42 protein-coding genes and 2 pseudogenes (1 of these 44 cut by a window edge) are annotated in these 48,294 nt (G+C 67.2%); 22 read left to right on the top strand and 22 right to left on the bottom strand.

Translation table 11 applies throughout. From position 1 onward, the window contains the following. Positions 1-191: 191 nt before the first annotated feature. The 7 genes from SB786_RS21815 (at position 192) to SB786_RS21785 (ending at position 6,814) form a co-directional block, all read left to right on the top strand. The gene (locus SB786_RS21815) at positions 192-1,019 is read left to right on the top strand and encodes a phospholipase D-like domain-containing protein (RefSeq protein WP_410729302.1); all 828 of its coding nucleotides are present in this window, start codon (positions 192-194) and stop codon (positions 1,017-1,019) included. 3 nt (positions 1,020-1,022) lie between these two features. Beyond that, positions 1,023-2,330 (top strand): sel1 repeat family protein, encoded by a 1,308-nt coding sequence (locus tag SB786_RS21810; protein ID WP_410729301.1) that lies wholly within the window; start codon positions 1,023-1,025, stop codon positions 2,328-2,330. A 22-nt stretch (positions 2,331-2,352) separates the two neighbouring features. After that, positions 2,353-2,640 (top strand): PAAR domain-containing protein, encoded by a 288-nt coding sequence (locus SB786_RS21805; protein ID WP_410729300.1) that lies wholly within the window; start codon positions 2,353-2,355, stop codon positions 2,638-2,640. Positions 2,641-3,049: 409 nt separating this feature from the next. Next, a complete protein-coding gene (locus SB786_RS21800) occupies positions 3,050-3,736 on the top strand; it encodes a type 1 glutamine amidotransferase domain-containing protein (protein ID WP_410729299.1) in 687 nt (228 codons plus the stop codon). A 142-nt stretch (positions 3,737-3,878) separates the two neighbouring features. Next, positions 3,879-4,988 carry an NADH:flavin oxidoreductase/NADH oxidase gene (locus SB786_RS21795; RefSeq protein WP_410729298.1) on the top strand — a complete coding sequence of 370 codons (1,110 nt, stop codon included), beginning with the start codon at positions 3,879-3,881 and terminating at the stop codon, positions 4,986-4,988. A 157-nt stretch (positions 4,989-5,145) separates the two neighbouring features. After that, positions 5,146-6,216 carry an AI-2E family transporter gene (locus tag SB786_RS21790; protein ID WP_410729297.1) on the top strand — a complete coding sequence of 357 codons (1,071 nt, stop codon included), beginning with the start codon at positions 5,146-5,148 and terminating at the stop codon, positions 6,214-6,216. 223 nt (positions 6,217-6,439) lie between these two features. Further along, the gene (locus tag SB786_RS21785) at positions 6,440-6,814 is read left to right on the top strand and encodes a hypothetical protein (protein WP_410729296.1); all 375 of its coding nucleotides are present in this window, start codon (positions 6,440-6,442) and stop codon (positions 6,812-6,814) included. 54 nt (positions 6,815-6,868) lie between these two features. Here SB786_RS21785 and SB786_RS21780 read toward each other — a convergent pair whose 3' ends face one another. Next, positions 6,869-7,663 carry an SDR family NAD(P)-dependent oxidoreductase gene (locus SB786_RS21780; RefSeq protein WP_410729295.1) on the bottom strand — a complete coding sequence of 265 codons (795 nt, stop codon included), beginning with the start codon at positions 7,661-7,663 and terminating at the stop codon, positions 6,869-6,871. 161 nt (positions 7,664-7,824) lie between these two features. Between SB786_RS21780 and SB786_RS21775 the strand changes: the two genes are divergently transcribed. Then, entirely contained in the window at positions 7,825-8,673 is an 849-nt protein-coding gene (locus tag SB786_RS21775; RefSeq protein ID WP_410729294.1) for an AraC family transcriptional regulator, read from the top strand. Between the two features lie 95 nt (positions 8,674-8,768). On the opposite strand, the gene SB786_RS21770 is transcribed toward SB786_RS21775, so the two are convergent. Further along, positions 8,769-9,374: a LysE family translocator gene (locus tag SB786_RS21770; RefSeq protein WP_410729293.1), complete on the bottom strand. Its 606-nt coding sequence runs from the start codon at positions 9,372-9,374 to the stop codon at positions 8,769-8,771. A 433-nt stretch (positions 9,375-9,807) separates the two neighbouring features. On the opposite strand from SB786_RS21770, the gene SB786_RS21765 reads away from it, so the two are divergent. Together SB786_RS21765 and SB786_RS21760 are read left to right on the top strand one after the other, a co-directional pair. Then, positions 9,808-10,764: a hypothetical protein gene (locus SB786_RS21765; RefSeq protein WP_410729292.1), complete on the top strand. Its 957-nt coding sequence runs from the start codon at positions 9,808-9,810 to the stop codon at positions 10,762-10,764. A gap of 8 nt (positions 10,765-10,772) precedes the next feature. Beyond that, a complete protein-coding gene (locus tag SB786_RS21760) occupies positions 10,773-11,216 on the top strand; it encodes a hypothetical protein (RefSeq protein ID WP_410729291.1) in 444 nt (147 codons plus the stop codon). Positions 11,217-11,750: 534 nt separating this feature from the next. On the opposite strand, the gene SB786_RS21755 is transcribed toward SB786_RS21760, so the two are convergent. From SB786_RS21755 to SB786_RS21730, 6 genes are all read right to left on the bottom strand, one after another. Then, positions 11,751-13,199 (bottom strand): heavy metal sensor histidine kinase, encoded by a 1,449-nt coding sequence (locus tag SB786_RS21755; RefSeq protein ID WP_410729290.1) that lies wholly within the window; start codon positions 13,197-13,199, stop codon positions 11,751-11,753. Then, positions 13,196-13,891, bottom strand: a complete 696-nt coding sequence (locus tag SB786_RS21750) for a heavy metal response regulator transcription factor (protein WP_006755759.1) — start codon at positions 13,889-13,891, stop codon at positions 13,196-13,198. The genes SB786_RS21755 and SB786_RS21750 overlap by 4 nt, the downstream gene beginning before the upstream one ends. 22 nt (positions 13,892-13,913) lie before the next feature. Next, complete coding sequence (locus tag SB786_RS21745; RefSeq protein ID WP_410729307.1) at positions 13,914-15,416, bottom strand: efflux transporter outer membrane subunit; 1,503 nt, start codon at positions 15,414-15,416, stop codon at positions 13,914-13,916. A 5-nt stretch (positions 15,417-15,421) separates the two neighbouring features. Next, on the bottom strand, positions 15,422-16,654 hold the full coding sequence (locus tag SB786_RS21740; protein WP_410729289.1) for an efflux RND transporter periplasmic adaptor subunit: 1,233 nt from the start codon (positions 16,652-16,654) through the stop codon (positions 15,422-15,424). A gap of 39 nt (positions 16,655-16,693) precedes the next feature. After that, positions 16,694-19,927, bottom strand: a complete 3,234-nt coding sequence (locus SB786_RS21735) for an efflux RND transporter permease subunit (protein WP_410729288.1) — start codon at positions 19,925-19,927, stop codon at positions 16,694-16,696. 227 nt (positions 19,928-20,154) lie between these two features. After that, positions 20,155-20,934: a Crp/Fnr family transcriptional regulator gene (locus tag SB786_RS21730; RefSeq protein WP_410729287.1), complete on the bottom strand. Its 780-nt coding sequence runs from the start codon at positions 20,932-20,934 to the stop codon at positions 20,155-20,157. A 216-nt stretch (positions 20,935-21,150) separates the two neighbouring features. On the opposite strand from SB786_RS21730, the gene SB786_RS21725 reads away from it, so the two are divergent. Then, complete coding sequence (locus SB786_RS21725; protein WP_410729286.1) at positions 21,151-22,803, top strand: acyl-CoA synthetase; 1,653 nt, start codon at positions 21,151-21,153, stop codon at positions 22,801-22,803. 28 nt (positions 22,804-22,831) lie between these two features. Here SB786_RS21725 and SB786_RS21720 read toward each other — a convergent pair whose 3' ends face one another. The 4 genes and pseudogenes from SB786_RS21720 to SB786_RS21705 all read right to left on the bottom strand — a co-directional run bounded on the left by SB786_RS21720 (position 22,832) and on the right by SB786_RS21705 (position 26,352). Next, the gene (locus SB786_RS21720; RefSeq protein WP_410729285.1) at positions 22,832-24,814 is read right to left on the bottom strand and encodes a Cache 3/Cache 2 fusion domain-containing protein; all 1,983 of its coding nucleotides are present in this window, start codon (positions 24,812-24,814) and stop codon (positions 22,832-22,834) included. A 143-nt stretch (positions 24,815-24,957) separates the two neighbouring features. After that, complete coding sequence (locus tag SB786_RS21715) at positions 24,958-25,389, bottom strand: YqaA family protein (RefSeq protein WP_410729284.1); 432 nt, start codon at positions 25,387-25,389, stop codon at positions 24,958-24,960. A 48-nt stretch (positions 25,390-25,437) separates the two neighbouring features. After that, positions 25,438-25,653 (bottom strand): annotated as a pseudogene (locus tag SB786_RS21710) (voltage-gated potassium channel TrkA); the annotation flags it as partial. A 54-nt stretch (positions 25,654-25,707) separates the two neighbouring features. Next, on the bottom strand, positions 25,708-26,352 hold the full coding sequence (locus SB786_RS21705) for a LysE family translocator (RefSeq protein ID WP_410729283.1): 645 nt from the start codon (positions 26,350-26,352) through the stop codon (positions 25,708-25,710). Positions 26,353-26,639: 287 nt separating this feature from the next. Here SB786_RS21705 and SB786_RS21700 point away from each other — a divergent pair, with 287 nt between their 5' ends. Continuing rightward, positions 26,640-27,122 (top strand): Lrp/AsnC family transcriptional regulator, encoded by a 483-nt coding sequence (locus SB786_RS21700; RefSeq protein WP_410729282.1) that lies wholly within the window; start codon positions 26,640-26,642, stop codon positions 27,120-27,122. A gap of 731 nt (positions 27,123-27,853) precedes the next feature. Here SB786_RS21700 and SB786_RS21695 read toward each other — a convergent pair. Continuing rightward, positions 27,854-29,506: an IclR family transcriptional regulator gene (locus SB786_RS21695; RefSeq protein WP_410729281.1), complete on the bottom strand. Its 1,653-nt coding sequence runs from the start codon at positions 29,504-29,506 to the stop codon at positions 27,854-27,856. 177 nt (positions 29,507-29,683) lie between these two features. On the opposite strand from SB786_RS21695, the gene SB786_RS21690 reads away from it, so the two are divergent. Beyond that, positions 29,684-30,643: an MBL fold metallo-hydrolase gene (locus SB786_RS21690; RefSeq protein ID WP_410729280.1), complete on the top strand. Its 960-nt coding sequence runs from the start codon at positions 29,684-29,686 to the stop codon at positions 30,641-30,643. A 184-nt stretch (positions 30,644-30,827) separates the two neighbouring features. Continuing rightward, positions 30,828-32,216, top strand: a complete 1,389-nt coding sequence (locus SB786_RS21685) for an MFS transporter (protein WP_410729279.1) — start codon at positions 30,828-30,830, stop codon at positions 32,214-32,216. 205 nt (positions 32,217-32,421) lie between these two features. On the opposite strand, the gene SB786_RS21680 is transcribed toward SB786_RS21685, so the two are convergent. Beyond that, positions 32,422-33,222, bottom strand: coding sequence for an SDR family NAD(P)-dependent oxidoreductase (locus SB786_RS21680; RefSeq protein ID WP_410729278.1), 801 nt, complete (start codon positions 33,220-33,222; stop codon positions 32,422-32,424). 141 nt (positions 33,223-33,363) lie between these two features. Between SB786_RS21680 and SB786_RS21675 the strand changes: the two genes are divergently transcribed. Further along, a complete protein-coding gene (locus tag SB786_RS21675; RefSeq protein ID WP_410729277.1) occupies positions 33,364-34,323 on the top strand; it encodes a GlxA family transcriptional regulator in 960 nt (319 codons plus the stop codon). A gap of 10 nt (positions 34,324-34,333) precedes the next feature. Here the strand turns inward: SB786_RS21675 and SB786_RS21670 are convergent, their stop codons facing one another. Beyond that, positions 34,334-34,825, bottom strand: coding sequence for a 2,4'-dihydroxyacetophenone dioxygenase family protein (locus SB786_RS21670; RefSeq protein ID WP_011658738.1), 492 nt, complete (start codon positions 34,823-34,825; stop codon positions 34,334-34,336). Between the two features lie 72 nt (positions 34,826-34,897). On the opposite strand from SB786_RS21670, the gene SB786_RS21665 reads away from it, so the two are divergent. Then, positions 34,898-35,026, top strand: a complete 129-nt coding sequence (locus tag SB786_RS21665) for a hypothetical protein (protein ID WP_410729276.1) — start codon at positions 34,898-34,900, stop codon at positions 35,024-35,026. Between the two features lie 6 nt (positions 35,027-35,032). On the opposite strand, the gene SB786_RS21660 is transcribed toward SB786_RS21665, so the two are convergent. After that, complete coding sequence (locus SB786_RS21660) at positions 35,033-36,007, bottom strand: LysR family transcriptional regulator (protein ID WP_410729275.1); 975 nt, start codon at positions 36,005-36,007, stop codon at positions 35,033-35,035. Between the two features lie 105 nt (positions 36,008-36,112). Between SB786_RS21660 and SB786_RS21655 the strand changes: the two genes are divergently transcribed. Continuing rightward, the gene (locus tag SB786_RS21655; RefSeq protein ID WP_410729274.1) at positions 36,113-37,471 is read left to right on the top strand and encodes an aspartate aminotransferase family protein; all 1,359 of its coding nucleotides are present in this window, start codon (positions 36,113-36,115) and stop codon (positions 37,469-37,471) included. A 49-nt stretch (positions 37,472-37,520) separates the two neighbouring features. After that, positions 37,521-39,038 (top strand): CoA-acylating methylmalonate-semialdehyde dehydrogenase, encoded by a 1,518-nt coding sequence (locus SB786_RS21650; protein WP_410729272.1) that lies wholly within the window; start codon positions 37,521-37,523, stop codon positions 39,036-39,038. Between the two features lie 136 nt (positions 39,039-39,174). Here SB786_RS21650 and SB786_RS21645 read toward each other — a convergent pair whose 3' ends face one another. Both SB786_RS21645 and SB786_RS21640 read right to left on the bottom strand, forming a co-directional pair. Further along, complete coding sequence (locus tag SB786_RS21645) at positions 39,175-39,549, bottom strand: hypothetical protein (protein ID WP_410729270.1); 375 nt, start codon at positions 39,547-39,549, stop codon at positions 39,175-39,177. Positions 39,550-39,780: 231 nt separating this feature from the next. After that, positions 39,781-39,933, bottom strand: a pseudogene (locus SB786_RS21640) (LysR substrate-binding domain-containing protein); the annotation flags it as partial. Between the two features lie 316 nt (positions 39,934-40,249). Between SB786_RS21640 and SB786_RS21635 the strand changes: the two are divergent. Beyond that, positions 40,250-40,627 carry a nuclear transport factor 2 family protein gene (locus SB786_RS21635; protein WP_410729269.1) on the top strand — a complete coding sequence of 126 codons (378 nt, stop codon included), beginning with the start codon at positions 40,250-40,252 and terminating at the stop codon, positions 40,625-40,627. 18 nt (positions 40,628-40,645) lie between these two features. On the opposite strand, the gene SB786_RS21630 is transcribed toward SB786_RS21635, so the two are convergent. Then, positions 40,646-41,446, bottom strand: a complete 801-nt coding sequence (locus SB786_RS21630; protein ID WP_410729268.1) for a helix-turn-helix transcriptional regulator — start codon at positions 41,444-41,446, stop codon at positions 40,646-40,648. Positions 41,447-41,628: 182 nt separating this feature from the next. On the opposite strand from SB786_RS21630, the gene SB786_RS21625 reads away from it, so the two are divergent. Further along, on the top strand, positions 41,629-43,035 hold the full coding sequence (locus SB786_RS21625) for an APC family permease (RefSeq protein ID WP_410729267.1): 1,407 nt from the start codon (positions 41,629-41,631) through the stop codon (positions 43,033-43,035). A 64-nt stretch (positions 43,036-43,099) separates the two neighbouring features. Beyond that, entirely contained in the window at positions 43,100-44,209 is a 1,110-nt protein-coding gene (locus SB786_RS21620; RefSeq protein ID WP_410729266.1) for a P1 family peptidase, read from the top strand. 147 nt (positions 44,210-44,356) lie between these two features. Here the strand turns inward: SB786_RS21620 and SB786_RS21615 are convergent, their stop codons facing one another. After that, the gene (locus SB786_RS21615) at positions 44,357-44,572 is read right to left on the bottom strand and encodes a hypothetical protein (protein ID WP_410729265.1); all 216 of its coding nucleotides are present in this window, start codon (positions 44,570-44,572) and stop codon (positions 44,357-44,359) included. Between the two features lie 157 nt (positions 44,573-44,729). After that, positions 44,730-46,913, bottom strand: coding sequence for an FUSC family protein (locus SB786_RS21610; protein WP_410729264.1), 2,184 nt, complete (start codon positions 46,911-46,913; stop codon positions 44,730-44,732). A 247-nt stretch (positions 46,914-47,160) separates the two neighbouring features. On the opposite strand from SB786_RS21610, the gene SB786_RS21605 reads away from it, so the two are divergent. Beyond that, a complete protein-coding gene (locus SB786_RS21605; protein ID WP_410729263.1) occupies positions 47,161-48,108 on the top strand; it encodes a LysR family transcriptional regulator in 948 nt (315 codons plus the stop codon). Positions 48,109-48,253: 145 nt separating this feature from the next. Here the strand turns inward: SB786_RS21605 and SB786_RS21600 are convergent, their stop codons facing one another. After that, positions 48,254-48,294, bottom strand: partial view of a DUF4148 domain-containing protein gene (locus SB786_RS21600; RefSeq protein ID WP_410729262.1) — the 3' end only. The gene runs 262 nt beyond the window's last position; only the last 41 of its 303 coding nucleotides appear in the window; the start codon falls outside the window, past its right edge — the gene reads right to left on this strand; it ends in the stop codon at positions 48,254-48,256.

The following is a 48,294-nucleotide window of genomic DNA, read 5'->3' as shown; positions in this document are numbered from 1 at the left end:
GGATCAACGCTCAGCAGACCAAGGACGCCGCGGCATAACTCGGGACCGTTGGAAGGCGAAAAACCGAGGGAACCTCACAGATACTGCGCACGCAGTCGCAGAAGGGCAAGCGCGACATCGAGAAGCTGTATCTTCAGGCCGTCAATAACGCGACGCAGCACGTCTTTATCGAAAATCAGTATTTCCGGTGGGTGCCGCTCGCGGAGAAGATCAAGGCGGTCGCGGTGCAGCAACAGAAGTGGGGGCGAGATTCCGGCAAGCACGGCATGGTGTATTTGTTCGTCATCACGAACTCCACCGACGCGGCGGTGAGTACGGGAACGCTGAACACGTACCGCATGCTTGATGCGTTGGGACAGGCGAAATCGATGCCGGGCGTGGGGGCGATCTTGCAGGAGAGCGACCGCCAATCCGACCTGAGAAAACAATTTGCCGACGTGGTGAGCAAACAGCAGGACGCCGGGCAGGAATATCTGGGCGCGCTTCAGATGCAAGGCATGGCGAACACGCCAGCGACCACGCAGGCGGTTGCGCAGGCGAAGCAAAAGGTCGATCAACTCAAGGCGCAGCGTGCCGGGATCGAATCCCAGATGAAGGGGCCGGCGCATCCGGTAATGAACCGCGACTATCCGGGGCTCAAGGTACATGTCTGTACGCTGGTTGCACCGGATTCGCCACCGGGAAAATGGGAACCCGTTTATGTACATGCCAAGCTGATGACGATTGACGACACGTTCACAACCATCGGTTCGGCGAACATCAACACGCGTAGCATGGAAGCGGACAGCGAACTCAATATTTGCCATGAACACGGCGATGTGACGAAGCGGTTGCGGCAGCAATTGTGGAATTTGCACACTGGTGGGAGGGGAGCGCAGGATGATCCCCAAGAAGCGTTTAAGAATTGGGAGCTTCTCATCAATAACAACGCCGATTTTCAGAAGGCCGGCGACCAGTCCCCCGCTGCATCTCTAGTCGGCTTTATGCGAACCTCGAACAAAATTACTCGTTCCGACTGATTCATGAACCGATATGCCATCATCATTGCGCTCGCCCTGGTGGCCTGCGCTTGTACGAAAAAGGAAGCGCCAGTGACATCGTTGCCCGACATGAGCGCCGTGCGTACGAATCTCGCTTTTACCTGCACGCATCAGGCCGATCATTTGCCGTCGCTTGATCCTCAGGCAGACAACCTGTTTCGCTACGCACGCTTTTTGGAAAAGCAGGACGGCCCGAAGGATTTCAATGAGGTTGCGCGCTATTACCGGATCGCGGCGGCGCACGGGCACTACAAGGCAAACCAGAATCTTCAGTCGTTGATTTCTGATGGTTTGGCAGACTCGCCCGATGCACCGAAGGAGACGGTGGCGCTTGCAGTGCGACTGATCCAACAAGGCATCCCATCGGGCTATTACGACATCGGCCACTATCTCGAAACGGGGTATGGACTAGGGCAAGATGCCGAGTTGGCGCTGCGGTATTTCCGAAAGGCAGCCGATCTTGGGAGCCCGGAAGCGCAGACATATGTTGCCGAGTTGTTGGCGCCGCATGACAAGGCCCCGGATATTGCGCGCCAGATGCGTCGGTGCGCTGCTGACCAAGGGTATGGCGAGGCAGCCAACGCGTTGGGAATTAATTTGAAGAATAGCGCGTTGTATAGCGAAGCGGTCGATGCTTTTCAGAAAGGAGTAGCGGCAGGCAACACCCAAGCCGCTTTGGCGCTCGAAAACGGGTTCAAGGCTCCGCCTCAGTCTGATCGGCTTTCATATCTGTCGCTCCCAGACGATGTGGAGCGAACACGCCGCTACGCCTTGATCGGTAAGTTCATCGACGGTAACGATGGCCGCAATCCCAAGATTCCGGACATCGACAAGATCGTGCCGCTTCCGCCCGCAAAGCTTCCGCCGTGGGATGGCACGTTCCAATGGCAGAAGGAACAGGACGCCGCTGTCCCGCCGCAGAAGCCTTCCGACGAGATGATCAATGAGATGGCGAAGGCCCAAAATCTCGATCCGAAGACTGGTTTGCCGCTCGAAGGGAAAACCGAAAAGACTTCGCAACAGGATCAGCCGCAGGCCGTTGCGGCACGTCTACCGTTGGGGACAGTCGCGCACACCGGCCAGCAATGCCCGGAAGACGGGGTATGGTGCGCGAAACTGGAGGCCGGTCAGGTCGGCGATGCGACACGCAGGTTTCTAAAGGGTGACGCGTTGCCGTCCGTCGTCGTGCATGAACCACGACGGCTGGCCGTTCTCGACAGCATGATGGGTACGCGGCAGCGCATGGCGCCTGTTGCGTGGGAACTCGTCGCTTACCTCGACCAAGCTTGATTTTGAATAGGCCCCGTAAATCATGACTCGATACCTGATCCTCGACGGTGATCACACGACCGTGGCCGGAACGGTCCGAGCAAAGGCGACACCGTTCGTATTGAACAATAAACACATCGCCCACGAAGACGACGACGTGATTTGTCCGGCTTGCAAGTCGATTGGCAAGATTCAATGCGACGGCCCGCGACTTCCAATGACGGGGCCGGATGGAAGGCACGTCGCGCTGAGCGACGATCTGTGTATTTGCAAGTGCCCGACGCCGCCGAGGCTCGTCGCATCGCAGCAAGTCATGTCGGTTGGCGTGTGATTCCGTCATCAGCCGGTCGTTGTCGACGGCGGCCGGCTGATAGTGAAAGGAAGCGTCCAAAAGCCATGTCCTCGACAGGGCCAAACGCGGTGTTACTAGACGACCGGTCTAATCCAGCGCTATCATCCGCTCTCACGAATGCGACGCCATTCCTGCCGCACTCACCCGGCCGCGAAAATGCCATATCGCGCGGCGGTGCTGGTCGTGCAGGAGATGGCTTTTTTTTCAAGCGAAACTAGACGACTGGTCTAATAGCCTTGAGCAACATTTTTCGGTACGTGGCCGGCACGTTGACGCGCGCCAGCTGACTAACCGGCAGGCGCGCCGTCGTCGCCGGCACGCGGCTCGCATCACGCCGGCCGCGACCGTGACATGGCCCCGTTCCCCCATTTCGAAGGAGTGTCCGATCATGAAGATTCTCGTTGTCCTGACCTCGCACGACACGCTCGGCGACACCGGCAAGAAAACGGGCTTCTGGCTCGAGGAACTGGCCGCACCGTACTACGCGTTCAAGGATGCGGGCGTCGAGCTGACGCTCGCGTCGCCGAAGGGCGGCCAGCCGCCGCTCGACCCGAAGAGCAGCGATCCGACCGCGCAAACCGACGCGACGCGCCGCTTCGACGCGGATCCGGCGGCGAAAGCCGAGCTCGCCGCCACCCGCAAGCTGGCCGATGTGTCGGTCGACGATTACGACGCGGTGTTCTATCCGGGCGGGCATGGCCCGCTATGGGATCTCGCCGAGGATTTGCATTCGATCGGCCTGATCGAGCGCGCGCTGTCGGCCGGCAAGCCGGTCGCGGCCGTGTGCCATGCGCCGGGCGTGCTGCGCCACGTGAAGGCTCCGAAAACCGGCGAGTCGGTCGTGCGCGGCAAGCGCGTGACGGGCTTCACCAACAGCGAGGAAGCGGCCGTCGAGTTGACGGAAGTCGTGCCGTTCCTCGTCGAGGACATGCTGACGACCAACGGTGCGCAGTTCGAGCGCAGCGCCGATTGGGCGCCGCATGTCGTCACCGACGGGCTGCTGATCACCGGGCAGAACCCCGCGTCGTCGGAACCCGCTGCCGAGGCGCTCCTCGCGAAGCTCGGCCGCCAGTAAGCCGCCCTGCGCCGGCACGACCGGCGCCACGCCGCTTCCGTCGTCGGGCGCGCCGCGCACCGCGACGGCCCCAATCGCTCCGCCGTGCACACCGCACGGCGGGTCATCCAGCCGTTTCGTAGAACCAAGCAAAGGAGTGTCGATGTCTGCCCTGTTCGAACCGTTCAAACTCAAGGATGTCACGCTGCGCAACCGCATCGCGGTGCCGCCGATGTGCCAGTACGTCGCCGAAGACGGCGTCGTCAACGACTGGCATCACGTGCATCTGGCCAGCATCGCGCGCGGCGGCGCGGGCCTCGTGATCGCCGAGGCGACCGCCGTGTCGCCGGAAGGCCGCATCACGCCGGGCTGCGCCGGGCTGTGGACCGACGCGCAGGCCGAGGCGTTCGCGCCGTCGGTCGCGGCGATCAAGGCGGCCGGTGCGGTGCCGGGCATCCAGATCGCGCATGCGGGCCGCAAGGCGAGCGCGAACCGTCCGTGGGAAGGCGACGACCACATCGCCGAAGGCGATCCGCGCGGCTGGCAGACCATCGCACCGTCGGCCGTGCCGTTCGGCGCGCACCTGCCGAAGGTGCCGCGGGCGATGACGCACGACGACATCGCGCGCGTGCAGGCCGACTTCGTCGCGTCGGCGAAGCGTGCCCGCGACCTCGGCTTCGAATGGCTCGAACTGCACTTCGCGCACGGCTATCTCGCCCAGAGCTTCTTCTCGGTGCATGCGAACCAGCGCGACGACGAGTACGGCGGTTCTGCCGAAAACCGCGGCCGCTTCATCGTCGACACGCTGAAGGCTGTCCGCCAGGTCTGGCCGGAGCACCTGCCGCTGACCGCGCGTCTCGGCGTGATCGAATACGACGGCCGCGACGAAGAGACGCTCGCCGAATCGATCGCGCTCACGCAGCGGATGAAGCAGGAAGGGCTCGACATGCTCAGCGTGTCGGTCGGCTTCTCGACGTCCGACGCGCAGATTCCGTGGGGCCCGGCGTTCCTCGCGCCGATCGCGGAACGCGTGCGCCGCGAGGCCGGCCTGCCGGTGTCGTCCGCATGGGGGATCGACACGCCGCAACTCGCCAATCGCGTCGTCGCCGAGCAGCAGCTCGACCTCGTGATGGTCGGCCGCGCGCATCTTGCCGATCCGCACTGGCCGTACTACGCGGCCAAGCAGCTCGGCGTCGAGCGTCCGTCGTGGACGCTGCCCGCGCCGTACGCGCATTGGCTCGAACGCTATCGCGTCGCCGACAAGGTGGCCTGAGCACGCGTTGTAGCGTGCGGCGCCGCGTTGGCGGCACGCATTTGACGATGCATGACATCGCGGCCGCATGCCGTTGCGGTGCAGATGGATAGAATGGCGGTTCGTACAGGCTTGCGGCCTGCGCGAACCGCCATTTTTTGATTTCGACAGAGATGCCATGCGCGTACATGTGTCGCCGTCCCAGGATTCCGCCGCGCGGCCGCGCGTTCAGCAAATCGCCCGCGCCATGCTGTATGCGGCGTTGCTGCTGCTCGCGCTGTGGGTGATCCGCGACTTCCTTCCCGCCATCGCGTGGGCGTGTGTGATTGCGATCGCGTTGTGGCCGTTGCTGAAACGCTTCGAATCCGACCGCTGGTTTCGCAACCGGCCGACCGTGATCGCGACCGTGATCACCGTGGGCGTTTCGCTGCTGGTGGTCCTGCCGGTCGCGCTTGCGCTCGGGCAGGCGATCTCGCAGGAGCACGACCTGCGCATGTGGGTGCAATCGATCCAGGACAACGGCATTCCGCTACCCGACGTCATCGCCCGGCTGCCGTACGGGGCCGCGCAGATCACCGACTGGTGGCAGGCCAATCTCGGTCATCCGCTGCATGCGGGCACCGCGATGCACGGTGCGAGCGGCGAGAAGGTCCTCGCGTTCGGGCGACAGTTCGGCACCAAGCTCGCGCATGCGCTGTTCGAGTTCGGCTTCATGCTGGTCACGCTGTTTGTGATCCTGAGGGCCGGCCACAAGTTGTCGGGCGCATTGCTGCACGGCGCGCGGCGCGCGTTCGGCCCCGGTGGCGGCGAACTGATCGAGCGGATGGTCGCGGCGGTGTACGGGACGGTGACGGGGCTCGTCGTCGTCGGCCTCGGCGAGGGCGCGATTCTCGGCGTTGCCTATGCGCTGGCGGGCGTGCCGCACGCGGCGCTGCTCGGTCTGGTCACGGCCGTCGCCGCGATGCTGCCGTTCTGTGCGCCGATCGTGTTTTGCGGCGCGGCGCTCTGGCTGTTCGTGCAGGGTGCGACCGTGTGGGCCGTCGTGGTGCTGGTGGTCGGCTTCGTGGTCGTGTTCGTCGCCGAGCATTTCGTGCGGCCGGTGCTGATCGGCAGCTCGACCCGCTTGCCGTTCCTGCTCGTGCTGTTCGGCATCCTCGGCGGCGCCGAGACGTTCGGGCTGATCGGGCTGTTCGTCGGCCCCGCGCTGATGACGGTGCTGACGATGCTGTGGGCCGAATGGGTCGCATGACGATGACGGCCGTTGCGCCGATTCGGACCAGCGGCGCAACGGCATCGACGCGCGTGCGAGGCGGCGCGGTGCCGCAACGGTTCGCAACGATCGGGCGCGCGCCGGACGGCGTCGCGCAAGGCGTCGGACACCGGTCTCTACATTTCTTTTCGATCCGGACCCAAAGGTCGAGTAGCATGGGGCTTTCGATCACGCCGGCATGGCGCAGCCGATTTCTCCAAGCATGCGATTGATTCCGATGTACCGTCCCGCGGCGACGCTGTCGCTGGCTGCCGGTTGCCTGATGCTGCACGGCTGCGCGTGGTTCGACTCGTGGCTGCCGTTCTCTTATTCGCGCACGCCGCTGGCGAGGGCCGCGTCGCGGCACGGCGCGATGCGTGCCGACGTCGTCCGCGCAGGCGGCAACCCGCGCAGCGTGTGGATGGTCCGCAATGGCAGCGGCGTCTGCTACAACTACTTCATCGAGCACGGCAACGATCACCGGCCTTACTTCGTCGTGTTCGACAAGGCCGGTGCCGTCACGCGATACGGCTTCGATACCTGCATGGACGCCGACCGCAAGGGCACGCTCCAGTCGGGCAAGACCGTTTCCCGATAGCGCGGCGGGCGCCTGGCGTGCCTGCTGGGCCCGTGCTCGGGTCTAGCGGGGCCGTCAAGCAATCGTATCGACCACACCACCATCGACGCGCAACGCCGCGCCCGTCGTCGCCGACGCCTGCGGCGAGCATACGTACACGACGAGATTCGCCACTTCCTCCGTCGTCGCCGGCCGCTGAATGATCGAACTCGCGCGCTGGCTACGCACGAAATCCACCGCGACTTCGTCGATGCTGCGGCCCGTTTCGTCGGCCGTCGCTTTCAGCATTTCGCGCACGCCTTCCGACATCGTCGGCCCCGGCAACACCGAATTGACGGTCACGCTGGTACCGGCCGCGACCTTCGCGAGGCCGCGCGCGATCGCCAATTGCGCGGTCTTCGTGAACCCGTAGTGAATCATGTCGACCGGGATGTTCAGCCCCGATTCCGACGAAATGAACACGATGCGGCCAGCGTTGCGCTCGAGCATGCCCTTCAGGTAGTGCCGCGCGAGACGCACGCCGGACATCACGTTCATCTGGAAGTAGTGGGTCCATTCGTCGTCGTCGATGTCGAAGAACGCCTTCAGTCCGTAGATGCCCGCGTTGTTGACGAGGATGTCGGCCTCCGGCGTGTGCTGCGTGATGCGCGCGACGCCGGTGGCGTCGGACAGGTCGGCGGCGACGCCGTCGAGGTCCGCGTCGGGCACCGCGGTGCGCAACAGCGCGAGCGCCGACTCGACCGACTCATCACTGCGTCCGTTGACGACGACACGTGCGCCCGCGTGCGCGAGCCCTTCGGCGATCGCCAGCCCGATGCCGGCGGTGGAAGCGGTGACGACCGCGGTCTTGCCTGTCAGATCGATGTGCATGAGCGTACCGGTTGAAAGAGGGAACGGAACCCGCCGCGTCCGCCGCGGCGGTCGGAATTCAAAGCTTAGGCGATCCGGTCGCGATGCGTCGGCTCGCGGTTGCATCGCGCCGCGCAGTCTTGTACGGTGTGCGTTCGCCGTCCGATCCAGGAGCCCGTCGCGTGAGCCGTTCCGCCAACACCCTCGCCGTGCCGTCGCCGTTCTGGCGCGACGCCGCGCTGCCGTTCATCGAGGTGCGCACCGTCGACGACGGGCGCACGATCTGCTACGCGAAGCACACGCACGACACGTTTTCGCTCGGCGCGATCGTCGGCGGCACGAGCACCTACCTGAACGGGGCGACGAAGGAACACGTCGGGCGCGGCGTGCTCGTGATCATCGATCCGGAGCAGGTGCATGCGTGCAATCCGTACGGCCCCGACGCATGGGCGTACCGGATGGTCTACGTGGACGTGCCGTGGCTCGCGCGTTTGCAGCATTCGCTCGGGCGCGATCCGAACAGCGATTTTCACGGGTTTTCGTCGAAGTTGACGGAACGGCGCGACCTGTTCGCGCAGTTCGGCCGCTTTTACCGCACGCTGGTGGCGCCCGGCGTCGATCCGCTCGGCAAGGAAAGCGCGGCGGTCGAATTCTTCACCGGGCTGCACGGCGCGCTCGATCGCGATTTGCCCGACGACGCGCGGCGCGGAGCCGACAATGCGAAGCTCGCGCGGGCGGCCGACTACATCGCCGCGCATTGCCGTCAGGCCGTCACGCTCGATGCGATCTGCGCGGCCGCCGACCTGTCGCCGTCGTACCTGATCCGCGCGTTCAACGCGCGTTACGGCATGACGCCGCATGCGTTTCTGATCGACCGCCGCGTGCAGTACGGCCGCGCGGAGTTGCGCCGCGGCCGGCCGATCGCCGACGTCGCGCTCGATGCGGGCTTCGCGGATCAGGCGCACTTCCAGCGCGCGTTCCGGCGCATCGCGGCCGCCACGCCCGGCCAATATCGAAGCGCCGCGAGCTGAGCGCGGGAAGGGAAGGGCGGCTCGGTGCCGGCGACGGCCTGCAACGTCGGTCATCCGCACCCCATCCGCCGCAAAAATACGTCGAAGCCCCCGCGCTAGATATCGAGCAGATAAAGCGCGCTGCCCGCGAGCAGCAGTGCCATCGCGCGGTTGAACAGCCGCATCCGCCGCGCATTCGCGAGCCGATGCCGCAGCGAGGCGCCCGCATACGCCCAGCACGCGATCGACGCAAAGCAGATCACCAGATACAGCGCCGCGAATTGCCAGACCTGCGCGCGGTCGCCGTCGGCCGCATACGCGCCCATCGCGGCCACGCACGCGAGCCACGCCTTCGGATTGAGCCACTGCATCGCCGCGCCGGCCACCGCCGACGGGCCGGCTAAGTTCGGTGCGTCCGGGTTGGCCGGGTTGGCCGATAACCGGCCGTCGTCGAGCGCGAGCCTTAGCGCGAGGTAAAGCAGGAACGCGATCCCCGCCCACTGGGTGGCGGTGGTCAGCATTGGCCAGCGCGCGAGCGCCGCGTGCAGCCCGAGGCCGATCAGCAGGAACAGCGCGACGAAGCCGAGCGTCGCACCGGCCGCATAGCGCAGGCTGGCGCCGAGACCGTGGCGCGCGCCCGCGCTGAGCGCGACGATATTGACGGGACCGGGTGTGATCGACGACGCCAGCGCGAACGCGGCCATCGAAACCAGCATGCTCATCATTTGCCTCCATGCGAATGTCAAAGTCGCATCGAGACTAACGAAGGCGCGCGGGTCGGTATTGAAGAAAACTGCCCTCCGAAGGCCCGAGTTCGCATGGCTGGCACTGCGAGAGTGTCTCGGATGGACCCTCGCAAAATCGAATCATGCCGCGCCCGTTGCCAGGATTCCGGCCGTGTCTTGATGCATGACGATGCGAATGGATGCGGGTTGTATTACCTGCTTTTGATCGCGTTGCATCGAGGTGCGGAGATTTTTTCCTGACTAGCTTCGTCGAGCGGCTCGAGGACGAGGAACCTCGCAGGATGACGGGCTTTTCCAGGAACTGCACCATCGTCACAAAAGGTCAAATTTCTCGATGACCGCGCAGCGACGTCGCCTGGGCCGTTAGGATGTGAATCTCTATTGGCACTCGATAGAGGCAGCTTGGCCTATGAGCTACAACAGTCTGCATGTCCCGCTGGACATTGGCACATGGCAGTGCACGCTAGTGCTCGCCAAGGAGTTCTATCACGACTGGACCTACCCGTCGCGATGGGATCCGTCCGTGGATCGCGACACGCGCAAGGAGATGCAGCGCCAGATCGAAGATGACCGACGCACCTTCGATCGATATTTCCGGCCCAACCATGACTTCCGCAAGCTCATCGCCCGCGACATCGACGCGATCACCTCATTTCTGTATGACCACCTGAACGTGGTGGCATGGGATCTGCCGAAGGACAACGCCGGTATCGAGCGCGTGCTCAAGCAGGCCGTCGTGGACGGCCGGTTGGTACCGATTGTCAACCGCGACTGGGGCGGGTACCAGCGTACGTTCCGACCGGCGCCCGCGCCGGAGCGCTGGCCAGCGTCGGTCAGCGCTCTGGCGGCGCGGATCGAGCCCTATGGCGGCGGCTTGTCGGCCTCGATGGGTGGCAGTCAGTCGCTTGGCCCGGCCGATAAGGTCGCCAGCAGCGCGGACGACGGCGATAGCGGCAGCGGGTTCGACTGGCTCGGCGTGGCCGAGGCAGTTGCATGGGCCGCGCTCGGTAGTCGTGGTGATGACCTGAACGAGGGGGGCGACGGACTCCTGACGCGGAGGCTTGCCGACGACGAATCGGCAACCCCGCTGGGCGACGCGCAGCCGTTCGAGTATTCGGAAGACTTGCCGAGCGGTGACGCATTTGAAATCGCCAAAACACCGAACGCCGGCGAACCTGGTACGTGGTACACGAACCCCGGAAGCGGCCAGATGCGGCTCTACGGAGCAGACGGCAATCCGGCTGTAGATCTTGATTTCGACCATGACCATGGTCAGGGCATCCCGCACGCGCACAATTGGAGTATCGACCCACTGTCGGGGAACCGCGTGCGTGGCCCCGGGTTGCCGATGTCTGTCTGGCCTTGAGGACCATTATGGATACAAATCTTTTTACCGACATTCGAAATATCCGTGAACTTCCGAGCTTCCATGATGCCGAGTTGATCGGGCTCGAACACGATACGGAAAATCGCACGCTTGAACTTCGTTTTCGTCGCATCGGTGGCCAAGTTGAAGTGCTCTATTTTTCGGGCGTCATCTCTCAGCGGCTGATTGATTTCGCTGCGCAGAACGTAGCGTCGCGGCTGCTGATTTCACCGCGATACGCGTTTTCACCCGCGGAGATTCGAACGTGGGTTCAGTGGATCAATAGCCGGGACGGCGCGACGGGGGCCGCAATCAGTGACCAGAAGCGCGACGAGTACGCCCGGGATTTAGCGGCAGGCCATCTTGTGTTGTTTGTGCTGGAGCCTTCATGCGGCGCGGAAATGGCGGTGCTATGTGCATCACTTTCGCTGAAGACGTCGCAGACGGGGTGATTTGCGCTCGAAGCCGTGACCAATTGCGAATGTCCGTGGTAGCGAGACGAAACAAGGCACGGCTCGTCGGGAATCTCGGCGTCTTTGTGCAACGGCACAAACGCAAGGCGCACGCCGGAGCCGATCCGAACGATAGACGGGACGTCATCAAGAAATGAAGGCCTTCTGGAATGGCTGGACGCCGCGATGATCACTACACTCTGAGCCGCAATCGGACCGACACGGTACTTGTATCAATTACCGTGGTCAGGATGCAAGTGGACGTGGACGTGTTTCGTGATGGACACATTGAGATGTGCGTTTTCAAGGGTTCTGAAAGCGCAACTGATGATAGCGGCCGGGTGAACGAAATTATCCGGGCAAACGCCTACTGATCTGGGATGCTGAACTGTTTCACCGTGCTCGGCGCGAACTACGGTGAAGTTACCGTTTGGATGATCTTGGATAGCCTTGGTTTTGCAGAGTGGAGTCGCGCAAGGCATTGATTTATAAAGGACTGTGGTGCGCTGATAAGACTCGGCGCCGCAGCCGCCGTCAATGCAATGCGCGGGGTGCGGGCGCCGGCCGCAGCGCGTGCGGGTCGCCGGCATCAGGCGCGCGCAGCGGGCCGCCGCTGTATGGTTGCGTCGACACCGAGAAGCCGAACGTATTGATGCCGTCCGAACACGCGACGAACACGCTGCCGCCATGCATCTCCGCGACCGCCTTGACGATCGACAGCCCCAGCCCGTGGTTCTCCTTGCTGTTCGCGCGCGCTTCCTCGAGCCGGTAGAAGCGCTCGAACACGTGCGCGCGCTGCGCGGGATCGATCGGCTCGCCGGGGTTCGCGACGGACACGTCGACGAGCGTGTCGCGGCGCGTGATCGTCACGTTCAGCGTCGCGCCGGGCGCCGAATGCTGGATCGCGTTGATCAGCAGGTTCGTCATCGCGCGGCGGAACAGCGAAGGGTCGACGGCTGCGCGCGCATCGCCGTGCAGTTCGGCGCGCAATTGCGCTTCATCGAGCGGAATTTCGAGGAAGTCGAGCATGCGCCGCACTTCGTCGGCGAGCGACACGTGCTTCAGGTCGGTCGCGCGTTCGCCGCGATCGCTGCGCGACAGGAACAGCATGTCGTTGATGATCACGCGCAACCGTTCGAACTCCTCGAGATTCGACTGCAGCGTCTGGCGCATCCGGTCGACCGAACGGTCGCGGCTCGTCAGCGCGACCTGGGTCTGGCCGATCAGGATGCTGATCGGCGTGCGCAGCTCGTGCGCGACGTCCGCATTGAACGCCTCGAGCCGCGCATAGGTCTGCTGGATGCGCTCGAGCGCGCCGTTGAACGACGCGGCGAGATCGCGCAGCTCGGTCGGCAGCGCGTCGGTGTGCAGCCGCTGGCGGCGATTGGTGGCACTGATGGCCGCGGCGTCCTGCGACAGCCGTTCGAGCGGTGCGAGCCCGAAGCGCGCGACCGCGCGGCTCAGCAGCAGCGTGATCACGGTGGCCGTCGCGATCAGCGCGGCGAGCGTCCACGCGAACCGGCGCAGCATGCGCTGCGTGCGCTCGCACGACGTCGCGACGATCAGCTTCAGGTCGGGCCGCTCGCCGCTGCCCGCGAGCGCGACGGTCTTCGTCATCACGTCGTAGCTGCTGTCGTTGAGCGCGTATTGCTGGAACGCACCGAACGGTTCGCCGACGGGCACGCCGTCAACTGGATGGCCGAAGCGGAAGTCGGCGTCGGGGCTCTCGATCTGGTAGCGCGTCGAGCCGTCGGGCGGTTCGAGATCGGCGAGCTTTTCCTGCATCAGGCGGCCGCGCGCGGCCGTGGTCGCGTGCGACACGATCATCTGCGCGACCTTCGCGCGCGTGTCGATCGTCGCGCGCAGTTCGGCGAACAACTGGCGCTCCATCATCACGAACAGCCCGCAGCCGACCAGCGTGAACACGAGCAGCGACACGATGCCGAACATCGCCGACAGCCGCAAGGTGATCGAGCGTTTCATGCGTGCCGCTCCGCGTCGCCTTCCTCGCGCGCCTCGAGCACGTAGCCCATGCCGCGGATCGTGTGCAGCAGTTTCTCCGCGAACGGGCCGTCGAGCTTCGCGCGCAGGCGCTTGATCGCCGTCTCGACGACGTTCGCGTTGCTGTCGAAGTTCACGTCCCACACGAGCTCGGCGATCGTCGTTTTCGACAGCACTTCGCCGCTGCGCCGCGCGAGCACGCCGAGCAATTGGAATTCCTGCGCGGTGAGGTCGAGGCGCGTGCCGTCGCGGGTCGCGCGGCGGCCGATCAGGTCGACGCGCAGGTCGCCGATCGAGATCAGCGTCGATTCCTGCACGCGCGCGCGGCGCGTGAGCGCGCGCAGCCGCTCGATCAGCTCGAGGAACGAGAAGGGCTTGGTCAGGTAGTCGTCGGCGCCGCCGCGCAGCCCGCGCACGCGGTCGTCGACGCGATCGCGCGCGGTCAGCATGATCACGGGCGTCTGCTTCTGCGCGCGCAACGCGCGCAGCACGCCGAAGCCGTCGAGTTTCGGCAGCATCACGTCGAGCACGACCACGTCGTAGTCGAATTCGATGGCCTTCCACGCGCCGTCCTCGCCGTCGAGCGCGGTATCGACGACCCAGCCTTCCTCGGTCAGGCCGCTCTTCAGGTATTCGACGACTTTCGGTTCGTCTTCGACGATCAGGACTTTCATGGATTCGTTCGCCTATCGGGGATTAGGGGCCGACGCTCGCGGCGGGCTGCGGGCTGGCTGTCGCGACATCGGTGGGCGTCGCGCCGCCGTCCCAGCCGCCGCCGAGCGCCTTCGCGAGAAACACGACGAGCGCCGCGCGCTGGCCCTGGATCTGCACGGCCTGGCGCTCGCTCGTCAGCAATTGCTGCTGGGCCGTCAGCACGTCGATGAACGGCGTCAGGCCGCCCGTATAGCGGTCCTGCGCGAGCGACACGAGCTTGCGCGCGTCGTCGACGGCCGCCGACGCCTGCTGCGCGGCCTGCGCCAGCACCGACAGGCCCGTCACCGCATTCTGCACCTCCTGGAACGCGGTGAGCACGGTCTGCCGGTAACTGGCCTGCGCGGCCACGTAGCCGGCCTGCGCGAAATCGACGCCGGCCTTCAGCTTGCCGCCCTGGAACAGCGGCTGGCTGACCGACGCGCCGAGCGACCACAGCAGCGCCGGCACGGTAAACAGGCCGGAGAAGCGCGTCGCGTCCCAGCCGATGTCCGGCGACAGCGCGATGCGCGGGAAGTACGCGGCGCGCGCGACGCCGATCTGCGCGTTCGCGGCGGCCATCGCGCGCTCGGCCGACGCGACGTCGGGCCGCCGCTGCAGCAGATCGCTCGGCAAGCCGGTCGGCAGCGCGGGCGCGTTGATCGGCACCACGCGCGGCGGCAGCGAAAACGCCGGGGCCGGCGTGCCGACCAGCGTCGCGATCGCCGTCTCGACCTGCGCGCGCTGCTGGATCAGCAACTGCGCCTGCGTGCGCGTCGCATCGAGCTGCGAGCGTTGCTGCAGCAAGTCGAGGCCGGACACCGCGCCGAGCTCGTGGCGCGCGCTCACGTAGTCGAGCGCCTTCTGCTGCAGGTCGATCGAGCGCTTGACGACGTCGATCTCGGTGTCGAGCTCGCGCAGCGCGAAGTAGCTCGACGCGAGATCGGCGCTCAGCACGAGGCGCGCGTTCGCGAAATCGTCGCGCGCCTGCTCGGAGCCGGCCTGCGCGGATTCGACGTTGCGCCGCACGCGGCCGAACAGGTCGAGTTCGTAGCTGACGCTCGCGCCGACCTGGATCTCGTTCTGCACGGTCGACATGCTTTTCGTCGCGTAATTGGTCTGCGGCCGGTCGGCGGAGATCTTGAAGCGCTGGCCGCTCGCGTTCAGCCCGACGGCCGGATACTGCGCGGACGCGACCGACGCCAGCGTGGCCTTCGCCTGGTCGTAGCGCGCGGCGACGGCCTTCAGGCTCTGGTTGTTGCGCAGCGCGTCGGCTTCCAGCGCGTCGAGCTGCGCGTCGCCGAACGCGGTCCACCACGCCGGATCGAGCGGCGCACGGGCCGGCGCGGCCGGGTGCCAATACGCGTCGGCCGGATCGAGCCGCCACGCGGCCGGCGTGTCGACGGCGGGGCGCCGGTAGTCGGGGCCGACCGTGCAACCGGCGAGCGCCGCGAGCGCGACAGCGGTCACGGCGGTCACGGCGGCCGTCGGACGCAGGCGGGCGCGCATCGCGCTCACGACTTCGCTCCCGCGGCCGCGGAGGCCGGCTTCGCGGCGGGCGGCGCCTGCACGACGACCGGGTCGCCGTTCGCGAGCGCGTCGCTCGGGTTCGCGACGAGGCGGTCGTTCGGCGTGAGCGGGCCGTCGACTTCGAGCGTCTGCCCGATCGTGCGCACGACCGTCACCGCCTTCAGGCGCACCTGGCCGTTCGCGTCGACGGTCGCGACCGTCGGCCCCTCGGCACGGAACAGCAGCGTATTGGCCGGAATCTGCAGGCGGCCGACCGGCGTCATCGGCAGCGTCGCCTGCACGTACGCGCCGGGCAGCAGCCGTCCGTCCGGGTTCGGCAGCGTGATCTCGATCTGCAGCGAACGCGTCGCGACATCGATCGCCTGGGACGTGCGCGTGATCGTGCCGTCGAAGGTCTTGCCCGGCAGTTCGGCCTGCGCGACGCCCACGTGCTGGCCGACCTTCACCTGCTGCGCGTAGGCCTGCGGCACCTGTACGTACAGGCGCAGCCGGTCGGCCTGCACGACCGTGAACAGCGCGCGGCCTGCGTTGCCGGAATTGACGAGATCGCCGACGTCGACGTTGCGCTGCGTGACGACACCGTCGATCGGCGCGACGATGCGCTGGAAGCCCTTCAGTTCGGTGAGCCGGCGCATGTTCGCGTCGGCCGCCGCGAGGTTCGCGGTGCCCTGGTTGAACGCGCCCTGGCGGTCGTCGAGTTCCTGCTGCGACACCGCATCGCGCTGGCGCAGCTGCTGCGCGCGGTCGAACGACGTCTTCGCGAGCGCGAGCGCGGCCTGCGCCTGCTGGCGCTGCGCTGTGGCCTGCGCGAGCTCCTGGTTCAGCTCGGGCGTGTCGAGCTCGGCAAGCACCTGGCCCTGCTTCACGTGCGCGCCGATGTCGGCCTGCCAGCGCAGCACGTAGCCGCTCGCACGCGCATAGATCGGCGCCTCGACGAAGCCGCGCAGCGTGCCGGGCAGCGTCAGCTTGCCGCCGGTGGCCGCATCGACCGGATGCACGATGCTCACGTACTGGCGCGTGTTCTGCTCGGCCACCGCGTCGAGCCGGCCGCGGTTCAACACGTTGACGATGATCGTGCGCGCGGCGCCGGCGGCCAGCAGCACGCCGATCACGATCAGCACGACCCGCGCGCGCCGCGACACCGACGTGCGCGTCGGCAGGTGCATGCCGTGTTCGTCCACCTGGATGCCGACGGAGCTGTGATGTTTCTCTTCCATGAATTCAACCAATCCAACCGGGTATAGGGTGGGCGAAAGTCAGTGTCCGGCCTGGCGCGCGCGCCGGCGGGCGAGCCGCGCATGCACGCCGCCGAACACGAGCGGCACGAACAGCAGCGTCGAAACGGTGGCGAACAGCAGCCCGCCGATCACCGCGCGGCCGAGCGGCGCGTTCTGCTCGGCACCTTCGCCGAGTCCGAGCGCCATCGGCACCATCCCGATGATCATCGCGAGCGCCGTCATCAGCACCGGGCGGATCCGCGTCGCGCCGGCCTCCAGCGCGGCCGTGAGCGGCGGCGCACCGGCCGCGAGACGCTGGCGCGCGAACGACACGACCAGGATGCTGTTCGCGGTCGCGACGCCCACCGTCATGATCGCGCCGGTCAGCGCCGGCACGCTCAGGTGCGTGCCGGTGATGAACAGCATCCACGCGATGCCGGCAAGCGCGGCCGGCATCGCGCTGATGATGATCAGCGGGTCGAGCCACGACTGGAAATTCACGACGATCAGCAGGTAGACGAGCACGATCGCCATCGCGACGCCGGCGCCGAGGCCCAGATACGACGTGCGCATCGTCTCGACCTGGCCGCGCACCGACAGCTCGGTGCCGCGCGGCAGCGTCGCGCGCGCGTCGGACACGATCCGGTCGATCTCGCCCGCGACCGAGCCGAGATCGCGGCCCTCGACGCTCACGTACAGGTCGATCGCCGGGCGGATGTTGTAGTGCGTGACCACGGCCGGACTCGCGACGGGATGGATCCGTACGAGGTTGCCGAGCAGTTGCGGCGGCATGCCGGTGCGGCCGCTCGCGGAAATCGGCGTGCCGAGCAGGTCGTCGATCGACGAGATGTTGTATTGCGGGGTCTGGATCTGCAGCGGGTACTGGACGCCCGTGCGCGGATTGATCCAGAACGACGGCGTCGTCTGGGAACTGCCGGACAGCGAGATCAGCATGTTCTGCGCGACGTTCTGCGCGGAGAGGCTGAGCTGCTGCATGCGCGTACGGTCCATGTCGGCCACCAGGGTCGGTTCGTCGTTGCGCTGCAGCACGTGCACGTCGACGGCGCCGGGGATTTGCCTGATCTTCTTCATCAGGCTGCTCGCGATAGTCATGTTACTCGCGAGATCGTTGCCGAGCACCTGCACGTCGATCGCGGCAGGCTGCCCGAAGTTCAGGATCTGCGTGATGATGTCCGACGGCTGGAAGAAGAATTCGACGCCGGGGAAGCGCCGCGGCAGCAGCGTGCGCAGCGTCTGCACGTAGTGCGCGGTCGCGCGATGGCCGGGCTTCAGCGCGATCAGCAGTTCGCCGTCGAGCGAGCCGATCGTGCCGCTGTTGCTGTACGACAGGTTGATGCCGCTCACCGGCAGCCCGAGATTGTCGACAATGGCGCCCAGTTCGTCGGGCGGCACGGCTTCGCGGATCACGCGCTCGACCTGATCGGTGAGGCGAGCGGTTTCCTCGATCCGGTAGCCGGTCGGCGCGCGCAGGTGCAGCCGGATGTTGCCGGAATCGGCGTTCGGGAAGAAGTCGCGGCCGAGCACGAACACGAGGCCGGTCGACAGCACGCAGAAACCGAGGAAGCACATCGCGTAGAAGCGGCGACGCACCAGCAGCATGCTGAGCAGTACGATGTACCACGCGCGCAGTCGCTCGAATGCACCGTTGAACGCGTGATGGATGCGCGCGAAGCGCGACGTCGAACGGGCGGGGCCGGTGCCGGCCTGCTGCGGGCGGAACAGCAGCATCGCGAGCGTCGGCACGAGCGTGCGCGACAGCACGTAGGACGCGAGCATCGCGAACACCACCGCCTCGGCGAGCGGCACGAACAGGAAGCGCGCGACGCCCGTCAGAAAGAACATCGGCACGAACACGATGCAGATGCACAGCGTCGACACGAATGCGGGCACCGCGATCTCGCCGGCGCCTTCGAGAATCGCGTCGTGCAAGCGGGTACTGAACGACGACTCCCGCGCTTCCTGCGGTCGCTGCCCATTGACGGAGCCGCTCGGCAGGCGCGTACCGAGATGCAAGTGCCGCTCGATGTTCTCGATCGTGACGGTCGCATCGTCGACCAGGATCCCCACCGCGAGCGCGAGCCCGCCGAGCGTCATGATGTTGATGGTCTCGCCGAGCGCCGACAGCGCGATCAGCGACGTGAAGATCGACAGCGGGATCGAGATCGCGATGATCAGCGTGCTGCGCCAGTTGCCGAGGAACAGCAGGATCATCATCGCGGTCAGCACGGCGGCGATCAGCGCCTCGTGAATCACGCCCTGCACCGCGGCGTTGACGAACACCGACTGGTCGAACAGCGGCGTGATCGTGAGCCCTTCGGGCAGCGTCGGGATCACCTTCGGCAGCAGTGCCTTCAGATCCGACACGACCTTCAGCGTCGACGCATCGCCGGTCTTCAGGATCGACATCAGCACGCCGCGCTGGCCGTTCTGGCGCACGACGTTGGTCTGCGGCGCGAAACCGTCGCGCACCGACGCGACTTCGCGCAGGTAGGTCGTCGCGCCGTTGACGGTCTGGATCGGCAGGTCGTTGATGTCGGCGATCGTGTCGGCCGACGCGTTGGTGTCGATCCGGTATTCGCTCTGGCCCATCTTCGCGGTACCGGTTGGCAGCACGAGGTTCTGCGTGTTGACCGCGTTGACGATGTCGGCCGGCGTGAGGCCCTTCGCGAGCAGCGCCTGCGGATCGAGGTCGATCGCGACCACGCGCGTGCGGCCGCCATACGGGAACGGAATCTGTGCGCCGCGCACCGTGATCAGTTGCGGGCGCAGGAAGTTGAGCGCGATGTCGGCGAGCGACTGTTCGCTGAGCGTCTTGCTCGACAGCCCGAGCTGGATCACCGGGATGCTCGACGCGGAATACGTGATCACGAGCGGCGGCGTCGCGCCCTGCGGCATCTGGCGGACGATCGCCTGCGCGGACGAAACCGTCTGCGCGATGGCCGTCTGCACGTTCGCGCCGGGTTGCAGGAACACCTTCACGACCGCGATGCCCGGCAGCGACGTCGACTCGATGTGCTCGATGTTGTTGACGGTGGTCGTCAGGATCCGCTCATGCACGGCCGTGATGCGATTGGTCATCTCCGACGCGGAGAAGCCGTTGTAATTCCAGATCACGCTAATGACGGGAATGTTGACCGCCGGCAGCACGTCGACAGGCGTGCGCATCAGCGCCAGCGGGGTGGCCAGCACGATCATGACGGCCATCACGATGAACGTGTAGGGGCGCCTGAGCGCGAGATTGACGATCCACATGGAGGCGGCGGGACAGGCGGTGATCAGGCGTCGGTGGAGGGAACCCGAATGATAGGCGTCGGGGCTGAACGGGTTACTGACGCGAAACTGGCGAAGGTGTCAGGTTGCGGCGCGGCGATGACAAGCCGATTCATCGGAGGAAATGCGCGCGGACGCAGGTGGCCGGAAACGGCGGCCGAACCGAATGCGCATGCCGCGGCGGCGACGAGTCGGTTCATCGGGTTCGCTTAGATCTGCTCCATCCCGACCCGCGCGAGCGCGGCCAGATCGACGACCTCGATCTGGTTGTACGCGAGCCGCAGCACGCCGCGCTTCTCGAGTTGCTGCAGCGCCTGGTTGATCCGCTGCCGCGACACGCCGACGAGCATCCCCAGTTCCTCCTGCGAGATCGCGAGCGACGGGCCGGTGTCCGGGTACAGGTCGCGGTTGAACAGCTGCGCGAGCGCCTGGGCGACGCGCGCGTCGACGTCGAGCAGGCGGCTGTTCTGGATCGACGCGATGAATTCGCCCATCCGGTTGTTGAGCTGATGGATCACGAAGCGCGTGAACGGCAGGCTCGAGTCGAGCAGCGCATGGAACGTGTCGACCGGCACGAACAGCACGGTCGAGCGCTGGACCGCGACGACTTCGTACTTGCGCAGCTCGCGCTTGATCACGCTGCCTTCGCCGAACCAGCCGCCCGACGGCACGCCGGAAAACGTGCAGCCACGGCCCGACGCATTGAAGATCGCGAGCTTCAGCAACCCGCGATGCACGCCGATCCAGTACTCGGACGGCGCGAGCCGCTGCGCGATCACGTCGCCGGCCTCGCGCTGCTCGGCGCGCGACTGCGTGAGCACGAGCGCCTGGTGTTCCGGCGCCAGTGCGCGGAACCAGGCGCACTGGCCGAACAGCGCGGACAGCGCGGGCAACGGGCCCGGTTCGAGCGGCGTGTCGGCCGGCGGGTTGGCCGGCAGATTGGCCGAGGTAGCGGTCGCGTCGGGCGGCGCAACGAGAGGGTCGTGCATGGATACGGGTTTGCGAGGTTAGGGATAACGCGCAGCGTTCGACGCGCACTCTGTCGTTTCGATGACAGACGGCTCACAATAGCGCCCGTTAGGCTGTCGGCAATTGAACCACATCAAAACGAATCGGGGTGCATGCACTCCGGCTGGATACGAGATCGAAGCGTGCGCCGCGGCATCGACGCACGCGCCGATCGACGGAAAACGGGAGACAGGATCATGACGCAGATGTTCGAGGCCGGACTCGGCCGCCGCGACGCCAACTATGTGCCGCTCACGCCAATCGATTTTCTGGTCCGCGCGGCCGAAGTCTACGGCGAGCGCCTCGCGATCGTGCACGGCGACGTGCGGCGCACGTGGGGCGAGACTCATACGCGGGCGAAGCAGCTCGCAAGCGCGCTCGCGCAGGCCGGCGTCGCGCGCGGCGACACGGTCGCGGCGCTGCTGCCGAACATCCCGGCGATGGTCGAGGCGCACTTCGGCGTGCCGATGGCCGGCGCCGTGCTCAACACGATCAACACGCGGCTCGACATCTCGTCGGTGCTGTTCATGCTGCGTCACGGCGAAGCGAAGGTGCTGATCGTCGACACCGAATACGCGGATCTCGCGCACCGGGCAGCGCGCGAAGTGCCGGGCCTGAAGATCGTCAGCGTCGCCGACGCGATGCCGGCCGACCCCGCGCGCTTCGCGGGCGCGACCGACTACGAAGCGTTCGTCGCGGGCGGCGACCCCGACTATGCGTGGACGCCGCCCGCCGACGAATGGGATGCGATCGCGCTGAACTACACGTCCGGCACGACGGGCGACCCGAAGGGCGTCGTCTATCACCATCGCGGCGCGTATCTCGCGGCGATCAGCAACATCCTCGAATGGGACATGCCGAAGCACGCGGTGTATCTGTGGACGCTGCCGATGTTCCACTGCAACGGCTGGTGCTTTCCATGGGCCGTCGCGGCGCGTGCGGGCGTGAACGTCTGCCTGCGCAAGTTCGACGCGAAGACGGTGTTCGACCTGATCCGCAGCGAACGCATCACGCATTACTGCGGCGCGCCGATCGTGCAGAGCGCGATCGCGAACGCGCCGGCCGAGTTTCGCGCGGGCATCGATCACACGGTGCACGCGATGGTCGCCGGCGCGGCGCCCGCGCCGGCCGTGATCGCGAAGATGAAGGAGATCGGCTTCGACCTGCTGCACGTGTACGGGCTGACCGAGGTCTACGGCCCGGCGACCGTGTGCGCGAAGCAGGCGCACTGGGATGCACTGCCCGACGACGAACGCGCGCGCCTGAACGCGCGGCAGGGCGTGCGCTATCACCTGGAAGCGGGCGCGACGGTGCTCGACCCGGACACGATGGCGCCGGTGCCGGCCGACGGCGAGACGCTCGGCGAGATCATGTTCCGCGGCAACATCTGCATGAAGGGCTACCTGAAGAATCCGAAGGCCACCGACGAGGCGTTCCACGGCGGCTGGTTCCATACGGGCGATCTCGGCGTGCTGACGCCGGACGGCTATATCCGCATCAAGGATCGCCGCAAGGACATCATCATTTCCGGCGGCGAGAACATCTCGAGCATCGAGGTCGAGGATGCGCTGTACCGGCATCCGGCCGTCGCGGTCGCGGCGGTCGTTGCGATGCCCGACCCGAAGTGGGGCGAGGTGCCGTGTGCGTTCGTCGAGCTGCGCGACGGCGCGAGCGCGACCGAGGAGGAGATCGTCGCGCACTGCAAGCAGCTGCTCGCGGGGTTCAAGGTGCCGAAGGTCGTGCGCTTCGGCGAGCTGCCGAAGACGTCGACCGGCAAGATCCAGAAATTCCAGCTGCGCAACGAGGTCGGATCGGACAAGGCGATCGACTTGGCGGGCGACAAGAAGTAGGCGGCAGGCGGCCACCGCCGGGCGACGCTCATGCGTCGCGCTCGAGCCGGAACACGCTGACGGCTTCCGACAGTTGCGCGGCCTGGTCGCGCAGTGCGACGGCCGCGCGTTCGGCATCCGAGATCAGCGTCGCGTTCTGCTGCGTGGCCTCCCCGATCTGCGTGACGGCCTGGTTCACCTGCTCGATACCGGTCGATTGCTCACGCGACGCGGCGCTGATCTCACCGATCAGCGTGCGGACCTGATCGACGCGCGCGACGATGTCGCGCATCGTGCCGCGCGCCGCGTCCGCGATTCGATAACCCTGTTCGACGGTCGTCGACGATTCGGCGCTCAGCGTGTCGATTTCCTTGACCGCGGCCGCGCTGCGCTGCGCGAGCGCGCGCACTTCGGCCGCGACCACCGCGAAGCCCTTGCCGTGCTCGCCCGCGCGCGCGGCCTCGACGGCTGCGTTCAGCGCCAGGATGTTGGTCTGGAACGCGATGCCTTCGATCGCGCCGGTGATTTCGGCGATCCGGCGCGTCGCGCGGCCGATTTCGTCCATCGTCGCGACCACCCGCTGCACCGCCTCGTCGCCGTCGGTCGCGGCGGCCGATGCGTTGGCGACCAGCGCGTTCGCTTGCGCCGCGTGCTCGGCATTCTGCTGCACGGCGGCCGTGATCTGCTCCATGCTGGCCGCCGTCTGTTCGACGCTGCTCGCCTGCGTCGCGATCCGCGCGGCGATGTCGCCGCTGCCGGCCGCGATGCCGACCATGCCGCGCGCGATGTCGGCCGAGCCGCTGCGTACCTGCGCGACGATCCGCGCCAGGCCGTCGCCGATCCCGTCGACTGCCTGCACGAGCCGGCCGATCTCGTCGTTGCCCGCGGCGCTGCGTGCCGCGTCGCCGTCGCGGATTCGCACGCTGAGGTCGCCCGCGGCGTAGCGTTCGGACGCACGTGCCGCCGCGTCGAGCGGCCGGCTCACGACGCGCCTTACGACGACGACGAACAGCGCCGCGAACGCCGCGACGAGCACGGCTGCGATCATCAGGAAGCGGTCGCGGGTGGTGCGCATGCCGGCGAGCAGTTCGTCGTCGACCGCGATGCCGCCGACCAGCCACTGCCACTGCGGAATCGTGGTGAACGACACGAATTTCGCGGTCGGCCGGGCATCGTGCGCGGCGGAGTCGGTCGACGTATACGTGAGCCGGCCCTGGCCGGCCGCGAGCATCTGCGTGTACGGCGCGCGCGCGTCGTCGGCGCGTTGGCCGGCTGCGTCGGGATGGACCACGAAGGTGCCGCGCGATGCGCCCGGCGCTGCGTCGAGCACGAAGTAGTAGCCGTTCTCGCCGATCTTCAACGCGCGGATGCCGTCCTGGACGACTTGCAGCTCGGCGCCGACGTCGAGACCGACGAACAATGCGCCGATCACGCGCCCTGTTGCGTCGGTGACCGGTTTGTACTGCGTGATGTACGACCGGCCGAACAGTTTGGCGAGGCCCGTGTAGCTGCGCCCGGCGGCGAGCGGCGCGTAGGCGGGGCTCGCGCGATCGAGGCGCGTGCCGACCGCGCGCGCGCCGTCCTGTTTCTTCAGCGACGTCGTGATGCGCACGAAATCGTCGCCGTCGCGCGCGAAGATCGTCGCGATCGCGCCGCTTTTCTTCAGGAACTGGTCGGGAATCGAGTAATCGAGGTCGAGCGGTTGGCCGCCCGCGGAAAGCGTGGGCGCGGCGACGCCGCCGATGTCGACGGTGCGCGCCGGGTCGAGCGAGAAATCGGCCGGCAGGAAACTCGCGAACAGCGACATCGCGCGACTGGCTTCGGCGGACAGCGCCTTGTCGAACATCTCGACCATCGCACGGATCGACTGCTCCTTGTCGGCGATTCGCGCGTGCGCCTCGTCCGCGAGTTGCTGGCTGGCAAAGTGGGCGAGCGCCCACGCGAAAACGGTGAACAGCAGTGCGACGAGCGTGCACGCCAGCGCGGCAAGGCGCGCGCCGACGCTCACCCGGCCCAATTGGGTCATTCTCATGTGGCATCCTGAGTGGGGAGGGAGAGGGGCGGAACGCACGCGTCACCGCACACCGTAAGGAATACGGCAGCTTCGGCGGATTCTTTAGCGGTGCGAAGCCGGTAGTGGCGCGAGCAGGCGCCTCGGACGCAGGAAAGGTCGCGTCAGTAAGTCACGAGCCATGCGACCGCCAGATACCGGCCGACCTTCGCGATCGTCACGATCGCGAGGAAGGCCGGCAGCGGCTCGCGCAGCACGCCGGCGATCATCGTCAGCGGATCGCCGATCACCGGCGCCCAGCTCAGCAGCAGTGACCAGCGGCCGTAGCGCGCGTACCAGCGTTCGGCGCGCGCGAGTGCGGCCGGCTTGATGGGAAACCAGCGGCGGTCGCGGAAGTGCTCGATGCCGCGGCCGAGCGCCCAGTTGATCGTCGAGCCCGCGACGTTGCCGACGCTCGCGACGAGCAGCAGCGCCCACACGGGCTCGCGCCCGGCGAGCAGCAGGCCGGCAAGCACGGCTTCGGACTGGAGCGGCAACAGCGTCGCCGCGACCATCGACACGGCGAACAGGCCGCCGTAGGTGAGCAGTTCGGACATCGCGCGATTGTACCGGCCGTGGGGTGTGGATCGATCGGCTGGCGCCGGTCATGCGGCGTCGGTGGTGCCGAACAGCAGGTGCGAGATCATCGACTTGTCGACCGGTTCGTCGTTGAGGGTGCTGGCGGGCAGTTCGCCCGCGAGCGGCTGCGGCAAGAACACCATGTCTGGCTTCAGCAGGGGCAGCCGCTCGAGGTTGCGCTGCGGGTTCACGAGCGCGACGGCCCGCTCCGTCGGGGCGATCCCGCGGATCGCGAGGATGATGCTGCCTGTTCAAGGGGGCGGGCGGCGGGTGACACGGCCCCCGTGCGCGGCTGCTCAGTTCCAGCCGACCATGATCGCGCCCATTCCGACCAGCAGCCCGCCCGTCACGCGGTTCATCGCGCGCATTCGTGCCGGCCGCCGCAGCGCCCGGCTCAGCCGGTGCGAGAACAGCGCCATCGACGCGACCCCGCCGGCGAACAGCAGCGCGAAGGTCGTCGCGAGCAGCAGGAATTGCGCGTTCAGGCTCCAGTCGGCGTTCGGGACGATGAACTGCGGAAAGAACGACGGGAAGAACAGCAACGTCTTCGGGTTCAGGCCGGAGGTGGCGACGCCGCGCCAGAACAGTGCGCGGCCGGTGTCGGTGTCGGGTGCGGCGATGCCGGTTTCCGCAGAAGCGGCGGGAGCGGTTGCCGGCGCGCGGCTGAGCCATTGCTTGCAGCCGAGCCACACGAGGTACGCGGCGCCGGCCCAGCGCAGCACGGTGAGCGCGTGCTCGTCGAGATGGACCAGCGAATTCAGGCACAGCGCGGTGAGCGCGAGTTGCAGCAGCACGGCGAGCGTGCCGCCCCACACGCACGGCAGCGCACGGCGCCAGCCGGCGCGCAGCGCCTGATTCATCGTGAGGAGGTTGACGGGGCCGGGGGCATAGATGAGGACGGCGGATGCAGCGAGGAACGACAGATAAAGCCTGAACGACATGACGGGAAGGACGGGGACGGGAACAGGGAGTCGGGCGCCGGCCCGGCCGCCGGATAGGCGTGCGGGTGGCGGGCAATCGCATGCCTGCGTGTCCGGCGCCGCAACTCGTGATTGCGGCTGGCGTCCCGCTGCGAAGGGGTGGTCGAGGGGGCGTGCCGGACAACAGGCATGGAGAAAATGTATCAAGCCGGCCGGTTAAAAGGCTTCCTGTTTTCCAGCAAAACCGAGCCAAAACCAGAATCCTGTTCAGATAGAATGGCGATTTCAAGTAGAAGATTCTTTTCGCCATGGCTCCCCGCGAACGCACGCCGAAAACCCTCGACAACCAGGACCGCAAGATCCTCGGTGCCCTGCAAAAAAACGCGCGTCTGTCGAACGCCGAACTGGCCGAACAGATCGGCATGTCGACCACCGCATGCTGGAACCGCACGCGGCAACTCGAACTCGACGGCTACATCGACGGCTACGTCGCGCTGGTCAATCAGCGCATGCTCGGCTATGCGGACATCGTGATCCTCGAAGTCACGCTCGATCGCCACGAAGACGACGCGCTCGCGCGTTTCGGCGCCGAACTCGCGGCGTTGCCCGAAGTGCTCGAGGCTTACCTGGTGTCGGGCGAATACGATTACTGGATCAAGGTCGCGGTGGACGGGACGGCCGGCTACGAGCGCTTCCTGCGCGACAAGCTGTATCGGATTTCGAGCATTCGCCACAGCCGCTCGATGTTCGCGCTGCGGTGCATGAAGGACGTGCCGTCGATTCAGGTGTGACGACGGCCAAGACGTGGCCGCGCGTCATCGTGCCGATGAGGTTGCGGTTGCGTTGAGAAAGGCGGTGATCGGGCTGTCGCGGCCAGTGCGCACGGCCCGGAGCGGGATGCAGGCGGGAAATTCGAGCAGGGCGGGAAAACGGATGAATCTTCCGTGCCGGCACACTCGGTACTGGCACCGCCACTGGCATCCGCATCACAACGCTCACATCGCGTGAGCGCATCACTCATATCGGGGCCACTCGGCCCTTTATACGATATCCGTCGGAACCACCGATGCCGGACGCGGCGGCCTTTCGGCGCGCGTCCCGGCAAGCGGATCAGGTGGACATCGTGCCGCCGGCCGGCGGCCAGTCGCTGCGTTCAGCGCGGCAGGCGTGCGTGCGCTTGGGCGATGATTTCGCAGTTCTCGAGGTGCAGTGCCCATGCTTCTGCAAGCAGTTCGCCAATACGTGTGAGCCAGCCAGCGGATTGGGTGGAACGATCGGAGATGTTAGACGTTTGCATGACGAAGCCCCGTATAGGTGGCGAGTTAGGGATAACCCTAATCATAGAGGAGCGTCACCGCTCTGTGAAATGCGATTTCGTTATATGAGAATTACTGACAATCTTTGTTGCTGCTTCGCAACATGAGCGCTGTCCGCGAGCGTCGTTGCGCAACAGACAGACGTGACGAGGCCGCGGCGAGCACGGCCTCGCAATGAGGAACAGGAAGGGACGTCGGGCCGACGATTACTCGCCGATCCACCCGAATCGCCACGACAGGCGGCGCGTCGCGGCGAGCAGCGTATGCGCGAGCGCGCTGTCCGGCCCGCGCGGGAAGCCGCGCGACGAGCCGATGATCGCGATCACGAGCCGGATGCTGCCGGTGTGATCGAACACGGGCGCGGCGATCGTCCCGATCCCCGGCACCGGCGCGTCGAACGCGAAATCGAGTTCGTCCGTGCGGATCGTCGCGAGCCGCGCGCGGAACGCGTCGTCGACCTGCGTCGCGCCGCCTGCGAGGCGCACCGGCTCGTCGGCCAGGAGGCCAGCCAGCACGTCGTCGGACATGCCGGCCGCGAAGATCCGCCCGATCGCGGTATTCACGAGCGACATCACCGTGCCGACCTGCAGGCTCACGTGCTGCGGCCGTGCCGATTCCTCGAGGCGGATCACGGTTGGCCCGAGCGGCCCGAGGGTCGCCGCGGCGACGCTCATGTCGGTCGCGGCCGCCAGCGCGACGATCTCCGCTTCGGCATCGCGCGTCGGCGACACGCGTTGCATCGCGATCAGGCCGAGCGCCTGGCCAAGCGGGCCGCCGCCGAAGCAGCCGGCATCGTCGCGACTCAGCAGGCCGATCTTCTGCAGGCTCACCAGATGCGGAAACGCCTTCGCGGCCGGCATGCCGGCCGCCGCCGCGAGATCGCGCAGCGGCAGCGCACGGCCCGCCGAGACGAGCGCGAGCAGCAGGTCGCCCGTGCTGTCGAGCGCATTGATGCCGCGCTGGGCTTTCGTGTCGTCGGCGAGCGCGGGCGGCAGGCGCTGGACCGATGCAGCCGCGGCCGGCGCGCTGGGCTGCGCGTCGCGTCCCGCATCGAGCGATGCGGTGGCCTGCCGCGCCGCATCGCGCAACGCGGTCGCGATCGGGCCGTCCCAGCCGACGTCGATCGACCCGGTCGAACCGATCACCGTCAACGCGAGTTGCAGGCGGCCGTCCGCATCCAGCACCGGCACGCACATCGCACTGACGCCGGGGCTCGGCCGGTCCACGCCGCGCTCGATCCCGCGCGCGCGGATCGCATCGAGCTCGGCCTGCCACGCGCCGGCATCGGACGTGGGCTGCTCGCCTTCCGCGCCCGCGAGCGTGTCGCCGGCGCCGGCCTGGCTGGCCGCCATCGCGTCCAGCAGCGCGGGGTCGCCGAATGCGCGGAACACGCGGCCGGTCGCCGTCGTATCGAGCGACATCACCGATCCGACGTGCAGGTTCACATGCAACGGATAGCCGCCGTGCTCGATGCGCACGATCGTCGGCCCGAGCGCGCCCGGCACCGACAGCGCGACGCTCAGGCCGACCGTTTCCGCGAGCCGCGCCGCGTGCGGGAGCGCCGCGCGATAGGCCGGCTGGCGTTCGATCGACATCAGTCCGAGCCGCAGCGACAGCGGCCCCGGCTCGTAGTTGCCGGTGAGCGCGTCGCGTTTCACGAGCGCGAGCCGCGTCAGGCTGACGAGATAGGTATGCGCCTGCGCGGTCGACAACCCGGCCGCGGCCGCCAGCTCGGACAGCCCGAGCGGCTTGCGCCGACGCGCGAGCGCGTCGAGCAGCCTGCCGCCGACCTCGACGCTCTGAATCCCGCGCTGCGCCTTGGGCGGCGCGTCGTCTGCGCTGACTTCGTGGTTCTGCACGCGATGATTCTTCCGTTGACGAAACCCCGCATGGTATCCGACGCCATTTGACGCGCCAGCCCGCAGGTTTACCCGTATTGGACAATAGCAAGCTAATTTGTCATTGACAAATAATTGACGGAAGTCGATGATCCACTCACTCCCCTCAACACATGGCTCGCAGCCACGGAACGCAACATGGCCAAAGCATTCGCCTCCCAAGCCGATCTGGAAGTGAAGAAGATCACCTGGACGCAACTGTCCGAGAACGCGTACGCATATACCGCCGAAGGCGACCCGAACTCGGGCGTGATCATCGGCGACGACAGCGTGCTGATCGTCGATACGACCGCCACGCCCGCGATGGCGCAGGACCTGATCGCGAAGATCCGCAGCGTGACCGACAAGCCGATCAAGCACGTCGTGCTGTCGCATTACCACGCGGTGCGCGTGCTCGGCGCGTCCGCGTATTTCGCCGAAGGCGCGCAGCACGTGATCGCGAGCCGCGGCACCTATGAAATGATCGTCGAGCGCGGCGAGGCCGACATGAAGTCGGAAATCGAGCGCTTCCCGCGCCTGTTCGCGGGCGTCGAGACGGTGCCGGGCCTGACCTGGCCGACGCTCGTGTTCGAGCGCGAGATCACGCTGTTCCTCGGCAAGCTCGAGGTGAAGATCATGCACGTCGGCTCGGGCCATACGAAGGGCGACACGATCGTCTGGCTGCCGTCGCAGAAGGTGTTGTTCTCCGGCGACCTGGTCGAATACGACGCGGCCTGCTATTGCGGCGACGCGCAGCTCGAACAGTGGCCGGCCACGCTCGAGGCGCTGCGCGCGCTCGGCGCGGAAAAGCTCGTGCCGGGCCGCGGCCCCGCGCTGCTGAATCCGGCCGACGTGAACAAGGGCCTCGACTATACGAAGGACTTCGTGACGACCCTGCTCGCGCAGGGCCGCAAGGCCGTCGAGCGCAATCTCGACCTGAAGGCGTCGATGGCGCTCACGCGCGAGGCGATGGATCCGAAGTTCGGCAACGTGTTCATCTACGAGCACTGTCTGCCGTTCGACGTGTCGCGCGCGTTCGACGAGGCGAGCGGCATCACGCATCCGCGCATCTGGACCGCGCAGCGCGACAAGGAAATGTGGGACGCGCTGCAGGACTGAGCGGGCCACGGCGGCGGGGGGCGTCCGGGCGGACGTCCCGCCGTTTTCCTGACGGCCCGTGAACGGCGGCGGCATTGCGCCGCGGTTTCCGGAGCCGACTTCCGATCTCACAAGAAAGCAGGGCGCACGCACGCCCTCGGAGACTGCTGCGCGCTCGAATCGCGCGGCCCGTTTGGAGAGAGACATGCCCCAATCGCTTCCCGCCAAAGCGACGATCGCGCACGCGAGTGCCGCGGCGTCGCCTTCCGCATACGAATCCGCGCCTGCATCTACCGCATCCGATGCCGGCGACGCGCTGCTGTTCCGCAAGATCGCGTGGCGGATCGTGCCGTTCCTGTTCCTCTGCTACGTCGTGTCGTTCCTCGACCGCATCAACATCGGCTTCGCGCAGTTGCAGATGAAGCACGACCTCGGTTTCAGCGATGCGATGTACGGCCTCGGCGCCGCGGTGTTCTATGTCGGCTACGTGTTCTGCGAGGTGCCGAGCAACCTGCTGCTCGCGCGCTTCGGCGCGCGCCGCACCTTCACGCGGATCATGCTGCTGTGGGGCATCGCGTCGACCGCGATGATGTTCGTGTCGCAGCCGTCGCATTTCTACGTGCTGCGCTTTCTGCTCGGCGTGTTCGAGGCCGGCTTCTTTCCCGGCATCGTGCTGTATCTCACCTACTGGTTCCCGGCGAACCGGCGCGCGGCGGCGATCTCGGTGTTCTTCGCGGGCGTCGCGGTCGCCGGCGTGCTCGGCGGCCTGATGTCGGGCTGGATCATGCGCGACATGAGCGGCGTGCTCGGGCTGCACGGCTGGCAGTGGATGTTCGCGATTGAAGGCGCGCCGGCCATCGTGCTCGCGGGCTTCGCGTTCACGTACCTGGTCGACCGTCCGCAGGACGCCGCGTGGCTCACGTCCGACGAAAAGGCGCGCGTCGCCGCGCTGTGCGGCGACAGCCGTGCGCACGGCGCCGGTCATGGCGCGCATGACAAACGCAGCCTGTTCGCCGCGCTCGCGAACCCGCGCGTCTACCTGTTCGCGTTCATCTACTTCTCGCTGACTTGCGCATCGCTGACGCTCAATTTCTGGATGCCGCTGATGATCCGCGACTTCGGCGTGACCGACGTCGTGGCCGTGAGCCTCTACACGGTCGTGCCGAACGCGGTCGGCGCGGTCGGGCTGATCCTGATCGCGCGTCGCTCGGACCGCACCGGCGAGCGGCGCAAGCACTTCGCGTGCTGCACGATCGGCGGCGGGCTCGCCCTTGCGGCGCTGACGCTGCATCTGCACAGCTTCGCGGCGATGCTCGCCTGCCTGTCGATCGCGGCGACGTTGATCTTCGCCGCGCTGCCGATCTTCTGGGCCGTGCCGACCCGCTACCTGTCGGGCAATGCGGCGGCGGCCGGGATCGCGTTGATCAGCAGCATCGGGATCACGAGCGGCATCGTCAGCCCGTGGGTGATCGGGCTGATCCGCACGCGCACCGGCAGCATGGATCTCGCCGTGTACCTGCTGGCCGCGCTGCTCGCGCTGAGCGGCGCCGCGCTGATGCTCGGCGTGAAGGGCGAAGGCGCGCAGCGCGCGTGAACCCCGGGCCGGTCGCTGCCGGCGGGCGTCGTTGTCGTTGCACGGAAACGGGTGGCAAGCGGGGCGAAACGCGCTTGGGGTGACGAACCGGGTGCGTGGAATGCGTCGCGGCATTGACGACGACCGGGGAGCCGGCCGTCATCGACGCGCTTCGATTCGACAGTCCCGCGCCCGGGCATGTTGGGCGCGACGCCGATGTTGCCGACTAGCGCGCAGCCGCATAGCGCGGCGCCGGCGAATCCGCCGACAGGTGCGGCGCCATCGTGCGGCGCGCGGCCTCGTACGCATCCCATTCGTCAGCCGCGTGCAGCGACGGAATCGTCACGAGTTCGCCGCGCTCGAAGCCGACCAGCGCCGCGTCGACGAGGTCGGACGCCGACATCACGATCTCCTTCGGCAGGTGTTCGAGCGGCAGGCCGCCGGTCTGCCAGAAGTCGGTGGCCGTCGCGCCGGGCAGCACGGCCTGCACCTGCACGCCGTGGTCCGCGAGTTCGTGATGCAGCGACTGGCTGAACGCGAGCACGAACGCCTTGCTGCCGCCATAGACGCCATTGAGCGTTTCCGGCGACAGCGCGACGATCGACGAAATGTTGATCACGGCGCCGCGCCCGCGTGCGACGAAGCCGGGCACGGCCGCATAGGTCAGGCGCGTGAGCGCGGTCACGTTCAGGTCGATCATCCGCGTCATCGCGTCGACGTCGCTGTCGAGCAGCGGCGCGTGGGTGCCGACGCCCGCGTTGTTCACGAGCAGCGTGATGCTCGCGTCCTGCTTCAGCTTCGCCTCGACGGCGGCGAGCGCGCCGCGTTCGTTGAGGTCCGCGCCGACGATTTCCACGCTGCGCTGCGTGTCGTTCGTGATGCGCTCGGCGAGGGCGGTCAGCCGGTCGCGGTTGCGCGCGACCAGGATCAGGTCGTAGCCGCGGCGCGCGAGCCGGTCGGCGTAGATCGCGCCAATGCCCGACGATGCGCCGGTAATGACGGCGGTACCGCGATGTGCTTCAGTCATGATGTCGCTCCGTTACGAAGAAAGGGTGAGTGCGTGAAGGCATTCTGGCTTCGAATCACGGCGACGCAAATGACGTAGATGGGTATGATTTCGGACATCGGGGCGGTCATGACGGCCGTCACCTCTGCACCGGAGACACGCATGCACCGAATCGGCTTTTTGATCAGCGACGGCTTCCAGATCATGGCGCTCGCCGCGCAGTCGGTGTTCGAGTACGCGAACATGGGCGCCGGCGAACCGTTCTACGTGCTGGACAACTATTCCGTCGACGGCGGCGACGTGCGCTCGTCGCTCGGGTTGCCGGTCGCGACGCGCGCGCTGCGCGGGCGGCTCGACGTCGATACGTGGATCGTCGCGGGCGTCAACGATCCGGTCGCATCGCCGGCGCCGGCCGGCGTCGTCGCGTTCCTCCGCCGCCCGAACGCGCGCGCGCGGCGAATCGCCGGAATCTGTACGGGTGCGTTCGTGCTCGCCGAGGCCGGGCTGCTCGCGCAGCGTCGCGCGACGACGCATTGGGCGTTCGGCCGCGACATGCAGAAGCACTTTCCGGAGGTTCGCGTCGAGGAAGACCGGATCTACATCGTCGACGGACCGATCTGGACGTCGGCCGGAATGACGGCCGGCCTCGACCTGGCCCTCGCGATGGTGGAAAAGGATCTCGGCGCCCACGCCGCGCGCTCGGTCGCGCACAAGCTCGTGATGCACCAGCGCCGCGCGGGCGGGCAGTCACAGCATTCGGAAATGCTCGATCTCGCGCCGAAATCCGACCGGATCCAGAACGCGCTGAACTATGCGCGCCGGCACCTCGGTCGCGCGCTGACCGTCGAGGAACTGGCCGACGCCGCGCACCTGAGTCCGCGCCAGTTCAGCCGCGTGTTCACGCTCGAAACCGGACAGTCGCCGGCGAAGGCGATCGAGCGGCTGCGGCTCGAGGCCGCGCGGCTGATGATCGAGCAGAGCCGGCATTCGCTCGACGTGATCGCGAAGGAGAACGGTTTCCGCGACCGGCGCCACCTGCGCGATGCGTTCGTGCGCGGCTTCGGCGTGCCGCCGCAGGCGGTGCGGCGCGACGCGCGGGCGGACGAGCGCGAAACGGCCTGAGCTGCGCCGCTCAGCGCGTGACGAACGCCGTGGCGTCATGCGGCGCCGCGCGTGCATGCTTGCGCTGACGCAGCAGCGCGACGCGGCAATTCTCGCGCGCGGTCTCGCGGCCGTCGTCGTCGAGCAGCACCAGGTCACCGCGCATCACGTTGAGCGTGATCACGTCGTCGCCCGGTGCGCCGAGTGTTTCCGGCGTATGCACGGAGCCGGCCGGTTCGAGCACCGTCGAGCCGGCCTGCGCGATCCAGTCGTACTCGCGGTAGCGCCACGCACCCTGCAACGTATGGACGAACACCTCGCCGTCGTGACGGTGGCGCGGCAGCGTGCCGCCGGCCGGCATCTTCAGCAGCGCGGTCAGCGTGTCTTCCGCCGCATTGATATGCAGATACTTGATCGCGAGCCCCGGCAGGTCGGCACTCATCGGCAGCCACGGCAGCGCGTCGCCGGGCAGGCACGAAATCGGCGGCAGGTCGGTGGGAAGCGGGGCGGACGGCTGCGTCATGGCGGGAGGCGGAGCGGAAACGGGAAGTGCGCATTATCGCAGAGCCGGATCGGGCCGCAGGGCTGACGCGGATTGCCCGCGCGCCGGACGATCGACGCGGCGCAGGCGATCGGGTTCGCGGCCACGCTGGTCGCCGTGGTGTTCCTGATCCAGATGACGCGACAGTCGCTGCCTGACGGCGGCGCCGGCGGCGAGCCCTGAGCCCGGCTACGCGTCACCGCCGTCACCACCATCACCATCTGGCCGCGCCGCCGCATGCGCGGCTTCGAGGCACGACTGGAACAGCAGCGCCGCGCGTGACGGCCGCGGCGAGCGTCGCAACAGGCTCACGAACCGGCACCGGTAGTTGAAGCGCTGCGGCGCGATCGGCTGCATCAATCCCTTGTTTTCGAAGCTCTCCGCGTAATGGTCGGGCAGGAAGCCGAGGTAGCGGCCCGACAGGATCAGCGTCGCGATCGATTCCTGGTCCGATGCCGTCGCGCTGCGCGTGAGTTTCGCGCGATGGCTCAGTTCCATGTTCGGCGAATGAAAGCCGAGCCCCGCGAACGCGTGGCTGCGGATCGTCGTCCACGTGAGCTTGCCGTGCGGCGCGTCGAACAGCGGATGCTGGCGGCCGCAGTACAGCAGCATCCGCTCGTCGAACAATTCCGAATACACGAGGCTCCCCGAACTGCGGTGCGCCGGGATGATCCCGACCTGATAGCTGCCGTCGATGATCCCGCGCTCGACCTCGTTGATCGACGCGACATGCAGGTTCAGCGCGACGTCGGGCGCTTCGTCCGCGAACTGGCGGATCGCGTCGCCGAGCCGCGCCTTCGCGTTGGTGGCCGTCTTGTCGAATACGGCGATGTGCAGTTCGCCCCCCATCTTGTCGTGAATGCCGTCGATCCTGCTGCGAAATGCTTCCATCGACGCGAGCAGCCGCAGGGTTTCCTCGTACACCGTCTGCCCCTCGGCCGTCAGCGTGAAGCCCGCGCGGCCGCGCCGGCACAGCACGAGGCCGAGGCGCGTTTCGAGATCCTTCACGTGCCGGCTGATCGTCGAGATGCCGATATTCAGTTCCAGTTCGGCCGCCGCCATCCCGCCGCACTGCACGACGCCCTTGAAAACCCGCAGCAGCCGCAGATCCATGTCGCTGAGCTGCCCGAGCAGCGCGCGGCTCTTCGGTTTCTTTGCTTGCATAGGTGCGCAAGTGAACATTGATATTGCGATATTCAAAAGACTAATTGGCCTCCCGACAATGCGCAACATCATCACAAGCACGAGGGGCGCGTCGCGCCGACCGACATGACCAATACGATCACCACCCGCCAGCAGGACGAGACCGACCTCCGCACCGACGCCGCGTGGCTCGACGCCCACTGGATGCCGTTCACGGCGAACCGCCAGTTCAAGTCGGACCCGCGCATGATCGTGTCGGCCAAGGACGCGTATTACACGGATGGCGAAGGCCGCAAGATCTTCGACGGCCTGTCGGGTTTGTGGTGCACGGGCCTGGGCCACGGCCGCGCGGAAATCACGGAGGCCGTGAGCCGCCAGGTCGCGCAGCTCGACTACGCACCGGCGTTCCAGTTCGGCCATCCGAAGTCGTTCGAGCTCGCGAACAAGATCAAGGACCTCACGCCAGCCGGCCTCGACTACGTGTTCTTCACCGGCTCGGGCTCGGAAGCGGCCGACACGTCGCTGAAGATGGCCCGCGCGTACTGGCGCGCGAAGGGCAAGGGCACGAAGACGCGCCTGATCGGCCGCGAGAAGGGCTATCACGGCGTGAACTTCGGCGGTATCTCGGTCGGCGGGATCGGGCCGAACCGCAAGCTGTTCGGCCAGGGGATCGACGCCGATTTCCTGCCGCACACGCAACTCGCCGAAAACAGGTTCTCGCGCGGGATGCCGGAGACCGGCGCCGACCTCGCCGACCGCCTGCTCGACCTGATCGCGCTGCACGACGCATCGAACATCGCGGCCGTGATCGTCGAGCCGTTCTCGGGTTCGGCGGGCGTGGTCGTGCCGCCGAAGGGCTATCTGAAGCGCCTGCGCGACATCTGTACCGCGCACGACATCCTGCTGATCTTCGACGAAGTCATCACGGGCTTCGGCCGCGCCGGCGCGATGACGGGCGCCGATGCGTTCGGCGTGACGCCGGACATCATGAACTTCGCGAAACAGGTGACGAACGGCGTGCAGCCGCTCGGCGGGGTGATCGCGACGAAGGAAATCTACGACACCTTCATGGCCGTGGGCGGCCCCGAGTACATGCTCGAGTTCCCGCACGGCTACACATACTCGGCGCACCCGGTCGCCTGCGCGGCCGGCGTCGCGGCGCTCGACCTGCTGGTGAAGGAAGACGCGGTGGCCCGCGTGCGCGATCTCGCGCCGCATTTCGAGGCGGCCGTGCACGGGTTGAAGGGCCAGCGCCATATCACGGACATCCGCAACTACGGGCTGGCGGCAGGCCTGACGATCGCGGCGCTGCCGGGCGAGCCGGCACGGCGCCCGTACGAGATCGCGATGCGTTGCTGGGCGAAGGGCTTCTACGTGCGCTACGGCGGCGACACGATCCAGCTCGCGCCGCCGTTCATCTCCGAGAAGCGCGAGATCGACAACCTGGTCAACGCGCTGTCCGACGCACTGAACGAAGTGGACTGAGCCGCGGCTCGCCCGTTGCGCCAACCGAATTCACGAAAGAGCCTGAACGATGAAACACGACAGCAATGTGACCTCCACCGTCGGCCACCTGATCGACGGCAAGCGCGTCGACGGCGGCAGCCGCGTGCAGCCGGTGTTCGACCCGGCGACCGGCGAATCGCACAAGAGCGTCGCGCTCGCCGACAAGTTGACCGTCGAAGCCGCGATCGCGTCCGCGCAGGCCGCGTTCCCGGCGTGGCGCAACACGCCGCCGCTGAAGCGCGCCCGCGTGATGAGCCGCTTCAAGACACTGCTCGAGGAGCACGCGGACGAACTGTGCGCGCTGATCACCGCCGAGCACGGCAAGGTGCTCGCCGACGCGATGGGCGAACTGCAGCGCGGGATCGAGAACGTCGAATACGCGACCTACGTGCCTGAGCTGCTGAAGGGCGAGCACAGCAAGAACGTCGGCCCCGCGATCGATTCGTGGAGCGAGTTCCAGGCGCTCGGCGTCGCCGCCGGCATCACGCCGTTCAACTTCCCGGTGATGGTGCCGTTGTGGATGTGGCCGATGGCTGTGGCGTGCGGCAACACGTTCGTGCTGAAGCCGTCCGAGCGCACGCCGTCGTCGACGCTGCGCATGGCCGAGCTCGCGCTCGAGGCCGGCCTGCCGCCGGGCGTGCTGAACGTCGTGAACGGCGACAAGGAGGCGGTCGACACGATCCTGACCGACCCGCGCGTGAAGGCGGTGAGCTTCGTCGGCTCGACGCCGATCGCCGAAACCATCTATTCGACCGGCTGCGCGCACGGCAAGCGCGTGCAGGCGCTCGGCGGCGCGAAGAACTTCGCGGTGGTGATGCCCGACGCCGACATCGGCAACGCGGTGAACGCGCTGATGGGCGCCGCGTACGGTTCGTGCGGCGAGCGCTGCATGGCGATCCCGCTCGTCGTCGCGATCGGCGATGAAACGGGCGACAAGGTGGTCGAAGGGCTGAAGGCCGAGATCGAGAAGATGAAGGTCGGCCCGGGCAACGGTGCCGGCGTCGACATGGGGCCGCTCGTCACGAAGCAGCATTTCGAGAAGGTGACGGGCTTCGTCGCAGCGGGCGTGGAAGCGGGCGCGACGCTCGTCGTCGACGGCCGCGGCGTGAAGGTCGACGGCCACGACGGCGGCTACTACCTCGGCCCGTGCCTGTTCGATAACGTGAAGCCCGGCATGCCGATCTACCAGCACGAGATCTTCGGGCCGGTGCTCGGCGTGATCCGCGTGAAGTCGCTCGACGAGGCGATGGCGCTGATCGATGCGCACGAATACGGCAACGGCACGTGCCTGTTCACGCGCGACGGCGAAGCGGCGCGCTACTTCGGCGACAACATCCAGATCGGCATGGTCGGCATCAACGTGCCGCTGCCGGTGCCGGTCGCGTACCACTCGTTCGGCGGCTGGAAGCGCTCTTTGTTCGGCGACCTGCACGCGTACGGCCCGGATGCGGTGCGGTTCTACACGAAGCGCAAGACGATCACGCAGCGCTGGCCGTCGGCCGGTGTGCGCGAAGGGACGGTGTTCAGCTTCCCGTCGAACCGCTGACGCGCGTGCCGGCTGCGCATGGCGGGTGTCGCGCGCAGTCGGCGCGCGCACGCCCAAACCTGCCCCGATCGCCGATCGGGGCAGGTTTTTTACGCGTGCCGCGGCCGTGCCGACACGCAACGCGTGGAACGAACGCTTACGGCGCGACGACGTGCCACGCGTTCTTGAAATTGTCGCCGTTGCGATCGCCCTGTTTCATGTCCTTCGAGAAGAAGTACAGCGGCTTGCCCTTGTACGCCCATTGCGGGCTGCCGTCGTCACGCTTGACGATCGTGTAGGGGCCGACCGGTACGTCGGTCGCGCTGGCCTTGTACGGCGGCCAGAGGGTCTCGCATGGGCCCGAGCAGGCACTGGTGCCGGCGTTGGGCTTGTCCTTGTCGAATGCGTAGACGGTCATCCCGTTCGCGCCGACGAGCGCGCCGTTTTCGACTTTGGTGATCGAGCCTTGAGCCGAAGCTGAAACGGACGCCATGGCGAGCACGACGGAACTGACGAGCAGCACGGCTTTCATGGATACCTCCTGATAGTCCGGTGGGCGGCGCGAATCGCGTGCACGGCCGGGCGTGCGCACGATCGCGGGGAATGGTGCCGGAACACGGCGCCGTGTCAGCCGGTGCGAGCGACGCGTAGTCGAATGGCGGCTGAACGGACGCCATTCATTCACCATAGGCGGTTTTTGGCAGGGCTGCGAGAAGAACCGGGGGCGCATCGGCAGCGCGTAGGCCCCGCGCAACGGGGCGGTGGTTGCGCGCGGCGGGCGCACCGGGCGGGTCGTGATCGCCGCCTCGAGTTCGCCGGCCGCGACGCGATTCGCCAGTTCGGCCGACATGCCGGCCGATACATGCACGCGCAACGACGGATGCGCGTCGCGCAGCGCGAGCAGCGCATCGGGCAGCGGGCCGGACTACGCGGACATGGCCTCAGTGAAGTGGGCGGCCGGGGTCGGCACGCGGATTGCTCGATGATGCCGGTGGCGGCGCATGAACGACGGCACGCCGCCTGCGGCACCGATGGCCGCGCAAGCGCACGGACGGGAGCCCGCACGCCGGCGGCCTTCATGCCCGTGCGTGCGGATCCGGGCAACCGCGGCATCGGCAGGCCGGCGCGAAAAGCGCGGTGCGGTGCGCGCATGCCGCCCATCCGTATTCATCGATGCCTCGGGGCGACGCGGGCCGTCGCGTTCGTCCCGGTCCTTCGCGGAGGGAACGACGATGCCTGACGACCCCGGTGATGTGGCACGCGCGAGCTATCGCGCGTATGTCGACAAGGACCGCGACGCGATCGAAGCGCTGATCGCGCCGGACTTCCATTTCACGAGCCCGCTCGACAACCGGCTCGACCGCGACGCGTATCTGGCGCGCTGCTGGCCGAACAGCGCGATGCTCGCCGGTTTCGACTTCGTCGACGTGGCCGTTCACGGTGAATACGTGTTCGTCGTGTACGAAGCCGAGACGAGTGCCGGCCGGCGCTTCCGGAACGCGGAGCGGTTGCGCGTGCGCAACGGGCGGATCGTGGAGGCCGAAGTGTATTTCGGCTGGTATGTGCCGCACCAGGCGCCCGATGGCGGGTTCATTGCATCGGGTCGTTGACGGCGCGCATCGACATGCCTACCCCGCCGCATTCTCCCCCAACGCCTGAATGAACCGCGAAAACAGCTCCGGCTGCGACGAGATTCCGAGCTTCGCGTAGAGATGCCGCCGATGCACCTTCACCGTCTCCGGTGAAATCGCCAGCCGCTCCGCGATCGCCTTCGACGAATTGCCGCGCAGCACCATGCGCGCGATCGACATCTCGCGATCCGTCAGCACGCCCGCGCCGAAGCGCGCGAGCGCCTGCTCGACGCGCGCGCCGAGATCGTCGTCGGGCGTCGCGCGCGCGGCATCGCCCACCAGCCGCCAGTGCTGCCGGATCGCCGCGAGCACCCACGGCATCGCGGCCGTCAGCTTGCCGAGCGGCTCGACCTCGAAGCGCGCGGACGCGCCGAGCGACAACGACAGCAGCAGATCGGGGTTCGGGCGCAGCAGGATCTGGATTTCGTCGTCGCCGACCGCGTCGCGGAAGTAGCTCAGGAAATACTCGCTCTGCCGGAACAGGTCGGGCGCGACTTCCTCGAGCCGGTAGCAGCCGTCGGCGAGCCCGTCGTGCGCGGCCTGCAGGAACGGATCGAGCAGATATAACCCGTTGAGGTAAAGCGGCACCGGCGACGCGCTGTCGGTGCCGCCCGTGTCGTATTCGTCGAGCACGAGCGGCACGCCGTCGCGGCCGATCGCGGTCGCGAGCGCGTTGTCGAACGGCACCATTTCGTTGAGCAGCAGCACCAGGAACCGCCAGAAGCGCGGCTGGCCGAGATGATCGATTGCGCGGCCGAGCGCCTGGTGCATCGCGATTTCGCAGAAGAGTCGATCCATACCACCACCGGAGGGCGTAACACGAAGGGGGAATAGCGGTCCTGAATTTGGCTTCCTAGACTGCCACGCAATCAATCGGGCCCGAGTATGGGTGTTCAAAAAAACGGCGCAAAGGATCTGGCCGCACATGCAGCGCGCATGCGTCATGCATAGGCGGCAGACCGCAAGCACAGGAGAACGAAATGGCGATGATGTCGGAATCGACGGGCACGCTGCAAGCGACGCCTGCCACGGAAGACGCGCCGCGCGCGTTGTCGCAGACGCTCAGCGTGCGCGATGCGGTGATGATCACCGTGTCGGGCGTGACGCCTGCAAGCTCGATCTTCGTGATCGCGCCGTTCGCGATCCAGCAGGCCGGCAGCGGCGCGGTGCTGTCGTTCCTGCTCGGCGGCGTGCTCGCGCTTGCGTTCGCCCTCTGCTACGCGGAACTAAGCGCCGCGCACCGCAGCGCGGGCGGCGAGTACGTGATGGCCAAGCGCGTGTTCGGCACGCTGCCCGGCTACCTGACTTTCATCACGGTGCTGTCCGTCAGCGTGTTCATCCCGGCCGTGCTCGCGAGCGGCGCCGCGCCGTACCTGAACAACGCGCTCGGCACGCACTTCGGCAACCAGTCGGTCGCGCTGACGATCGTGCTGCTCAGCTACGTGCTCGGCATGCTGAACATCAAGACGAATGCGTGGATCACGGGCGCGTTTCTCGTCGTCGAGATCGGTGTGCTGATGCTGATCGCGGGGCTCGGCTTCGGCGCCCCGCATCGCGGCGCCGAGGTGCTGGTCGCGCCGGTCGTCGCGAGCGGCAATGCGCTGGTGCCCGCCACGTTCGCGGCGATCGTGCCCGCGATCGGCACGGCGATCTTCTGCTACAACGGCTTCGGCTCCGCCGCGTATCTCGCGGAAGACCTGCGCGGCGGCAACCGCAACGTCGCGAAGGCGGTGATCTATTCGCTGCTGGTGATCCTCGTCGTCGAACTGATCCCGCTCACCGCGATCGTGCTCGGCGCGCCGTCGCTGACGGAGCTGACCAAGAGCGCCGACCCGATCGGCTATGTCGTGCGTTCGCTGAGCAATCCGGTGGTATCGCGGGTGGTCAGCGGCGGGATCTTCCTGTCGGTGTTCAATGCGATCATCGCGATCGTGATCACGATGGGGCGCCTGCTGTACAGCAGCGGCCGGCATGCGCTCTGGTCGCGCACCTGCAACCGCGCGTTCTCGACGATCCATCCGCGCTTCGCATCGCCGTGGCTCGCGACGCTCGCGCTGGCGGTGCCGTCGTCGGGGCTGGTGTTCGTGTCGAGCCTCGACGAGCTGACCGCGTTCACGGTCGACCTGCTGCTGCTGATCTATCTGGTCGTCGGGCTGGCCGCGCTGGCGAGCCGGTTCGTGCGCCGCGACGTCGAACATCACTACCGGATGCCGCTGTGGCCCGTGACGCCGCTCGTCGCGGTGGCGGGCGCCGCGTACACGCTCTACACGACGCTGGCGACGGCGACCAAGCCGACCGACCTGATCATCATCGGCGCGCTGCTGGCGGCCGCGCTCGTGATGTATGCGGTCTGGGCGCGCCACAGCGACGCGTTCCGCGCGCTCTGAACGCCGCGTCGAAACCTTGGCATACCGAAACACCGAACCATTGAAACACGGGAGGAAATGCATCATGCGCACGAGGGATCTCGGCATCCGCATCGGACTCGGCACGCCGGGCCGTTTCAACGCGATCACGGACGTACCGGGCGTGCGGGTCGGGCATTGCACGCTGAACGTCGAGAACGGCGACGCATCGATCCGCACCGGCGTGACCGTCATCGAGCCGCGCGCGGGCGCCGCGCACGATTCGCCGTGCTTCGCGGGTGTCCACGTGCTGAACGGCAACGGCGATGCGACCGGGCTCGAATGGATCCGCGAAGCCGGCCTGCTGACGACACCGATCGCCTATACGAACACGCACAGCGTCGGCGCGGTGCGCGATGCGCTGATCGCGAACGAACGCGAAGCGGCGGCCGGCCGCGTGTACTGGTGCATGCCGGTCGTGATGGAAACCTACGACGGACTGCTCAACGACATCTGGGGGCAGCACGTGAATGCCGCGCACGTACAGCGTGCGCTGGCCGCGGCGCAGTCGGGGCCGGTCGCCGAGGGCGGCGTCGGCGGCGGCACGGGGATGATCTGCCACGAGTTCAAGGGCGGCATCGGCACCGCGTCGCGGGTGGTCGCGGCCGACGCGGGCGGCTGGACCGTCGGCGCGCTCGTGCAGGCGAACTACGGCGTGCGCGAGATGCTGCGCGTGGCCGGCTATCCGGTCGGCGAAGTGCTGCGGCACGTGCATTCGCCGTTCCGCGCGCCCGATGCGCGAGGCGAAGCCGGGATGGGCTCGATCGTCGTCACGATCGCGACCGACGCGCCGCTGCTGCCGCACCAGTGCACGCGCGTCGCGCAGCGCGCGAGCGTCGGGCTGGCTCGCGTCGGCGGCGGCACGGAGGATTCGAGCGGCGACATCTTCGTCGCGTTTGCGACGGGCAACGACGGGCTGCCGGCCGCGAACTACGGCAGCAAGGGTGCGCCCACGACGGCCGTGACGATGGTGAATAACGACCATATCTCGGCGCTGTTCGCAGCCGCGGCGGAAGCGGTGGAGGAAGCGATCGTGAATGCGCTGGTCGCGGGGAGCGACGTCGAATCGCGCGGCGCGCGGGTCGAAGGGCTGGGGCCGGCGCGCTTGCTGGATGCGTTGCGCGAAGTGGGGTGGCGGCCGGGACGCGGCGCTTGAAACGCGATGCGCCGCTTCAATGGAAGCGGCGCGGCGGGCAATGTCGTTGCGGCGAGCGGCCGGCGCGTCGTGCGCGCGCGCACGCGATGGGTGTGAGGCATGCGATGCGTGCGCGGCGGGCTCGGCCGTGACGACGCGGGGTCATGCTCAGCTGCCGAAGTAGACGTTGCAGAAGCTGACGGGGCCGACGCATGCGTTCGGGTCTTCCTGCTTCGATTGCGCACGATCGACGCGACCGGCGGCCTGGACGGCTTCGGCGCGATTCGCCGCCGGTTGCTGCGCGTGGTCGGCCGGCGCGGGCTGGGCGTGCGCGACAGCGGCGGCGAGCGACAGGGCAACGAGGGCGAGGTGCAGCGGCTTCATTTGAGTTTCTCCTGGGTCAGTGCCAGTCTCGCTGGCAGTGAGGAAACTATAGGCTCGCACTGCTTGAAGATTAATCGCCGCGGGCGCAGAGCTTATTTCCAATCGGAACAAGGATGACGTTGCGCGCGCATCGATCGCTGTCGATCGCCTTTATCGATCAATGACGGTGGCGGTTGAACGGCGCGTCCTTGTCCAGCAGCGCGCTGCGGATGAAGTGCAGGCACCCGACGATGCGCTGCATGCGGTGGCGCTCGGCCGGCACCGCGTACCACGCATGCAGCGTGTGCTGCGCAGTGCGGATCGCCAGGTTCACCGATTTGAGCGTGCGCGCGTGGTGGACCGGCGTCGGATCGTCGAAGAAGCGCGGCAGCTCGCGCAGCACTGCATCGACCGACACGGTCCAGCGCGTCGTCTGCGGCGGTTTCGATTCGCAGAAACCGTGCAGCTCGTCGCGCAGGTCGATCACCGCGTGGCCGACTTCGAGCGTCGACAGCATCCAGCGCAGTGCGTCGCGATGCGCTCGCGTGCGCCTGACGAGCAGCGTGCGCAGCTGCGCCATCAGGTCGTGCGTGCTCGACTGGAAGCGCGCCGCGAGGCCGTCGCGCGTGCCTTCGCAGGCGAGCGTGACCTGGCGGCGCAGATCGTGCGCGATGCGCGACGTGAGCCACGGCATGTGGGTTGGAAACACCACCGCGAACACGATCGAGCACGCCAGCATCGCGATGACGACGGCGAAACCGTTGTTGACGAGCACCTCGGGGGTATACGCGATTGCGTTGTCGGGCCCCGCGAGCAGGCAGAAGAACACCGCGAAGCCGATCCCGTAACCGGACAGCCCCGCACGCATCGCGAGAAACGCGCCGAGGCCGAGCACCGGCGCGAGTGCCGCGCACAGCAGCGGGAAGCCGTCGATGTTCGGATACACGTAGCACAGGAACACATAGCCGACCGCCGTCGCGAACGCCGCGCCGACGGCCATCTGCGCGACGAATTTCGACGCGCGCGGCGAAGTCGAGCTCAGCGCGCACGCGATCGCCGTGGCGATCACGGCGAGCGGGCCGCTAGGCCATTCGGACGCGATCCAGAACGCGCTCATCGCGCCGACGGCGACGAGCGTGCGCAGGAACGCGAAGCCGACGAAAAATGAATTGGTCTTCACCGCGTAGCGCGTGACCGAGCGTTCGAACGCATGATCGTCGCGGTCGAGCGACGCGTACGTATCGGCATAGCCGACATACTCGCCGATGAAGCGATACATCAGCTCGATCGCGGTATCGAAGTCGAGCAGGCCACCGGCCGCGTGCTCCTCGATCTCCCGGCGCGACGCGCGGGCAGCCTTCGGCAACGCGCCGTGAAAGCGGCGCAGTTCGAGCAGCGCACCGGTCGTCGACGCGATCCCGCGCTGCCGCTCGTCGCGCAACGCGGTGATCCGCCGCGCGAGCCCGTCGACATGCGGCGCGAGCGCGTCGAGCACGGCGTCCGAGCGGTTCGCGCGCAAGCGCTTGACGAGCTGGTGCAGCGCATGCAGGCGGGTGCACGCGTTCATGAACTCGCTGTTCAACCGCGCGAGCCGGCGGCTGCGCGCGCGAATGTGCGGATCCTCGAACGACGCGAACGCGCGGTTGGCCTCGAAGCCGACGATCTCGTCGACGAAATCGGCGAAGCGCCGCTCGAAATCGCCGCGCGCGAGCTCGCCCGACAGCGCGCCGGCCGCGAAGGCCGCGAACTTCACATGGCGGGCGCTCAGCGAGCGCATCAGCGCCTTCGCGGAACTGAGTGGCAGGATCAGCGCGCTGACCGCACCGGAGCACGCGATGCCCAGCGCGACTTCCGCCGCGCGCGTGAGCGCGGACTGGAACAGCGTCTGCGGCGTCATCACCGCCGGCAGGCCGATCAGCGCGGCGGTATAACCGGCAAGCACGAATCCGTACCAGCGGAAGTGGCGGTTGCGCACCGCGAGCGCGATACAGGCGCCGATCCACAGCGTGATGCCGGCCATGTACAACTCCGGCTGCTGCGCGAACAGCCCGCCGAGCGCGAGCGCGGCGACGAGCCCGGCCGCCGTGCCGAGCACGCGATAGAAGCTCTTCGCGAACACCATCCCCGACAGCGGCTGCATCAGCACGAACACGGTCGTCATCGCGGTGCGCGGCTGCGACATCTCGAGCCGCATCGCGATGCCCATCGCGAGCAGCGCGGCGAGCACGGTTTTGGCGAGGTGCAGCCAGATCAGCCCGTCGCTCACGGCCCAGTCGCGCGCGGCGCCGCGGAGCGGATCGAGCCAGGCGCTCCATCGTGGGGGTTCGATGGAAGGTCGCTCGATCGCAGGTTGTGGCTTCATGTAGGGCTGTTCACGCTGATAACGGGCTTGCGCTGGCCACCAGAAGGGCCGAGCGCAAGGATTGCGACGAAGCGAATAGAGTCGCGGCGCGTCCGGACGGGTCCGTTCGACTGATGAGGCGCCGATTGTAGGAGGGTGGCGCGCGGGCATTAACGCAGCTACGGGGAAACGATAGTTGCAGGTCGCGTAACAATCTTTCGCATCCACTGGAGGAAAATGGCGGCTCCGCTACAGGTGGTTCACACGAATGGATACCCTACAAAACATGCGGGTGTTTACGCGCGTCGTCGAGACGGGCAGTTTCACCGCGGCCGCGCAATCGCTGAATTCGACGACGGGCGCGATGTCGCGCGCGGTGTCGGAGCTCGAGGCGCGCCTGCGCACCCGTCTGATGAATCGTTCGACGCGCCGTCTCGCGCTGACGTCGGCCGGCGAAAGCTATCTGCGGCGCTGCCGGCAAATCCTCGCCGACGTCGATCGCGCCGAGGAAGAGGCAAGCTGCGCGCACGAGCGGCCGGCCGGCGTCCTGCGCATGCACAGCTTCGCGAGCGTCGGCCATCACTACGTGATGCCCGCGCTGACGCGCTATCACACGCAGTATCCGGACGTGTCGATCGAGCTGTCGCTGTCGCAGCGCATGCCCGACCTGTTCGACGGCACGAGCGAGATGGCTGTCGTGACCGCGTCGTCGCTGCCCGATTCGGAACTCGTGTCGCACCTGCTCGGCTCGACCTTCAGCATCCTGTGCGCGTCGCCCGAGTACGTGAAGCGTCACGGCGCGCCCGCACGCCCGCAGGATCTCGGCGCGCACGCGTGCCTGACGCTCTGCACGCCGGCGTTCCCGACCCACGAATGGGTGCTCGAAGGCGCCGGGGGCGTCGAGCAGATTCATGTCGCCGGGCCGGTGCAGACCAATACGGCCGAGTCGCTCGCGCTCGCGATCCGCGACGGCATCGGGATCGGCATGCTGCCGCTGTATTCGGCGATCGACGCGCTGCGCGACGGCACGCTCGTGCGCGTGCTGCCCGAGCACATCCTGCAGAAAATGAACGTGTATGCGCTGTATCCATCGCGCCGCTTCGTCGACGCGAAGGTGCGCACCTGGGTCGAGATGCTGCGGGCGCAGGTGCCGGGGATGATCGCGCGCGACGTCGAGATGCTGAACGCGATCGACCGCGAACCGCAGGCCGCCTGACGGCGGGCGAATACGGAAAGCAACAGAATGGCAGCGTGCCGGACAGCGCGCTGTTTGTCCGGCCGCGTCATCATGGGCCGGTTCGCGAGACAGCCGCCTCGCCCGCACGGTAAGAGTCATGCGGGCGCGGCGTTGCCGCATGCTTTCACAGCGCGGGCTTCGCTGCCACACCCGATTCGGTTGCGC

The organism is Burkholderia sp. SIMBA_062, assembly GCF_046534765.1.
In the GTDB taxonomy this organism is placed as follows: Bacteria; Pseudomonadota; Gammaproteobacteria; order Burkholderiales; family Burkholderiaceae; genus Burkholderia; species Burkholderia ambifaria.
The sequence above is the reverse complement of the archived record's forward strand: the minus strand, read 5'-3'. Positions and strand labels throughout refer to the sequence as shown.

Excerpts from the sequence above, each read along its gene's own strand:
- SB786_RS21605 (WP_410729263.1), top strand. The coding sequence starts at position 47,161 with ATGGATACCCTACAAAACATGCGGGTGTTTACGCGCGTCGTCGAGACG.
- SB786_RS21615 (WP_410729265.1), bottom strand. The coding sequence starts at position 44,572 with ATGAAGCCGCTGCACCTCGCCCTCGTTGCCCTGTCGCTCGCCGCCGCT.
- SB786_RS21635 (WP_410729269.1), top strand. The coding sequence starts at position 40,250 with ATGCCTGACGACCCCGGTGATGTGGCACGCGCGAGCTATCGCGCGTAT.
- SB786_RS21675 (WP_410729277.1), top strand. The coding sequence starts at position 33,364 with ATGCACCGAATCGGCTTTTTGATCAGCGACGGCTTCCAGATCATGGCG.
- SB786_RS21625 (WP_410729267.1), top strand. The coding sequence starts at position 41,629 with ATGGCGATGATGTCGGAATCGACGGGCACGCTGCAAGCGACGCCTGCC.
- SB786_RS21780 (WP_410729295.1), bottom strand. The coding sequence starts at position 7,663 with ATGCACATCGATCTGACAGGCAAGACCGCGGTCGTCACCGCTTCCACC.
- SB786_RS21740 (WP_410729289.1), bottom strand. The coding sequence starts at position 16,654 with ATGGAAGAGAAACATCACAGCTCCGTCGGCATCCAGGTGGACGAACAC.
- SB786_RS21670 (WP_011658738.1), bottom strand. The coding sequence starts at position 34,825 with ATGACGCAGCCGTCCGCCCCGCTTCCCACCGACCTGCCGCCGATTTCG.
- SB786_RS21735 (WP_410729288.1), bottom strand. The coding sequence starts at position 19,927 with ATGTGGATCGTCAATCTCGCGCTCAGGCGCCCCTACACGTTCATCGTG.
- SB786_RS21800 (WP_410729299.1), top strand. The coding sequence starts at position 3,050 with ATGAAGATTCTCGTTGTCCTGACCTCGCACGACACGCTCGGCGACACC.
- SB786_RS21645 (WP_410729270.1), bottom strand. The coding sequence starts at position 39,549 with ATGAAAGCCGTGCTGCTCGTCAGTTCCGTCGTGCTCGCCATGGCGTCC.
- SB786_RS21765 (WP_410729292.1), top strand. The coding sequence starts at position 9,808 with ATGAGCTACAACAGTCTGCATGTCCCGCTGGACATTGGCACATGGCAG.
- SB786_RS21685 (WP_410729279.1), top strand. The coding sequence starts at position 30,828 with ATGCCCCAATCGCTTCCCGCCAAAGCGACGATCGCGCACGCGAGTGCC.
- SB786_RS21725 (WP_410729286.1), top strand. The coding sequence starts at position 21,151 with ATGACGCAGATGTTCGAGGCCGGACTCGGCCGCCGCGACGCCAACTAT.
- SB786_RS21690 (WP_410729280.1), top strand. The coding sequence starts at position 29,684 with ATGGCCAAAGCATTCGCCTCCCAAGCCGATCTGGAAGTGAAGAAGATC.
- SB786_RS21795 (WP_410729298.1), top strand. The coding sequence starts at position 3,879 with ATGTCTGCCCTGTTCGAACCGTTCAAACTCAAGGATGTCACGCTGCGC.
- SB786_RS21720 (WP_410729285.1), bottom strand. The coding sequence starts at position 24,814 with ATGAGAATGACCCAATTGGGCCGGGTGAGCGTCGGCGCGCGCCTTGCC.
- SB786_RS21810 (WP_410729301.1), top strand. The coding sequence starts at position 1,023 with ATGAACCGATATGCCATCATCATTGCGCTCGCCCTGGTGGCCTGCGCT.
- SB786_RS21730 (WP_410729287.1), bottom strand. The coding sequence starts at position 20,934 with ATGCACGACCCTCTCGTTGCGCCGCCCGACGCGACCGCTACCTCGGCC.
- SB786_RS21750 (WP_006755759.1), bottom strand. The coding sequence starts at position 13,891 with ATGAAAGTCCTGATCGTCGAAGACGAACCGAAAGTCGTCGAATACCTG.
- SB786_RS21785 (WP_410729296.1), top strand. The coding sequence starts at position 6,440 with ATGCGATTGATTCCGATGTACCGTCCCGCGGCGACGCTGTCGCTGGCT.
- SB786_RS21760 (WP_410729291.1), top strand. The coding sequence starts at position 10,773 with ATGGATACAAATCTTTTTACCGACATTCGAAATATCCGTGAACTTCCG.
- SB786_RS21655 (WP_410729274.1), top strand. The coding sequence starts at position 36,113 with ATGACCAATACGATCACCACCCGCCAGCAGGACGAGACCGACCTCCGC.
- SB786_RS21680 (WP_410729278.1), bottom strand. The coding sequence starts at position 33,222 with ATGACTGAAGCACATCGCGGTACCGCCGTCATTACCGGCGCATCGTCG.
- SB786_RS21630 (WP_410729268.1), bottom strand. The coding sequence starts at position 41,446 with ATGGATCGACTCTTCTGCGAAATCGCGATGCACCAGGCGCTCGGCCGC.
- SB786_RS21610 (WP_410729264.1), bottom strand. The coding sequence starts at position 46,913 with ATGAAGCCACAACCTGCGATCGAGCGACCTTCCATCGAACCCCCACGA.
- SB786_RS21715 (WP_410729284.1), bottom strand. The coding sequence starts at position 25,389 with ATGTCCGAACTGCTCACCTACGGCGGCCTGTTCGCCGTGTCGATGGTC.
- SB786_RS21650 (WP_410729272.1), top strand. The coding sequence starts at position 37,521 with ATGAAACACGACAGCAATGTGACCTCCACCGTCGGCCACCTGATCGAC.
- SB786_RS21705 (WP_410729283.1), bottom strand. The coding sequence starts at position 26,352 with ATGTCGTTCAGGCTTTATCTGTCGTTCCTCGCTGCATCCGCCGTCCTC.
- SB786_RS21620 (WP_410729266.1), top strand. The coding sequence starts at position 43,100 with ATGCGCACGAGGGATCTCGGCATCCGCATCGGACTCGGCACGCCGGGC.
- SB786_RS21770 (WP_410729293.1), bottom strand. The coding sequence starts at position 9,374 with ATGAGCATGCTGGTTTCGATGGCCGCGTTCGCGCTGGCGTCGTCGATC.
- SB786_RS21745 (WP_410729307.1), bottom strand. The coding sequence starts at position 15,416 with ATGCGCGCCCGCCTGCGTCCGACGGCCGCCGTGACCGCCGTGACCGCT.
- SB786_RS21805 (WP_410729300.1), top strand. The coding sequence starts at position 2,353 with ATGACTCGATACCTGATCCTCGACGGTGATCACACGACCGTGGCCGGA.
- SB786_RS21660 (WP_410729275.1), bottom strand. The coding sequence starts at position 36,007 with ATGCAAGCAAAGAAACCGAAGAGCCGCGCGCTGCTCGGGCAGCTCAGC.
- SB786_RS21790 (WP_410729297.1), top strand. The coding sequence starts at position 5,146 with ATGCGCGTACATGTGTCGCCGTCCCAGGATTCCGCCGCGCGGCCGCGC.
- SB786_RS21700 (WP_410729282.1), top strand. The coding sequence starts at position 26,640 with ATGGCTCCCCGCGAACGCACGCCGAAAACCCTCGACAACCAGGACCGC.
- SB786_RS21755 (WP_410729290.1), bottom strand. The coding sequence starts at position 13,199 with ATGAAACGCTCGATCACCTTGCGGCTGTCGGCGATGTTCGGCATCGTG.